The 56063-nt window shown below is 31.3% G+C and carries 54 protein-coding genes and 1 tRNA gene; 24 read left to right on the forward strand and 31 right to left on the reverse strand.

Features of this window, described 5'->3' with window-relative positions:
- Positions 1–70 precede the first annotated feature (70 nt).
- Positions 71–757 (forward strand): V-type ATP synthase subunit D, encoded by a 687-nt coding sequence (locus ACKI32_RS01560; protein WP_407412920.1) that lies wholly within the window; start codon positions 71–73, stop codon positions 755–757.
- A gap of 270 nt (positions 758–1027) precedes the next feature.
- On the opposite strand, the gene ACKI32_RS01565 is transcribed toward ACKI32_RS01560, so the two are convergent.
- The 5 genes from ACKI32_RS01565 to dnaG form a co-directional block, all read right to left on the reverse strand.
- Positions 1028–2206 carry an ATP-grasp domain-containing protein gene (locus ACKI32_RS01565; protein ID WP_407412921.1) on the reverse strand — a complete coding sequence of 393 codons (1179 nt, stop codon included), beginning with the start codon at positions 2204–2206 and terminating at the stop codon, positions 1028–1030.
- A 26-nt stretch (positions 2207–2232) separates the two neighbouring features.
- A tRNA-Gln gene (locus ACKI32_RS01570) sits at positions 2233–2304 on the reverse strand.
- Between the two features lie 56 nt (positions 2305–2360).
- Positions 2361–2732: a DUF1284 domain-containing protein gene (locus ACKI32_RS01575; protein WP_407412922.1), complete on the reverse strand. Its 372-nt coding sequence runs from the start codon at positions 2730–2732 to the stop codon at positions 2361–2363.
- Between the two features lie 70 nt (positions 2733–2802).
- On the reverse strand, positions 2803–3408 hold the full coding sequence (locus ACKI32_RS01580) for a biotin transporter BioY (RefSeq protein ID WP_407412970.1): 606 nt from the start codon (positions 3406–3408) through the stop codon (positions 2803–2805).
- A 35-nt stretch (positions 3409–3443) separates the two neighbouring features.
- Positions 3444–4694, reverse strand: a complete 1251-nt coding sequence (dnaG, locus tag ACKI32_RS01585) for a DNA primase DnaG (protein ID WP_407412923.1) — start codon at positions 4692–4694, stop codon at positions 3444–3446.
- A 444-nt stretch (positions 4695–5138) separates the two neighbouring features.
- Between dnaG and ACKI32_RS01590 the strand changes: the two genes are divergently transcribed.
- The 3 genes from ACKI32_RS01590 (at position 5139) to ACKI32_RS01600 (ending at position 7256) form a co-directional block, all read left to right on the forward strand.
- Entirely contained in the window at positions 5139–5876 is a 738-nt protein-coding gene (locus ACKI32_RS01590; RefSeq protein WP_407412924.1) for an RraA family protein, read from the forward strand.
- A 115-nt stretch (positions 5877–5991) separates the two neighbouring features.
- Positions 5992–6279, forward strand: a complete 288-nt coding sequence (locus ACKI32_RS01595) for a Gar1/Naf1 family protein (RefSeq protein ID WP_407412925.1) — start codon at positions 5992–5994, stop codon at positions 6277–6279.
- Positions 6280–6311: 32 nt separating this feature from the next.
- Positions 6312–7256 (forward strand): transcription initiation factor IIB, encoded by a 945-nt coding sequence (locus ACKI32_RS01600; RefSeq protein WP_407412926.1) that lies wholly within the window; start codon positions 6312–6314, stop codon positions 7254–7256.
- A gap of 96 nt (positions 7257–7352) precedes the next feature.
- Here the strand turns inward: ACKI32_RS01600 and ACKI32_RS01605 are convergent, their stop codons facing one another.
- From ACKI32_RS01605 to ACKI32_RS01620, 4 genes are all read right to left on the reverse strand, one after another.
- Complete coding sequence (locus tag ACKI32_RS01605; RefSeq protein WP_407412927.1) at positions 7353–9254, reverse strand: MJ1255/VC2487 family glycosyltransferase; 1902 nt, start codon at positions 9252–9254, stop codon at positions 7353–7355.
- A gap of 54 nt (positions 9255–9308) precedes the next feature.
- On the reverse strand, positions 9309–10217 hold the full coding sequence (locus ACKI32_RS01610; RefSeq protein WP_407412928.1) for a DMT family transporter: 909 nt from the start codon (positions 10215–10217) through the stop codon (positions 9309–9311).
- A gap of 7 nt (positions 10218–10224) precedes the next feature.
- Entirely contained in the window at positions 10225–11307 is a 1083-nt protein-coding gene (locus ACKI32_RS01615) for a hypothetical protein (RefSeq protein WP_407412929.1), read from the reverse strand.
- A 277-nt stretch (positions 11308–11584) separates the two neighbouring features.
- Entirely contained in the window at positions 11585–11776 is a 192-nt protein-coding gene (locus tag ACKI32_RS01620) for a hypothetical protein (RefSeq protein ID WP_407412930.1), read from the reverse strand.
- 184 nt (positions 11777–11960) lie between these two features.
- Between ACKI32_RS01620 and ACKI32_RS01625 the strand changes: the two genes are divergently transcribed.
- From ACKI32_RS01625 to ACKI32_RS01645, 5 genes are all read left to right on the forward strand, one after another.
- Entirely contained in the window at positions 11961–13727 is a 1767-nt protein-coding gene (locus tag ACKI32_RS01625; RefSeq protein ID WP_407412931.1) for a hypothetical protein, read from the forward strand.
- A gap of 330 nt (positions 13728–14057) precedes the next feature.
- A complete protein-coding gene (locus ACKI32_RS01630; RefSeq protein WP_407412932.1) occupies positions 14058–14762 on the forward strand; it encodes an ABC transporter ATP-binding protein in 705 nt (234 codons plus the stop codon).
- A 4-nt stretch (positions 14763–14766) separates the two neighbouring features.
- Positions 14767–17037, forward strand: a complete 2271-nt coding sequence (locus ACKI32_RS01635) for an ABC transporter permease (protein WP_407412933.1) — start codon at positions 14767–14769, stop codon at positions 17035–17037.
- 83 nt (positions 17038–17120) lie between these two features.
- On the forward strand, positions 17121–17930 hold the full coding sequence (locus ACKI32_RS01640; RefSeq protein WP_407412934.1) for a sulfite exporter TauE/SafE family protein: 810 nt from the start codon (positions 17121–17123) through the stop codon (positions 17928–17930).
- Between the two features lie 9 nt (positions 17931–17939).
- Entirely contained in the window at positions 17940–18302 is a 363-nt protein-coding gene (locus tag ACKI32_RS01645; protein ID WP_407412935.1) for a tetratricopeptide repeat protein, read from the forward strand.
- A 20-nt stretch (positions 18303–18322) separates the two neighbouring features.
- Here ACKI32_RS01645 and ACKI32_RS01650 read toward each other — a convergent pair whose 3' ends face one another.
- From ACKI32_RS01650 to pyrH, 5 genes are read right to left on the reverse strand one after another with little or no spacing between them, the layout of a single operon-like run.
- Positions 18323–19174: a hypothetical protein gene (locus ACKI32_RS01650; protein ID WP_407412936.1), complete on the reverse strand. Its 852-nt coding sequence runs from the start codon at positions 19172–19174 to the stop codon at positions 18323–18325.
- Between the two features lies 1 nt (position 19175).
- Positions 19176–19499 (reverse strand): YbjQ family protein, encoded by a 324-nt coding sequence (locus ACKI32_RS01655; protein WP_407412937.1) that lies wholly within the window; start codon positions 19497–19499, stop codon positions 19176–19178.
- A gap of 9 nt (positions 19500–19508) precedes the next feature.
- Complete coding sequence (locus ACKI32_RS01660; protein ID WP_407412938.1) at positions 19509–19700, reverse strand: DUF2116 family Zn-ribbon domain-containing protein; 192 nt, start codon at positions 19698–19700, stop codon at positions 19509–19511.
- 11 nt (positions 19701–19711) lie between these two features.
- Positions 19712–20500 (reverse strand): TatD family hydrolase, encoded by a 789-nt coding sequence (locus ACKI32_RS01665; RefSeq protein WP_407412939.1) that lies wholly within the window; start codon positions 20498–20500, stop codon positions 19712–19714.
- 9 nt (positions 20501–20509) lie between these two features.
- Complete coding sequence (gene pyrH / locus ACKI32_RS01670; protein WP_407412940.1) at positions 20510–21187, reverse strand: UMP kinase; 678 nt, start codon at positions 21185–21187, stop codon at positions 20510–20512.
- A gap of 76 nt (positions 21188–21263) precedes the next feature.
- Here pyrH and ACKI32_RS01675 point away from each other — a divergent pair, with 76 nt between their 5' ends.
- Positions 21264–21956, forward strand: coding sequence for a nitroreductase family protein (locus ACKI32_RS01675; RefSeq protein ID WP_407412941.1), 693 nt, complete (start codon positions 21264–21266; stop codon positions 21954–21956).
- 20 nt (positions 21957–21976) lie between these two features.
- On the opposite strand, the gene ACKI32_RS01680 is transcribed toward ACKI32_RS01675, so the two are convergent.
- Positions 21977–22660 (reverse strand): MIP family channel protein, encoded by a 684-nt coding sequence (locus ACKI32_RS01680; protein WP_407412942.1) that lies wholly within the window; start codon positions 22658–22660, stop codon positions 21977–21979.
- 37 nt (positions 22661–22697) lie between these two features.
- The gene (locus tag ACKI32_RS01685) at positions 22698–23831 is read right to left on the reverse strand and encodes an adhesin (protein ID WP_407412943.1); all 1134 of its coding nucleotides are present in this window, start codon (positions 23829–23831) and stop codon (positions 22698–22700) included.
- A gap of 467 nt (positions 23832–24298) precedes the next feature.
- On the opposite strand from ACKI32_RS01685, the gene ACKI32_RS01690 reads away from it, so the two are divergent.
- Positions 24299–28513 carry a hypothetical protein gene (locus ACKI32_RS01690; protein ID WP_407412944.1) on the forward strand — a complete coding sequence of 1405 codons (4215 nt, stop codon included), beginning with the start codon at positions 24299–24301 and terminating at the stop codon, positions 28511–28513.
- 263 nt (positions 28514–28776) lie between these two features.
- Positions 28777–29217, forward strand: coding sequence for a hypothetical protein (locus ACKI32_RS01695; protein ID WP_407412971.1), 441 nt, complete (start codon positions 28777–28779; stop codon positions 29215–29217).
- Positions 29218–29228: 11 nt separating this feature from the next.
- On the opposite strand, the gene ACKI32_RS01700 is transcribed toward ACKI32_RS01695, so the two are convergent.
- Complete coding sequence (locus tag ACKI32_RS01700) at positions 29229–29807, reverse strand: ZPR1 zinc finger domain-containing protein (protein WP_407412945.1); 579 nt, start codon at positions 29805–29807, stop codon at positions 29229–29231.
- Positions 29800–30744, reverse strand: coding sequence for a 3H domain-containing protein (locus tag ACKI32_RS01705; protein ID WP_407412946.1), 945 nt, complete (start codon positions 30742–30744; stop codon positions 29800–29802). Before ACKI32_RS01705 ends, ACKI32_RS01700 begins: the two co-directional genes overlap by 8 nt.
- A 201-nt stretch (positions 30745–30945) precedes the next feature.
- Between ACKI32_RS01705 and ACKI32_RS01710 the strand changes: the two genes are divergently transcribed.
- Positions 30946–31998 carry a DUF1611 domain-containing protein gene (locus ACKI32_RS01710; protein ID WP_407412947.1) on the forward strand — a complete coding sequence of 351 codons (1053 nt, stop codon included), beginning with the start codon at positions 30946–30948 and terminating at the stop codon, positions 31996–31998.
- A gap of 5 nt (positions 31999–32003) precedes the next feature.
- Positions 32004–32540, forward strand: a complete 537-nt coding sequence (locus ACKI32_RS01715; RefSeq protein WP_407412948.1) for a cell division protein SepF — start codon at positions 32004–32006, stop codon at positions 32538–32540.
- 11 nt (positions 32541–32551) lie between these two features.
- Here ACKI32_RS01715 and ACKI32_RS01720 read toward each other — a convergent pair whose 3' ends face one another.
- Positions 32552–33460, reverse strand: a complete 909-nt coding sequence (locus tag ACKI32_RS01720; protein WP_407412949.1) for a TDT family transporter — start codon at positions 33458–33460, stop codon at positions 32552–32554.
- An 8-nt stretch (positions 33461–33468) separates the two neighbouring features.
- Entirely contained in the window at positions 33469–34224 is a 756-nt protein-coding gene (locus ACKI32_RS01725) for a TatD family hydrolase (RefSeq protein WP_407412950.1), read from the reverse strand.
- Positions 34225–34405: 181 nt separating this feature from the next.
- Here ACKI32_RS01725 and ACKI32_RS01730 point away from each other — a divergent pair, with 181 nt between their 5' ends.
- The gene (locus ACKI32_RS01730) at positions 34406–35182 is read left to right on the forward strand and encodes a helix-turn-helix transcriptional regulator (protein WP_407412951.1); all 777 of its coding nucleotides are present in this window, start codon (positions 34406–34408) and stop codon (positions 35180–35182) included.
- Positions 35183–35191: 9 nt separating this feature from the next.
- Here ACKI32_RS01730 and glyS read toward each other — a convergent pair whose 3' ends face one another.
- Genes glyS through tfrB form a run of 5 tightly spaced genes read right to left on the reverse strand, consistent with a single transcriptional unit; the run spans position 35192 to position 40722 of the window.
- Positions 35192–36886, reverse strand: a complete 1695-nt coding sequence (gene glyS / locus ACKI32_RS01735; RefSeq protein ID WP_407412952.1) for a glycine--tRNA ligase — start codon at positions 36884–36886, stop codon at positions 35192–35194.
- Positions 36887–36902: 16 nt separating this feature from the next.
- A complete protein-coding gene (gene dcd / locus ACKI32_RS01740) occupies positions 36903–37487 on the reverse strand; it encodes a dCTP deaminase (protein WP_407412972.1) in 585 nt (194 codons plus the stop codon).
- 18 nt (positions 37488–37505) lie between these two features.
- Entirely contained in the window at positions 37506–38336 is an 831-nt protein-coding gene (locus ACKI32_RS01745; RefSeq protein WP_407412953.1) for a DUF362 domain-containing protein, read from the reverse strand.
- The gene (locus ACKI32_RS01750) at positions 38333–39241 is read right to left on the reverse strand and encodes a TrmJ/YjtD family RNA methyltransferase (protein WP_407412954.1); all 909 of its coding nucleotides are present in this window, start codon (positions 39239–39241) and stop codon (positions 38333–38335) included. The genes ACKI32_RS01745 and ACKI32_RS01750 overlap by 4 nt, the downstream gene beginning before the upstream one ends.
- An 8-nt stretch (positions 39242–39249) precedes the next feature.
- Positions 39250–40722, reverse strand: a complete 1473-nt coding sequence (gene tfrB, locus ACKI32_RS01755; protein WP_407412955.1) for a fumarate reductase (CoM/CoB) subunit TfrB — start codon at positions 40720–40722, stop codon at positions 39250–39252.
- Between the two features lie 106 nt (positions 40723–40828).
- Between tfrB and iorA the strand changes: the two genes are divergently transcribed.
- Genes iorA through ACKI32_RS01770 form a run of 3 tightly spaced genes read left to right on the forward strand, consistent with a single transcriptional unit; the run spans position 40829 to position 43644 of the window.
- The gene (gene iorA, locus ACKI32_RS01760; RefSeq protein ID WP_407412956.1) at positions 40829–42721 is read left to right on the forward strand and encodes an indolepyruvate ferredoxin oxidoreductase subunit alpha; all 1893 of its coding nucleotides are present in this window, start codon (positions 40829–40831) and stop codon (positions 42719–42721) included.
- Positions 42722–42725: 4 nt separating this feature from the next.
- Positions 42726–43310, forward strand: coding sequence for an indolepyruvate oxidoreductase subunit beta (locus ACKI32_RS01765; RefSeq protein ID WP_407412957.1), 585 nt, complete (start codon positions 42726–42728; stop codon positions 43308–43310).
- A 55-nt stretch (positions 43311–43365) separates the two neighbouring features.
- Positions 43366–43644, forward strand: a complete 279-nt coding sequence (locus tag ACKI32_RS01770; RefSeq protein ID WP_407412958.1) for a hypothetical protein — start codon at positions 43366–43368, stop codon at positions 43642–43644.
- Between the two features lie 57 nt (positions 43645–43701).
- Here the strand turns inward: ACKI32_RS01770 and ACKI32_RS01775 are convergent, their stop codons facing one another.
- Both ACKI32_RS01775 and ACKI32_RS01780 read right to left on the reverse strand, forming a co-directional pair.
- Positions 43702–44133 (reverse strand): amino acid-binding protein, encoded by a 432-nt coding sequence (locus ACKI32_RS01775; RefSeq protein ID WP_407412959.1) that lies wholly within the window; start codon positions 44131–44133, stop codon positions 43702–43704.
- Between the two features lie 9 nt (positions 44134–44142).
- Entirely contained in the window at positions 44143–45444 is a 1302-nt protein-coding gene (locus ACKI32_RS01780) for a phenylacetate--CoA ligase family protein (protein WP_407412960.1), read from the reverse strand.
- Positions 45445–45653: 209 nt separating this feature from the next.
- On the opposite strand from ACKI32_RS01780, the gene ACKI32_RS01785 reads away from it, so the two are divergent.
- Positions 45654–47261: a sodium:solute symporter gene (locus tag ACKI32_RS01785; protein ID WP_407412961.1), complete on the forward strand. Its 1608-nt coding sequence runs from the start codon at positions 45654–45656 to the stop codon at positions 47259–47261.
- Positions 47261–47374 carry a symporter small accessory protein gene (locus ACKI32_RS01790; RefSeq protein WP_407412962.1) on the forward strand — a complete coding sequence of 38 codons (114 nt, stop codon included), beginning with the start codon at positions 47261–47263 and terminating at the stop codon, positions 47372–47374. Before ACKI32_RS01785 ends, ACKI32_RS01790 begins: the two co-directional genes overlap by 1 nt.
- Before the next feature lie 299 nt (positions 47375–47673).
- Here the strand turns inward: ACKI32_RS01790 and ACKI32_RS01795 are convergent, their stop codons facing one another.
- Together ACKI32_RS01795 and ACKI32_RS01800 are read right to left on the reverse strand one after the other, a co-directional pair.
- Positions 47674–49176 carry a pectate lyase-like adhesive domain-containing protein gene (locus tag ACKI32_RS01795; protein ID WP_407412963.1) on the reverse strand — a complete coding sequence of 501 codons (1503 nt, stop codon included), beginning with the start codon at positions 49174–49176 and terminating at the stop codon, positions 47674–47676.
- A 79-nt stretch (positions 49177–49255) separates the two neighbouring features.
- Complete coding sequence (locus tag ACKI32_RS01800; protein WP_407412964.1) at positions 49256–50473, reverse strand: DDE-type integrase/transposase/recombinase; 1218 nt, start codon at positions 50471–50473, stop codon at positions 49256–49258.
- A 220-nt stretch (positions 50474–50693) separates the two neighbouring features.
- On the opposite strand from ACKI32_RS01800, the gene ACKI32_RS01805 reads away from it, so the two are divergent.
- The gene (locus ACKI32_RS01805) at positions 50694–52406 is read left to right on the forward strand and encodes a YhgE/Pip family protein (protein ID WP_407412965.1); all 1713 of its coding nucleotides are present in this window, start codon (positions 50694–50696) and stop codon (positions 52404–52406) included.
- An 80-nt stretch (positions 52407–52486) separates the two neighbouring features.
- Here ACKI32_RS01805 and ACKI32_RS01810 read toward each other — a convergent pair whose 3' ends face one another.
- Positions 52487–52768 carry a hypothetical protein gene (locus ACKI32_RS01810; protein WP_407412966.1) on the reverse strand — a complete coding sequence of 94 codons (282 nt, stop codon included), beginning with the start codon at positions 52766–52768 and terminating at the stop codon, positions 52487–52489.
- A gap of 1 nt (position 52769) precedes the next feature.
- Positions 52770–53057, reverse strand: coding sequence for a hypothetical protein (locus tag ACKI32_RS01815; RefSeq protein ID WP_407412967.1), 288 nt, complete (start codon positions 53055–53057; stop codon positions 52770–52772).
- Positions 53058–53900: 843 nt separating this feature from the next.
- On the opposite strand from ACKI32_RS01815, the gene modA reads away from it, so the two are divergent.
- The 3 genes from modA to ACKI32_RS01830 form a co-directional block, all read left to right on the forward strand.
- Positions 53901–54731 carry a molybdate ABC transporter substrate-binding protein gene (modA, locus tag ACKI32_RS01820; RefSeq protein WP_407412968.1) on the forward strand — a complete coding sequence of 277 codons (831 nt, stop codon included), beginning with the start codon at positions 53901–53903 and terminating at the stop codon, positions 54729–54731.
- 71 nt (positions 54732–54802) lie between these two features.
- The gene (gene modB, locus ACKI32_RS01825; RefSeq protein ID WP_407412973.1) at positions 54803–55477 is read left to right on the forward strand and encodes a molybdate ABC transporter permease subunit; all 675 of its coding nucleotides are present in this window, start codon (positions 54803–54805) and stop codon (positions 55475–55477) included.
- A gap of 23 nt (positions 55478–55500) precedes the next feature.
- The coding region (locus tag ACKI32_RS01830) for a sulfate/molybdate ABC transporter ATP-binding protein (protein WP_407412969.1) at positions 55501–56063 on the forward strand (563 nt) is incomplete at its 3' end.

Consider the following 56063-nt stretch of genomic DNA (forward strand, 5'->3'; position numbering starts at 1 on the left):
TAAAGAAGAATTTATTGAACAATACCTTCCAAAAGATGACTAATCTCATTACAGTAATGTAGGTGATTAAATGGCACAAGATATTATAGATGGAATTAATCCAACTCGTATGGGATTATTGTCTCTTAAAAATAGGACAAAACTTGCTGTTAAAGGGCATGGTTTGCTTAAAGAGAAAAGGGATGCTTTAATCAAAGAGTTTTTTGATATCTTGGATCGTGTCAAAGGTATTCGTGAAAATGCAGAATTAAGTCTAAAAGAAGCTAATGTTGCTTTACTTGAAGCTCAAATTGCTATGGGTGATTTGTCTGTTAGAAAAGCAGCATTATCTGTAAAAGAATCTATTGATGTTGAAATTTCATCAAGAAGTGTTATGGGTGTTGCAGTACCTGTAACTAATGTTAAAATGGAAAAACGATCCATTATTGACAGAGGTTATGGTTTCTCTGATACAACCATACAATTAGACGAAGCTGCAAAGAAATTCGAGGAATCTCTTAAGTATTTAATTGAACTTGGTGAAGTAGAAAAAACTATTTTCTTACTCGCTGAAGAAATTGAAGCTACTAAACGTAGAGTAAATGCTTTAGAGCACATTATGATTCCAAGATTCCAAAATACTGAAAAGTATATTGATATGAGACTCCAAGAAATGGAAAGAGAAAACTTCGTTAGATTGAAAATGATTAGATCAACTATTGAGAAAAATGAGAAAGCAGCTGCTGCGGCTGAAGAAGCTAAAAATGCAGAAGCTTAAATTTTTCTTAATTTTTTTCATTTTCTTCTATTTTTATTTATTTTTTAATATAAAATTCAAAATAGTAATATTTTTTAAAAAAAATTATTTTTAGTTAGTTATTGTAAAAATTTCATTACTAGAAATTCTAGAAAACAGGTGTTAATATGAAAAGAAATCCAATAGATCAATATATGAATGATCCAGATAATAAAGCGAAGGTATTCATTTGGGTTACACGAGCAATGATAGTTACTACTTTTATGATAACACTTGGAGTAATTTTGTTTATTATACACCTTGTTGGTATCTTATAGACTTTTCATTTACAATTTTACTAGATAATTCAACTCTTTTGCATAATTTTTCAAAATCTTTATCTTTATCTATTATTGTAAGTAATGGTTCTGATTTTTCGGTAATTGACCCGATATGGGGCAAGTCATAAATATTGTCCAAATCTATTTTTTCATATTTGTTTTGTTCAGGTGAGTAAATTATTTTTTTATAAGAATAATATTGTGGTTTGCCAATATCAATGATTTCACCTTGACACGCTTTGATGTGTGCTTCAAGCATATTTATTCCCAATGATTTTTCTACACATTCAAATGTTCCCTGAATTCTTGGATTTATTTCAATTACATACAATCCATTTTCATTAAGAATGTAGTCAACACCATTCGAACCAATTAAATTGAATTTTTGAGCTAATTTTTCAGAGGTTTCTTCCATTCTACTAATTATTCCATTAATATCTTTAACATCACTCATTATGGATTCATTTGTTAAAGGTAGGATATTTCCAACATATACAAAACTATTGTTTCCAAAATCATTTTCACTGAGCAATCTTGAATTCATTATTGTTTTTGACTCACTTTCACTTGCAAGTATTGATGAACTTAGGCTAATTCCATCGACATATTCCTGCATGATGAATTGCTCATCGTTTAGTTCCAATGGCATTTCATTATCTGCAAGTTTAACACCATACCCTCCACTTCCTTGAAGTGGTTTTAAAATAAATTGAATGTTAGGGTAACTTTCAAGAATCTCATTAACTTCATATGCATCACTTACACAAAAAGTCTTTGGTGTTAAAAATTCATTTTTAATTTCGTTATAAAATTTGAATTTATTTTCAAGTTTTTCAACTTCTTTATTTCCTAAAATTTTCTTTTGATCTTTTTTGGAAAAGTCACTTGGTGAAACGCCAGAAATTGGTATGATATAGTCAACTTCATCAATATAGTCTGATGATTCTTCTAAAAGTTGGGTGCTGTCAAACTGCTTTTCAAATTCTCCACAACTTTCGCCATAATTTTCTTTTAAAATAATTCTTTGATTTTCAATTGTTGGAGTATCTTGAGTTGAAAAATAACTTGTAGAATATATTTCATAATCTAAGTCTAATGCACTGTTAAGCATACTTCTTGTATCAATTCCAATAAGTAATAGCTTTTTCATAAATTATCAGTAAAAAAAGTTTTTAGTAGTCCCGAGCGGAGTCGAACCGCCGTCTCCGGGTCCAAAGCCTAGAAGGATTACCACTACCCTACGGGACTATTATTGTTGTAGTGTATACAACATTTAATATATATTTATTATGTACTATTTAAACCTATCGGTTATTTGATAAATTTTGATAAAATAAGCATTTTTCGTGCCACATGCAGTTAAAACAGATTTTAGACACGCTTTCTTTTGTATCAAAAATATTATCAATTTTTTCGAATAATTCCTGAGAATTATATTCTTTTGAAATATCAAATTTTTTTAACACTTCTTCATCCATGCTAATGATTTTTTCATTTTGGAGTTTATCCTCACATAAATCATTTTTTAAATTTGGACAATATTTACAAATGTCGTCAGGGGATTTTGTAAGTAAAACTGTTGTGTCTTTTAATTTTCGTTTAGAGTTGACATCAATCATATTTCTAGTAAAGTCTTCATCATAGCCATAGCCTTGAAAACCCTTAAGACATAACAAATGATGCCCTCTTAAAATAAGTTTCATTTAAATCAAAAAATAAAAAAAAGAAAGGTTATTGAAAACCTTTTTAGTCTTTTGGTAAAAATATTTTAGATACAGATGCAGCACCTAATATTTTTACAATATCTCCTGCAATAAATGGAATAAGACCCATCATTAAAAGATCAACAACACCAAAGGTTGCACCTTGAGTTAAGCTCATCCATAATGCAAGGCCGATAAGTCCTGGAATGTAGATTAATGCAAAGTTTGCAATTCCAATAACAACAGCCATTCTTGTAAAATTACGTGCTTTTGCATATTTTTCAGTAATAGCTCCAATAAAGTAGGATGCTATAACAAATCCTATGAAAAATCCGCATGTTGAACCTAAAAATGTCTCAAGCCCGCCGGTCATTCCTCCAAACCAAGGAACAAATGCAATACCTAAAACAATGTATAATATTTGGCTTAAACATCCGTATTTTTTACCTAATAATAAACCAGAACATAATACTGCAAATGTTTGGGCAGTTATAGGAACTGGAGTCCATGGGAGTGGAATAATGATTTGCGCCATTATACCAGTAACACATGCCATCATTAAAGACATGATTAATTTGGTTGTAGTACTAGCGTCTTGAATTCTTTCGAAAACAGTTTTCCTAGTGCTGTAATAATTATCAATATTGATATTCATTTTTTACCTCCAATTTCCATTTTGTTAATTTAATCTATAGTTATTATTTTAACGTCTTGTGGTTTTTTAACAATGTTTACAGATTTAAATGCAACTAATTTTTTAATTCCTTTTTGTGATGCTACATCAACTAATCTTTGGCTGATGACACCGTCGAAGATTACAGTATCTGCAGTTCCATCTATATTTTTAATTTCTTCATAGATGTTTTCTACTTCAACTTCTTTAGTCATGTTTAATGCTTCATCTAAGATAGCTCCACTTCCAGAGCCTTCAAATTCTTTTAACATGTCTTTCATTAAACTTACTTCATCATCTTCGATTTCAGGTTCTTCTTTAACAATAGGTTTTTCTTCACGACGGTTGTATTTATGTTTTTTGTTGTTGTTTCTATCATTTCTGTCGTGACGTTTATTGTTTTCTTTTTTATTGTTGTCATTTAAGATATTTGAAGTTGCTAAAAATTGTGCAGTTGGGACTTTGTCTCTAAGTGCAATTAAGACTTCATCTTTTTCTAAGTCTTCAACTTCTTTTCCTTTTGGTGCACGGGTAATGTAGTCCACATCGCCTATTTGTAAGAGTTCTTTTAAGATAAGTTCTCCACCTCTGTCACCGTCAACAAATGCAGTGGTAGTTCTTTTTTTACTTAATTCTCCAATAGAACGAGGCACACTTACTCCTTCAACTGCTACAGTATTTTTAATGCCGTATTTTAATAAGTTTAAAACATCGCTACGTCCTTCTACTACAATGATTGCATCAGATGTGTGGATGCTAGGGCCAGCAGGGAGACGATCTTCACCATATTCGGAGATTTCATGCACACGCATTGCTTCTCTTACTTCTTCAATCATTCTCATACTAGTTGGGCCAACGCTTTCAACCATCTTCTTGTAGATTTCTTTAGCACGATTAACAACTTGCTCTCTTTTAACAGCCCTTACATCTTCAACTTTGGTGGTGCGAATTTCAGCTTCGCAAGGACCAACACGATTAATGGTTTCGAGGGATGCTGCAAGAATGGCAGTTTCAACTCTATCTAAACTGGAAGGAATTACGATTTCACCTTTAGCTCTTCCACTATTGGAGTGGATGTTAACTTGGATTCTGCCAATTCTTCCAGTTCTTTGGAGTTCTCTTAAATCTAAATCATTACTAAGTAAACCTTCAGTTTGTCCAAATACTGCACCAACAACGTCTGGTTTTTCTACAATACCATTAGCAGTAATTTGGGCATGAATTAAATATTTTGTTGTAGTTAATTCTTCACCTTTTCCCATATTTAAGCCTCCTAAGCTTATTAATCGGGATAATTTATGTGATCTAAAAATTTAATGATTTTTAGTAGATAAATTATACGATAAACATATTTTTCATCAGTCTTAAGACCTACTATGCACTAAAAAAAGAGTCGATACATTTGGAGTGGTTTACTATTAAGGTTTAATTTATTTTCTATTTTATTGGTTGTTTTTTAATTTGAAAATTTCCTACGTTATATTTTTCCTTAATACTAATTTTTCTCCTGTCTTTGAATTAATTATGAATTAATAATTATAATAATGAATAATGTAATAAACTCATTTGAGTGCATAATAATTGTAAAGTATTTTTTTATAATACTACATTAATTAACTTTGGTAAAACTAATATATAAAAATATGTTATATATTATTAATGGTGTAGTTCAATATTATATACAAGTGAGAAAATTTGGTGAAGGTATGTCAATAAGTCCAAAAGATGTTTTAAATAAGAATAAAAACTTAAATAAACGTATTGATGTAGATAAAATTAATCTTGATGATGTTACTGTTGATGATTTAAAATTTAACGGTAAAAATTATGAGAATTATATTAATTTAATTTCTTTACTTGAATGTGTTTCAGCATGCCAAATCTCTGATGCATATAATGGGATTTCTAAAAGATCAGGGACTATCCAATCAATCAAACCAATTAATAATCAAAAGGTTTGGGGTAGAATATTCACGGCTGAAACATATAGTGATGATTGGGGAACTTCTGCTCAGGCAATTGATGGGGCAGAAGATGGAGATATATTATTTTTTAAAGTAAGTGATGATAAAAAAGCTATTTGGGGAGAACTTGCTTCAACATGTGCCAAGGATAATGGAATTAAAGCGACAGTTATTTACGGTGCTGTTCGTGATTTGGATGCTCTTTTATATATGGATTATCCAGTATTTGCAAGTAATTTTTGTCCAAATGCAGGTTCTGCTTTAGGTTTAGGTACTTTAAATGAACCAATTGATGTTGAAGGATATTCAATCAATCCTGGAGACTTTTTCTTTGGTGATGAAAGTGGTATTGTTGTTATTCCTAAAGAATTATTTAACCAAACTATGACTGCAACATTGTCGGTTAAAATTAAAGAGGCAAATATCATCGATGATATTGATGGTGGTAAGACCCTAGCCGAGATAGTTGGGTTAAAATGAAATAGAAAACCTTTTAAATATAAAATAATTTTTATATATAAATATATCGATAACTTTATATATGATGACTGTATAATTATATAAATGATACAGATTTGATTTTAAGTTTGATTTTATGAAATTTTTAGGAAATAGTTTGCATATAGCAAACTCTGGAAAATTAATAGCACGGTCTGATAAAACACCTTCACCTGGGGCAATTGTTTTTGATAGTAATAAAAACAAAATAGGTAAGGTAGGCTATGTATTTGGTCCCACAAAAAGACCATATATTTCCATTCGTCTATTCAAATCGGCGAATAGGAAACGTATTGAAGAAAATTGTGGTGAAAAACTGTTTGTATCAAAAGCAAAATCGAAAAAACCTAGAAAAAGGAGGATGAAAGCACGACACAAGAAATAAACGAAACTCCAATAAGAGGACAAGCTAGATCAATGAGAACTGAAGAACAAAGAGAAGTGTATAATGCTGAAAGACGTACTGTATGTCCTGAATGTGGTTCTGAAGATTTGTTTGCTGATTATGAAAGAGCTGAAGTTATTTGTAATAACTGTAATCTAGTTATTGATGAAAACCTTGTAGATATGGGTCCTGAATGGAGAGCATTTGACCATGAACAAAGAGATAAACGTACAAGGGTAGGGGCTCCAATTACATATACTATTCACGATAAAGGTTTATCTACCATGATTGATTGGAGGAATAAAGACATATACGGTCGTGACATTCCTGCAAGAAATAGAGCACAATGGTACAGATTAAGAAAATGGCAAAGAAAGATTAGGATTTCCGGTGCAACTGAAAGAAACTTAGCATTCGCATTAAGTGAACTTGATCGTGACTCTTCAAGATTAGGTCTTCCAAGAAGTGTAAGGGAAGCAGCATCAGTTGTTTATAGAAGTGCTGTGGACAATAAATTAATCAGAGGAAGAAGTATTGAAGGAGTAGTTGCAGCTTCTCTATACGCTGCATGTAGACGTTGTAACGTGCCACGTACATTAGATGAAATCGCTGAAGTATCTCGCGTAACTAAAAAAGAAGTGGGTCGTACTTATAGATTCTTAACCCGTGAGTTAAACATTAAATTACCACCAACTTCTCCAGTGGATTATGTCCCAAGATTTGCATCTGAACTTGGACTTTCAGGTGAAGCACAATCCAAAGCTATCGAAATTATCGAAAAGGCAATGGATAAAGGTTTAACATCTGGTCGTGGACCTACTGGTGTAGCAGCAGCCGCATTATATATTGCATCTGTTTTACTCGGTGAGAGAAAAACACAAAGGGATGTTGCGGATATTGCTGGTGTAACTGAAGTTACAATACGTAACAGATACAAAGAATTAACAGAACAATTAGAAATGGGTGTAACTTTATAATTTGCCTAAAATATTGATTAATATTGTTGAAAAACATTAATTAATCATTCTTTTTTTATTTTAAAAAATAGAAATTGTAGATGAATAATCTTAAAATTAAGATAGCGAATATTTTTCTATTCTATAGATTAATTCATGAACAATTCCATCATTATTCCTATTTTTAACTTTGTCCAATTTTTTCTGATATTTTGGAAGGTTTTTTAAGAAATCGGCTACTCTTTGAGCGCTCATTACTTCGTGATATTCTCCGTAACCTAATTTTTGCACATAAAATCCGTTTAATGTTTGCTCAAAGTTTCCAATTGCCGGAACTGAATAGATAGGTTTTTTAAGGTATATTGCTTCTGATATAAATGTAAACCCACCATTACAGATTACCGCTTTAGATGATGCCAAATCGTCATAGAATTCATCTTCATTAAATTCTTTATAAGTTAAATTACCATCTGCTTCATTCTTGTTGAAACCATAAACAATAAATTTCTCATCTTTCAAAGCTTTTAATTTACGGACAAGCTTTCTACTTTCTTTACTTGTTTGATAAACGATAATATGGTCTCCTTTAGATGCCTTCAACTTCATTATATCCTCACGGATGATAGGGGGATATATGACTGCATGTTTTCTAGGTCTGATTTTTGGATAAAAGAAGCTTGTTAAAATATGGATTTTTGGTTTAACAACATAAGTTTTAATAACTCCTTTAGCTTTAATCATTTCCACATAATGATCTTTAGGATAGTCAATTTTTGTTTGTGTAATCATATGGATGTTATCTAAGCTGATAAGGGGAATATTTCTGATTTTTGAAAGCATTGTTGCATATATTTCAAAATCAGTTACAATAACATCAGGGTGTAGCTGTCTTGCTTTTTTATATAAATTTTCATATCCAACTTTAATATTGGTTGGATTTCTTTTTAAAGCGTCAGCTAAAGTTTTAAGATTGTTTACCTTATTGTTAATATAAACTGTGTTAAACCCACCAATTTCATAAACATTATCAAATTTAGAATTCAAGTATTCATATGCCCTATCGCTGGAAAAGATGTAAACATCATATTTATCTTTAATGCGGTCCACAATCACTCCAGTTCTGATTGCATGACCCATTCCTTCACCACAAACACAGTAAAAAACGACCTTTTTATCTCTTTTGCGTCTACTACTGGATTTAACCATTAAACGTGTTTCTTCAATTTTTTGAATGGATTCATCATACTTTTCTTTAAGTTCATTAACTTGTTCCACTCTTTTTTCAAGGGGAGCTAATCTGGATGTTGTGATTCTCTCTTTTCCATGGTCAAAATTATAATTGAGTTCGGAAGCATCTGTTCTTTTTCCTAAAAAATCATTAATAGTACTCTTACCATATTGTTGTATTAATGTTTCAATTCCTTCTTCTTCTAATCTTCTGGTTGAAACACCAATTTTTGCATTTCTTAAGACTCTAAATGGTTCTTTTTTAGCTAATCTTTCAATATAGTCAGTATCTTCACCAAATGTTAGAGATTCATCAAAGCCCCCACATTCATCATGGAGTTCTTTTCTAGCTATTATTCCATAACAACCAGCTCCATGGGGTTTGATTTTTTCGACTCCAATCATGAAGTAATTAGCAAAATCATGGAATAATTTATCATCAACTTTATTGGACATTGGAAGCATTTGAGTAATAGCTATTCCAAGTCTTTCCATTCTAAATTCGTATAAAACATCTCTTAGATAATCATCGGTAAGTTCTAAATCAGAATCAAGGAATAATAAGTATTCTCCTTTAGCTACTTTGGCACCATTATTTCTACCCACTGCTGGAAGACCACCATCGACAACTATACAACCATATTCCTCTGCAATTTCTCTTGTTTTATCAGTTGAATTAGCATCGGCAACTATGATTTCATAGTTTTCAAAACTTTGTTTTTTTATACTTTTTAGAAGAATTGGGAGGTATTCCTCTTCGTTGTAAGTAGGTATAATAATGCTTAAAATCATATGTTATGATTTATTTTCTAAATTAATAAGTTTTTGTGAAATATATTTTAGGTGTTATTTCCCACCTGCATTAAAAATACTTATTTTTTTCTCATTTGTTAACATTATCATTGCTGTTATTGTTAATACAAATCCACAAAACATCAGAATTGTCGGAATTTCACTGTAAATTAAAACTCCAAATATTAAAGCTGCTAGTGGTTCTGCCCCTGATAGCAGTATTGAAGATATGCCGGAGTCAATATAGTTTAAACTCACAGTAGAGAGAATATATGGGAGGGCAAATGAGAATGTTGAGTGTATTATTAGGAATATGGTGCAAAGCAATGGATTTATTGAAACAAAATTTGCAATTTGGCCAAAGTTGGTAAATGGAATCAAAGCTATTGAGATAAATATTATTGCATAAAAAAGTATTGTAAAAGTGTGATTTTCATTTTCAATTGATTTTTTAGAGGCCATTAAATAAATTGCCCAAAATAGTGCCGCACCAACACCAGATATTATTCCAAATAATGGAATGTTAGTTAGGGAGCTTTCTAAAATTCCTGTTGTTAGTACACACCCAATTATTGCTAAAACCATACAAATCAATTTCTTTTTTGTAATTTTTTCATTAAATAAAATGTATGCAAATATTAATACAAAAATTGGAGCTATCGAGAGAAGTACTGCTGCAAGAGATAAAGGAACAGTATTCATTGATTCATTATAGCTCAAATTAAGTCCAATAATTGATATTGCACAGACTAAAAATAAGGGAATGTCCGATAAATCTATTTTTATTAATCTTTTGTTTGTTGTTAAAATTACAATTAATAGGGGAATAATTGCGATTGAAAACCTTAAAAACAGCAAAGTCGTGGAATCAATTCCGTTTTGGGTTAGTGTTCGAACAAATATTCCACTTGATCCAAACATAATTCCTGCAAGAATTGGTAAGATTAGATAGATTTTTTTCATCGTATCCCTACAGATAAGAGTAAATATTCCAAGAAACAGTGTAATATTCGCACGAATTATTTAAAGGAATCTTTAAATCATTTAATAGTTCCATTTCATTGTAACTTGGGTCAATTCTATAAGTGAGTTTATTATAGTTAGTATTTTTGTCAAAATTAACAACTTCAACACTAATATTTCCCAAATCGATATCATCACTTGGATTTACAATATCTACTGTGTAATAGTCAGGTTCTGCTCCTGCAAATGCTATTGTAAATCTTAAAAATATTATAAAAAATACTAGAATGATAAATGAGGATCTTTTAAATAGGAATTTAATATCTTTATAGACGGGTCTTTTATATTTTGGCTCTCTAAATTCATTATTTTCAATTAATTTTTGGTCTTTTAATAACCAACCTATTATGGAATTGATATAATAACCATTTATATATATTAGATATAGTCCGCAAATTCCAACAATTGCTGGAGTTGCAAATAATCCTCCGTCAATTGCTCCAATTAATAAACAGCTTGAAAAAAATGCAAATAAAATGTTTGTAGGCCATGCTCTTTTTTGGCTTGCCAGAACTAAAGTTATGAATAATATTGGAATTATTAGAATTATCAAAAATCCGATACTTGGAACGTAGGAATATAGGCCAACACCTGTGTTAATGTCATTTTGTATAAATGGACCAATTATCTGACTTAAAATTTCTCCTAAAATAGATTTTAACAAGTGGGTATGTAAAATACTTGTACTGCTCATTGTATTTGACATGGAGCAAAAAATAGTATTAAGTTTAATTCCCATTTGCAATCTAAAGAGGATTTCTAAAAGAATTCCTAAAGCTAATAAAACCCAACCAAGTAGCATCGATACTTTAAAATATTTTTCAATATTAATCTCTTTTTTAATTGCTTGTGATAATATTAAAAATAATCCGATTAATCCGAAAAGCATAATATCTTTTCCTTTTGAAGACCCCATTAAAAATAAGTAAGTAATGGGTCTTATAATAGGGTTAAGAATATTAGTTAAAAAGATTACACTAGCAATTAGTATAAATATAACTCCAACTATTAGGGTTTTGTTAACTTTCATTAACAATAATTTAATATTAATAGTTTAAATAGATGATTATGTTTCAACGCATGTGAACTATTAATGAAAACGTATAGCCGATTTTATCATCGAGTTTTGAACACTCACAATAAGATTATGCAAATTAAATAGATATGTATATATATAATTCAGTTTATATATAAAATTATGATTAATCATACATATTAATCAGGTTAAAAATGAGTTTTTCATAAATAAAAACTAAAACTTAACTATATATAGTTGAAAAGAATTTTTTAATAAATAAACATGGAGGTTATAATATTTCAAAGGTTAATAAAACTTTATTATTCATTTCAATAATATTTGTTTCATTAATTGCTGTTAGTGCAGTAAGCGCTACAGATGATGTTGCTGATGTAACTGCAATTTCAGATGTTGATGATTCAAGCATTATATCTGTTGATAGTGAAGATGAATTAATAAGTGTTGATGATTCAGAAGCCATATCTACAGATACTGAAGATGAATTAATAAGTGTTGATGATTCAGAAGCGTATGGTGAACCAGAAGAGTATTTTGATGATTGGGAACCATTATATAGTCGTGATTCAAATAATTATGAGGGTACTACTGGCTTTGATATTTCTAGTTGGCTAGAAGGCACAGGAATCGTTTACAATAATGGTACTTTGGATATTGCTGGTTTGTTAAATGGTACTGGAATCAGTTTAGGTAATGGTACTTTGGATATTGCTGGTTTATTGAATGGTACTGGAATCAGTATTGATAACGGTTTGTTAAATATTGATGGTTTGTTAAATGGTACTGGTATTAGTATTGTTGATGGTGAGTTAGATATTTCCAGTTTGTTAAATGGTACTGGTATTAGTATTGTTGATGGTGCTTTAGATATTTCTGAATTTTTAAATAGTACTGGTATAGAAAAATTCTTGAATATTACAGGAATAGATTTGAATAAATTGTTAAATGGTACTGGAGTCACATTTAATAATGGTACTTTGGATGTTACTGGTTTATTGAATGGTACTGGAATCAGTTTAACTAACAAAGGTATCGATATTTCCGGCTTGTTAAATGGTACTGGAATCAGTTTAATTAACAATGGTATTGACATTGCTGATTTATTGAATGGTACTGGAATCAGTATTGATAACGGTTTATTGAATATTGCTGATTTATTGAATGGTACTGGAATCAGTATTGATAACGGTTTATTGAATATTGCTGATTTATTGAATGGTACAGGTATTAGCATAGAAAACGGCTTATTGGATGTTACCGATTGGTTAGATGGTACTGGAATCAGCTTTGACGGCGGTATTTTTGATATTGCTGGTTTGTTAAATGGTACTGGTATTAACATAGAAAACGGTTTATTGGATATTGCTGGTTTATTGAATGGTACTGGAATCAGTATTGATAACGGTTTATTGAATATTGCTGATTTATTGAATGGTACTGGTATTAGTATTGTCGATGGTGCTTTGGACATTTCCGGTTTGTTAAATGGTACTGGAATTGTTATAGCTAATGGTGTTATAGATATTTCAGAGATATTAGATACTATTGATGCTGAAATTTCTGGCGTATTAGATAATATTTCTGCTTTCTTCGATAATGTTTCTGATTTATTAGATAATATTTCTGCTAAATTAGAAAAAATGGGTATTAATGTCACAGCTATAATAAGTAGCGTCACTGATGTAATAGATGATATTTCTGCTGAATTAGAAGATATTGTCTCAAAAATGCCTGAGTTAATAGATGAGATTACTGCTGATGTTGTTGACATAATTGATGAAATTATGAATATAAATGTTACCAGCATAATTGATGATATTACTGAAGAAATTACTCATATTGTTGATAATATAGTAGACGATATTAATGCTGAAATATCAAAATTAATAGACAAATTCAGTTATTCCATAGTTAGTGAGGATGTAACTAAATATTACTCTCAAAACACTGCATTTAAAGTTGCCGTTAAATTCGGATCTAAAAATGTAACTAGTGGAAAAGTCATATTCACTATTAATAATAAAGAGTATGAAGCTAATATTGGAAGTGATGGTATTGCATCCGTTAATTTAAAAAATCTAAAACCAGGAAAATATTACATCACTACTCAATATGGTGAAAAAACTATGGTTCAAAACGCTATTGTCGTTAAAAAAGCAGTAATAACTAAAAACGTAGTTAAAAAATACAATAAAGCAGGCAAATTCAATGTTAAAATCTTAAACGCTAAAGGAAAAGCCTATGCTAAACAAACTGTAAAAATCAAATTCAAAGGTAGAACTTACAGCATTAAAACTAATAGTAAAGGAATTGCTACTTTTAAATTACCTAAAAGCTTAAAAGTTGGTAAATACGCTATTAAAACATCTTATGCTGGTTTAACCGTATCAAACAAAATTACAGTTAAAAGCTAAATTTGTATTTCATTAAAAATTTTCAATGTTTTGAGTTTTAAACTCAAAACCTTTTTTTAATTTTAGTTCATATAATTTAAAGAACAACTTTTTCTAAAAATATCAGATAGTTGAACTCCATCAAAGATTAATAGCAATTTGAAGGAACAAACAATCAAGTGAAAAATTCTGATTAAGAGTTTATTACAAAAATCTAAAATTCATAAATTTTATAAAATTAATTTAATGAAGTCTTTATAAAGTAACTAATTGAATAATAAAATCAACTATTTTTTGACAGTATATATAAAAAAATAACATATAAGTATAATTAATTATATACTATAACTGATGAGTACAATTATTGAATTTAAAAATGTGGTAAAAGAATATAAATCTGGAGATCACATCTTAAAAGCTATGGATAATGTTAACTTTTCAATTGACGAAGGTGAATTTGTTGTAATTCTTGGCCCATCTGGAGCAGGTAAATCAACACTTTTAAACCTTTTGGGAGGGCTTGATTTAGCTACTTCTGGTCAGATTATTGTAAATAATCAAAATCTGGAAACTTTTGATGATAATCAACTAACTGAGTACAGGGCAAAAAATGTTGGGTTTATTTTTCAGTTTTATAACTTAATCCCAAATTTAACAGCGCTTGAAAATATAGAGTTGATGAAAGATATTGTAGACGTTGATATTAATGGGCTTGAAGTTTTAGAATCAGTTGGACTAAAAGGTCATGCAAATCAATTCCCCGCACAATTATCTGGTGGAGAACAACAAAGAGTATCAATAGCTAGGGCCGTTGCTAAAAATCCAACTATGCTTTTATGTGATGAGCCAACAGGTGCACTTGACTCAAAAACAGGTGTGCTAATTTTAAATTTACTTCAAGATATGAGTAATAATAAAAACACTACAGTTATAATTGTAACTCACAATTCAATACTTGCAGAAGCCGCCGATAAGGTTATTAGAATTAAAAATGGTCAAATAGAAAGTATTGTTGTTAATGAAAATCCAAAAAAAGTTTTTGATTTGGAATGGTGATTTTGTGCTTACTAAAAAGATGTTGAGAGACATCAAAAAGCATAAGGCCAAATTTATATCTATCTTTTTAATGGCTTTTTTAGGAATTTTTGTTTTTACGGGGTTGGGTGGAGAATCACTTGGCCTTGAAGCTAATGTTAATCAGTTTTATGAAGATACAAATTTGGCGGATGGTTGGATTTATTCTCCTTACTTAAATGATTTATTTTTATATCAGATTGATTATCTGGGTGCAACTACACAAATGGAGAGACAAGTGGTAATTGACTCGCAAGCAGACTTCGAAAACAAACCAGATGTCACGCTGCACTTTGTTGAAAATAATACAATATCCAAATTTTATTTAATTGAAGGTAAACCATTAGATATCAATGATTCAAATGGGGTCTGGTTAGATAAAAGTTTTGCTGATGCAAAAGGCTTGAAAGTCGGAGACAATATCACATTTAATTTTGAAGATTATGAAATCACAAAACAGATAAAGGGATTAGGTTACTCTCCAGAATATGTCTATCATGCATCAACATATTCGGTGCTGCCTGATTTTAACAAGATTGGTTTTGCATATTTATCGTATAAGGCATTTCCGGGAGATATGGTTCCATATAATGTTTTAAATGTTAAATTTGATGGAACACCTGAAACCTACAATGAATTATTATCTTACAGATTGGATGGGTATTATATTTCATTTCTTGATAGGTCCGAACATCCAAGTGTAAGTCAGTTTTCAGATCAAATCAGTTTACAAAAAATGATGGCTGATATTTTCCCTGTTGTATTTATCTTAGTTTCAATGCTAATACTGTTAACAACAATGACAAGGATGGTTGCTCATCAAAGAACTCAAATTGGTATCCTAAAAGCTAATGGATTTAAAAATCGTTCAATAATTCTGCATTATTTGTCATTTGGGTTCTGGGTAGTTTTAATAGGTTCTGTTTTAGGTTTGGTTTTAGGGCCAATGATGTTGCCTCAATTAATTTATTCAATAATGAGTAATATGTTTATATTGCCTTCATGGGAGCCTGTTTTTAGCATGGATTTTGTTTACGCGACAATTTTAATGGTTTTAATGTCTGTAATCGTTTCATTATTTTCAGCTAAAGTTATTTCAGATGAAAAACCATCAGAGTCCATTAGGCCAAGAGCACCAGGGGTTTCTAAAACAAGTTTCATAGAAAGATTTAAATTTTGGCATAAATTGTCATTTAATATACGTTGGAATTATCGTGATGCTAAAAGGAATAAATTCAGGGTGTTAATGACAATTATTGGAGTATTGGGTTGTACTGCACTTCTAGTTTGTGCATTTGGACTTAACGATTCAATGAATGACTTAAAGGAGTGGGAATTTCATCAAATTAATCATTATGAATCAGAATTGGTCATAAATGATGAAGCTAGTCAAAGTGAAATTGATGAAGTTGCAGATGCCGTTAATGGGGATGAAATTATGAATAACATCATTGAAATAGAATCCTCGCAAGTTAAAAAGAGGGGTTCGATTTTAGTTTTAGATGGTACTGATTTGATAACTCCAACGGATTCTAATTGGAATAGAATTGAAATTAAAGATGATGAAATTTCAATATCTCAAAAAATGGCTGATTTATTGGGTGTGGGTATTGGTGATACTGTAAGATGGCATATTATGAATTCAAATAAATGGGTTGAAATAAAAATTGATAAAATTCATGCCGACCCTAATTCTCAAGGGCTTATAATGTCAAAAGAAAAATTACAGGATTTAGGTTTAAATTACACTCCAACAGGTATTGTGACAGATGAACAGGTTGATAAAAACTTTTCTGCTGTTAAATCAGTTTCTACTATGGAACTTCGAGTTGAAAATTGGGATGGTATGACACAAGCAGCATTGGTATTAATATTCATTTTAATAATTTTTGCAGCTCTTTTGTCTGTGGTTGTACTTTATAATTTGGGATTATTATCATTTACAGAACTTGAAAGCGAAATTGCAACATTGAAGATTTTAGGGTTTAAAACGGGTGCTTTAAGAAATATACTTTTAACTCAAAACTTATGGTTTACAACTATAGGATTCATATTGGGTCTTCCTGTAGGTTACTACATATTAAAAACAATGTGGGAGTCATCTGGAGATTCATTTTATGTATTGCCATACATATCTCTTACAAACTTCCTACTCAGTGCAACTATAACATTTTCCTTATCCATAATTGTAAACTTAATGTTTTCACAAAAAATTAGAAGGTTAGACATGGGTGAATCACTTAAGAATGGGGAGTAGGTTTCAACTTAGCTTTTTTCTTTAAAATTTTAAATTTTAATAAAAAGTAATATCTACTATAAGCATACAATATTTTAATTGTAATGTTTCCAATTGAATATTTTGCGGGTTTAATTTTAATAGGTATATGTGCCGGTTTTGCATCAGGACTTTTAGGTGTAGGTGGTGGATTTTTAATAGTTCCTCTCCAATACTTTCTGTTAAAATATATTGGGGTTCAACCTGACCTTGCAATGCTTATATCTCTTGGTACAAGCTTGGCAATAATTATTCCGACGTCTTTAAGTGGTGCATATAGGCACACTAGGACAATGGATAATATCGTAAAGCCGGGAATTCGTTTAGGTATTTTTGGAATAATAGGTGGATCTATTGGAGGATTTGTTGCATCTGGGCTGCCGTCAAGAATCTTAGAAATTATTTTTGGTTGTTTGCTGCTATTCATTGTTATTAAAAATATCATAGACATAAATAAAGAAAGGAATGAGGCAAAAATTCCTTTTAATTTGCTTTCAACTGCAATTATTGGTTTGATTGTTGGATTTTCATCAGGACTTTTAGGTGTTGGTGGGGGCGTATTTTTAATAGCAATATTAACATCACTTTTAGGATTTTCATTAATTGAAGCCATCGGAACATCTTCAGTATTTATTTGCCTTACAGCAATTGGAGGCTTTTTATCTTATGTTGTTTCTGGATGGAGTGTTTCCACATTTCCATATTCAATAGGTTATGTTAGCATTATAAATTTTGCATTAATAGCTTGTTTTTCAGTTCCATTAGCTTCAATAGGTGCTAGATATGCACATAAAATACCTCAAAAGAAATTAAAAATTATATTTTCAGTTTTAGTTCTGTATATAGCTTTGAAAATGTTAGGAATTTTACCATAAGGTGATATTATGAGTGGAGAGAGAAAAGTTGGAGAAAATTTTGATTCAGATAAAGCAGATAGTATTTTTGACAAATTAAAAAATGTTGAAGGAAAAATAAAACCTAAAAAAGAAGATGGTAAATTAAAAAATATTTCTAATCTGATGAATGAAGCTAAATATTTGGAAAACAAGGGAAAATTGGATGAGGCGATTGACTTGTATAAGCAAGTTATTTTTGAATTGCCTGATGCTTCAAAAGCATATGGTGCACTAGCTAATATCTATGCAAAACAGGGTGATGTAAATTCTGAGAATGATGTTTTGAAAAAAGCTATAAGTAATTGTAAGGACAATAAAGATTTTAAAAATAGATTAAAAGAAATTGAATGAATTTTTAATATTTTAGGTAGTCATTTTAGATAAATGCCCATTCCTAATGCGGTTACTTGATAATTATCACCACTGATTCCAATTGAACTGTACTGGATATCTAGGCCAATTATTCCATTCCCGCCGGCAGCTTTAATTTTGTTTACAAGTTTGATTAAACATTCGTCTTTTCCTTTTTTTAACTTGTATAATGTCTCTTGTTCAAATTCATCATGTTCGGGTGGTGTTTTTATTGTGGCTTTTTCAACGATTGCTGTTGAATTGAATTGCCCTAAGTTAGTCACATTTTTATCTAAAACATCAGTACTTGTTATAAAATAGAAATTTAAACTATTAATGGTTTCATTGCTTTTCATTTCATCAAATTCATATTTTTCAATGATTTTTGGTTTTACAGGTTTTTTGAGAATATATTTGTATATGAATGATTTGATTTTATTGTAAATGTATCCGGTTATCTTTTTAAATATCCCTATGAGGTAGAGTAATGTTCCAAGCCCTATTCTGATGATGAGGTAGTTGATTAGTGTAGGAAATGCCGCCTGCAGAATTACAATTATTGATACGATTGTAATAATGTTCAATCCTAATGCTGTGTTCTTTAATATAAAGCTGTAAAATGTGGTGTATGCAAAAAGGATAAATGCACTAATTGCACCTATGGATTCACCAATCATCTTTCTGGCAAGGATGGTTTCAGTATATCCTGCAATTAGGGGTGCAAAAATCAAACCTAAATTCCAACCAAATATTGCAATTTTAAAGTATAAAAATATCTGATAAACAATAAGGCCGATGACAGTAGCTATTGTGATGCATAAAATTGCTTCACGCAAATATTTTATTTGTTCATCTTTTTTTTCTATTTTCATGCTATTCACATTTGACTGCAGTGCCATAAGCAGTTACAAGGATTGTATTTCCCATTGTTCCGCCAAGGTTATCATATGAAATTTTAAGACCTATAATGGCATTTGCTCCCAGACATTCGGCTTTTTCTTCCATACTTTTTAAAGCAATATTTCTTGCTTTTTGGAGTTCTTCCTCATATTTTGAGGTTCTTCCACCTACCACATCACGAACTCCAGAAAACAAATCTTTATATATGTTAGTACCGATTAAAGATTCTCCAGTCACTAACCCTTTATAATTGATTATTTCATGTGTTTCTAGCGTATTTGAGCTTGTTAAAATCATGTAAATCCCTTATTTCATAAAGGTCATTATTGCCCAAATTATCAAAAAGATCGCAATAACTATATATAAAATTATTTGAGATCTTTTTCTTTGTTTCAATCTTGCATCCCAGACTTTTTGACAATCTGGTGAGCATACAAGTTCGTTTAATGGTATTGGGGTTCCACAAATTGGACAATGTTTATGAGGTTCTACTGCCATTTTTTCATCTCCTATATTTTAAAAAATTCTTTAGTATTTTTAGTAACTTGAATTGCAAGTTCCTCTGAGTCAATTCCCATGCAAATTGCAATTGTCTTGAGGATGTGAGGTAAATATTGAGGTTCATTTCTATTTTTTTTAGGTTTTTTATCAAAATTTTTTGGTATTAAAAAGGGAGCATCTGTCTCTATCATTAATTTTTCAGGAGGTATTGCACTTACGGCTTCTTGTAAGTCTCTTCCTCTTTTCATATCACAAATCCATCCAGTAACTCCAATATAACAACCTAAATCAATATAGTTTTGTGCTTCTTTTTTTGTTCCAGTAAAACAATGTACTACGGATTTTTCAATAATGCTGTCATGTCTTTTTAAGATGTTGTATAAATCTGTATGTGCTTCTCGTTCATGTAAAAACAATGGCATGTCAACTCTTTCTGCAAGTTCTACTTGAGCTTCAAACCATTTTCTCTGCAAATCTTGTGGTGAAAAGTTTCTATTATAATCAAGACCACATTCTCCAATAGCCACTACACATTCATTTTTGGCTATTTTTTCTAGTTCATTGATAGTATGGCCATTACAGGTTTTCGCATCATGAGGATGCACTCCTGATGTTGAAAATAATGTCTCAGGATATTTTGATGCATATTCTGCGGCAATCTGACTTGAGTGAACATTGGTTCCAGTAATAATGAATTGATTAACACCAACTTTTTTTGCTTCTTCAATGATTTCAACACGATCTTTTCTAAAAGAAGAGTGCATCAAGTTTAAACCAATGTCTATGAGATTTTTCACTTTTTTCACCTATTCATTAATAACTCTTGTACCTATACTTTCGCCATTAACAGCTTTAATTAAGTTTTCAGGTTCAAAACCATTGGTAATGACAGTTTCTAAGTTGGACCTTTTAATCATTTGAACTGCTGTTGTGTCAAAGAATTCATAAGTTCCAGCTTTAACATCTTTACCGCTTAAAAATTCAAGAAGTGCAGTTGCTGTAATTTCAGGAACAAGTTCCGCATCATCAAACTTATTTGGGTCTTTAGTATACATTCCATCAACAGATGTTAAGTTTATAAGTTTATCTGCATTAATATACTCTGCTAAAATGGCTGATACTGCATCAGTACTGTGTGCAGGTTCAGTTCCGCCCATAACAATGATTTTTCCTGTAGCGGAGAACTCCAAAGCCTCTTGGAAGTTATGGGGAACTCTCTGGTATGCGGCGTCTCCAAGTGCAGATAACATTAATTTGGCATTGATTCTTGTAACTTCAATTCCAATATCATCACATTGTGCTTCTCCAGCTCCTAAATCACGAACTACTCCAATATAGTCTCTTGCAGGTTTTCCGCCTCCAACAACGATAAATAATTCATGTTCGGCAGATAAATCTTTTAAGATTGCACTATATTCTTGGAATTTCTTACAATCATATTCTTTAAGTAATATTGATCCTCCGATAGCAACAACGATTTTCATATATTCACCTTATATATAATGTATCTTTTAGATATTATTTAAATTTTAATAAGGATTAAAACAATAATTAATTTTAATGAATTTAGAAGAACAAATATATCTTAGAAAATCATGCAGGAAGTATTTGGATGATGAAATTGACATGGATTCAATTCATAAGTTCCTTTCATCTGTTAAACCCCTAAATGATGATATTAATTATTATTATAAAATTTTAACTCGTGATGAAGTTAATTTACGTACTCGTTGGTCTGCCCCATATTATTTAGCATTATTTTCTGAGAAAAAAGAAAATTATTTAACAAATATTGGTTTTGTTTTCCAGCAAGTTTCTCTATACCTTCAAAGCGTTGGTATTGGGAGTTGTTGGGTTGGCCTTGCTTCTTTAAAGGAGAAGAGTTCTGAGTTTGTAATTGTAATTTCTTTTGGAAGATCTGAAAATATGACAAGAGATATTTCAGATTTTAAGAGAAAACAATTATCTGAAATTAGTGATTTTGCAGATGAAAGACTAACGCCTGCTCGTTTAGCTCCTTCAGCTGTAAACTCTCAACCTTGGTATTTTAAGCATTCTGATGATGAATTTGATGTTTATCAGGTAAAACAAAACTTTGTAAAAAGACAATTTCTTAAAAAATGGAACCCTATTGATGTGGGCATTGCTTTAGCTCATATGTACGTGGCTAATGAAAAAACATTTGAATTCTATAGAAAATCAGATTTTGAAGAAATTAAAGGTTATACTTACATTGGAAGTATTAAAATTTAAAAAAAGAAAAAATTAGAGGATTATGCATCCTCTTCAGTTAATCCTTTGTATAATAAACCTGCAATGATTGCACCTACAATTGGAGCTAGGATAAATACCCAAACTTGTTCGAGTGCTTGACCACCAAGGAATAATGCAGGTGCTAAACTACGTGCTGGGTTTACAGATGTACCAGTTAATGGAATTCCCATAATGTGTACAAAGGCAAGAGTTAAACCAATTACAATACCTGCTACAGCACCATTTTCTGCTTTTTTAGTAACACCAAGAACGGTGAATACAAATACAAAGGTTAAGATAATTTCAACAATTATGGCTCCGATTACATCTAATCCAACACTGGATGCAGATCCGAATCCATTTTGTCCAAGTCCAGTTGCAAGATATCCTCCCAGACTTGGTGCGGAGTTAATTATTGCTGCTAAAAGAGCAATACCTACAATAGCACCAATACATTGGAAAATAATATAAGCCACTAAGTCTTTTGCTTCTAATCTTCCATCAATCCACATTCCGATTGAAACGGCAGGATTGATGTGACATCCTGAGATGTCTCCTATTACATAAGCCATAGCCACAATGGATAACCCGAATGCAAGAGCAATTCCTAGGGTACCAAGTACAGAACCAGCTATAGCTGCACTTCCACAACCAAATAGGACAAGAACCATTGTTCCGATTAATTCTGCGATATATCTTTTCATAAATTTTACCTCATATTAATATTACATTATATCTTTATTAATATCTTCTCATTCTCTTTAAGAACCTATATACTATGAATAATACTAATAAAATTAAAACGAATGGGAATATATGTAGTAATATTGAATCATTAACTTTATCGAAGTGATATTCACTTTCAAAGCCCATATGTTTTGCATCAGTATGATTTTGTGTTATTTTTGCAAAGTTGTATAATAGGTCATAATAACCAATATGCGCACCTTCGTATTCAATTGAGTCTGGTGCTCTTCCATTTTCATCCATATAGTTTTTAACGATTCCGGCCATTTTCATATAGTCATAAATTGAATAAGAATCTCTTACTAAAAAGGAAATTCCCATTGGATTTTCAGGTTCGCTATATTCTTTTGGAATATCAATACCGTCCCCATTTAAATAAGCACTTGTTTGGTACAGTAACTGAGGGGCAGAGTATGAGCCGTATGGTCCTTTCATATCTTTATCATGGCTGTTGACAAGCATTTTACTTGCATTCGCCATTCCTTTAGGAGACAAGTTGTTTGTTACAATTAAAGAATCGCTTAAAACTTTTGTATCATTACCATGAGTGTTAACAATATTCACGATTTCTTCTGCAAGTTTCCGGTTCATTTCTTCATCATAGTTGCTGAGTATGCCGTCATGTGCATTGTTTGGGAATTCTTTTACAGGTTGAAGATAGTAAATTCCTGCATTTTTAAGAAATGTTCCAGGGTCACGGATTCCTGCAAGTGATTCATTTGAATAATTGTCATCCCATGCTCTTCTAAGATAATTTGAATTGTTGTCCAAATCATAATCTCCGATATTAATTAGAATAATCTGCTTATTTGTGCCAACAGTTGATGTTGCAAGTTGCAAAAAGTTCCCGGCATCTGCAGCGGCCAGATTTATAGACACATCACTTGTTACACTTATAGACCGCCATCCTTCTCCAGGGCTAGGTGCTTGGTTATCAAGTATCACTTGGAGTTCTCCTCCACTAATCTCTTCTATATAATTTTTTAGGGAGTTCAATAGTTTTAAATCAGTATCATGGTCTATAATATTGTCTGAAGTTAAAAACACGGTTTTAGTTGCGGATACATCTTGTATGAGTGGAGCAACTATTAATATAGCCATGATTAGTATTGCAATTTGTTTTTTCATAAATCTTACCTTGTATTTTAATTATTATTAATATATGGATGTAATGCCTAAAATATTTTTTTGATGTTGGCTTATTAAATTTTGTTTTAAATCAAATATTTTTTATTTATATTAAATTGTATGGCTTTAAAAAGAAAAATATAAATATAAATCTTAACAATAGATTTTTTGAGGATTTAAAGAGGTTATCTTTTATTTTCAGTTAAATTTTGCATTGATTTAATTAAGTTTAATTTGGTGTATTAAATTGGAATAATCTGATAAATCATAGCGGAATATTTGTTTGGAAAATATTTTGTGTTAGAGTTTAAATTAATAAACATCTATTGATTTGTATTTTATTTTAAAATTTAATAATAAATAATTTTTCTTTTTAAATCTAGACTTGAAATAAAAAGTTTAATTGCTGGTTAATAGCTTTTTTGTTAATTAATAGTGGTTAACATTGTCCTCAAGGAGATAAAAAAATGTTAAAAAGAATAGCTATTAGCAAAAAATTCCTAATCTCATTAATCTTTATTACATTAATGTTTACAGCTATTGGCGTAAATGTTGATGGTGCATATGCACAAGATTTAAATGAAGTCGATGGCGATTTGGAATTAGAATTAGATGATGGAGATAAACTAGAAAATTCTCAAGGTAATGAAGAAACTTTAGGTAGAACTTATTCATTGAATGGAGGTACGTTTAGTGATATTCAAAATAGGATTGATAGGGCAAGTGATGGAGATATAATAGATTTGAGTGGAGAGTTTACCCCCTCAAGTTCTGGAGAGGGGATTGTTTTAAATAAATCATTAACATTAAAATCTTCTTCATCAGCAACTTTAAATGGAAAGGATACTACTCAAATCCTTTATATTAATAAAAAAGGTGTAGGATCCACTATTGATAATATAAAATTTATCAATGGGGCTTCTCAAAATGAAGGAGGAGCTTTAAGAATTTCTGCTAAAAATATAAATGTTATCAATTGTCAATTTGAAAATAATCATGCAAAAATTTCTTCAGGTGCATTACATACTAATTATGTACCTAGAACTGCGGAAAATTTGGTTGTTCGCAATTGTCAATTTAAGAATAATTATGCTGGAAATGCGGCAGGAGCACTGGGTGTATTTGGGTTTAATTTTTTGATTGATCAGTGTACTTTTGATTCAAATCATGTAAACTATAATACTAATTGTTATGGTGGTGCTGTACAAGTTGGAGTTGATACGGATGAGTCCTATGGGGTTTTAAGTAATTGCAGATTTATGAATAATTATGCAGTATCACAAAACGGCATTTCTCATGGGGGAGCCGGTTGTGTTAGGAATGGAACTTCATATATAAATTGTATATTCTTAAATAATGTTGCAGATCATGGTGGAGCTTTGACTTATCATGCTTCAGGCAGTTTGGAAAATTGTGAATTCTATGGTAATTCTGCAAATAAATATGGGGGTGCAGTTTCCATTTCATTAGAACAAACTACAATGGATTTGACAGTTAAAGATTGCACTTTCAACGATAATTCTGCTCCATTAGGGGGTGCTATGAGATTAAGTGGAATGAATATTGGTATTGAAAATTCATACTTCAATAATAATTATGCATCAGAATATGGTGGAGCTGTGTCAATTGATGCACAGGATGTTAGCATAAGCCAGTCCAGTTTCAATAATAATGTTGCAAACATTGACGGTGGAGCGGTTTATATTAATGGTCAAAATACTTTAATAAAAGATTCAGAGTTTTTAGGAAATGATGCCGTCCCGGATGTGGCTAAAATCAATGATGGTTTAGGTGGAGCTATATATGTAAACAGTAAACAAGCTAATATTCAAAATAACGTATTTAATCATAATACTGCTAGAAATGGAAGTGCAGTTTATTATGATAAATCTGGTGAAAATTTAAAATTAAACAATAATATCATGTATCAAAATCAGGCATGGGTTTATGCATTGCCAGTTTATGCTCATGATATTTATTATGGTGAGACAGAACAAATAAGGTCTATAATTTATGGTGGTAATAATATTGCGAAATATAATAACTTAGCTGTTTCAAATGCAATTTATAATGCTGCCATAAATCAGAATATCCAAATTGATGGCGAAACTCCGATTTCTGGTGCCACAATGGATGGTAGGTTATACCAAGATGACCGTGAATACAACATGGATATTAATTTAAAAGTTACCTATCAGGATGGAAGTGTTGTTTATGATAATACATTGTCTTCTTCATATTTGGGGGAGGTTTCAGATGTATTAACTAATTTGGCACCTGGAACATATTATGTTACTTCAACACATGCCGAAGATACATATTATAAAGGAATCAGTAACTCCACTTCATTTAGGGTAATTTCAAAAGTAGACAATCAAATCTTAAAATCAACAAGCCAGGAGGAATATAATTATGGTGATATGGTATTGTGGACATTGACTATTGCCAATAATGGTCCGAATACAGCTACAAGTGTTGTTGTAGATGATATTTTGCCGGAAGGAGTGTCATTCATTAGTTCTGATGTTGGCAGTTATAATCCTCAGACTGGAAAATTAACATTCGAAAGTCTTGCCGTAAATGAGGTAAGGGTTGTCAATATACTAACAGAAATCAAAAAAACAGGATATATAAAAAATTCTGCATCTGTAACCTCTGAGGAATATGATATTGATTTAACTAATAATCAAGATGATTCAACAATTTTTGTTAATCCTGCAAGCGATCTACAACTAAAAAAATCTGTAAGTAACTCTACTCCAAATTATAATGATATTATTACATGGTCTATTGAAGTTAAAAATAATGGTCCGGATGATGCAACTGATGTCAAAGTAGTTGATGTGCTTCCAAATTCATTAATTTGGATGGAAGATAACAGTAACGGTAAATATAATCATGAAACAGGATTGTGGAATATCGGGGAGTTGGCTAAAGGGGATTCAATTAACTTAAACATTGTCTGTCGGGTTAGTGGAACTGGCATTACTACTAATTATGCCAATGTCACCTGTAAGGAGTATGATTATAATAAAAGCAATAATTTTGATGATGAATCAATAGATGTTCAGCCAGCTGTGGATTTAGCTATTGAAAAATTGGTAGATAAATCTAATCCAAATTATCTTGATTCAATTAAATGGACTTTGATTGTTACAAATAATGGTCCGGATGATGCAACTGATGTGATTATCCGAGAAAATATTCCTCAAGGATTGGTTTTAACTAACTATGTGGCAAGTAAAGGAATCTATGATAATGGAATGTGGGCAATGTGTTGTTTAAATAAAAGTGAAGTCCAAACTCTGGAACTTGTTTGTAGAGTAGATAAAACTGGTAACTTTAATAATGTTGTAAGCATTTCTTCAAAAGAATATGATTACAATCCTAAAAATAATAATGCTGAGAAATCTATTGAAGTTCCACCCGCCAGTGATTTAGAAATAATAAAAGAGGTAAATAATACTAATCCTGACTTTGGTGAATCAATAATGTGGACAATTACAGTTAAAAATAATGGTCCAGATAGTGCAACAAATGTTGTTGTTAAGGATTTGTCATCTCAAGGATTCCTATTCACAGATTATACTTCAACTAAAGGTGTTTATTCTGGTAATGAATGGAGAATTGGTTCTTTAAACGTTGGTGGTGTTGAATATTTAAATATTATTGGAATTGCTAATGCAGTTGGTGAAATAAGTAATTATGCAGAAGTATCAGCTAATGAATATGATTGGAATGAAGATAATAACTATGATTCAAGCTCTGTTGATGTAGAAGCTGTTGTTGATTTGGCTATTGAAAAACTTGTTAACAATTCTAGCCCCAATTATGGGGGTGTAATTAAATGGACTTTAATTGTAACAAATAATGGTCCTAATGATGCATCTAACGTAATTGTACATGATATATTGCCTGAAGGGTTAACATTACTGGAATCAAGTTCTTCATCATATGATGGAAGTATTTGGGATATCGGATATCTAAATGCAGGAGATAGCAAACAGTTGGATCTTATCTGTAAAGTTTCAGCTACTGGGAATTTTGTAAATTATGCGCAGGTTTCTGGCGATGAAAATGATCCTGATTTATCAAATAATGGTGATAATGCAGATATTTATGTTCGTCCTGCAAGTGATTTGTCAATTACCAAAATAGCTTCTAAATATCATTATAGGGTTGGTGAGATAGTCCAATATCGTATTGAAGTTGTCAATAATGGTCCTGATAGGACAGAAAACATTAAAGTTGATGAAGTTTTAGGTAATTCATTATCTTTAAAGGATTATAGGACCAGTATGGGCGATTTTGATGAAGTTTCCAAAACATGGAGTATTGATTCTCTTGATTATGGGGAATCTGCAACATTATTAATTAAAGCTGTTGCTAATGAGGAAGGAATTAGTGAAAACGAGGTTTCTGTATCTAGTGATAACTATGATTCTGATTTGAGCAATAATGAAGACAATGCTATAGTTGAAGTTTCAGATGAACCGCAAGACACTCCTAAAATACCTAAAAATCATGAAATAACTAAAAATATTATTAAAACCAAATATTCTGTAAAAGCAGCTCAAGAAATTCTTAAAAGGAATGTTTCAGGTAATTCCATATTTGTGTTGTTGATTTCATTGATTTTTACAATGGTTTTTTTAGGCAAAGGCATTTCAAATAAAAGATGAATTTAAGTAGCATTTTTGCTACTATTTTTTATTTTTTAAAACGATTTTTCAAAATTCTTGAAGTAAGCGAATTATTAATTTCACGATTAATTATTTTATAACTTGACTTAATAACTGGCCAAATACTGCTCCATTTTTTTAATTTAAACGAAACCTTTATATAAAACATCCAATAAATATTAGATTAGATATTGATGAAATAATATTTTTTTATAAAAATTAAAGAGTGAATCAATATTTTTGAATAAACGAAACGAGGTGTAATTATGGCTGAAGAAATGATTGAAGAAACTTCTGAAGAATACATGGATGAAGATGAAGAAAAATTACCTTTCGCTAAAGCTGAAGTTGTACGTTTAATGAAAGAAAATCTTGATGATGACAAGATGGTTAGGGAAAGAGTAAAAGTAGAAATGAACAAATTCTTAGGTGATGTTTTGAAAAATGTATGTAAGCAATTAAATGATTACCCTTACACTACAATTGAATACGAAATGCTTAAAGAATCTACTTACCCTTATACTAACATCGAAAGAATCAACCAAGAAAAAGAAAGAATTTTATTACATTTAGAAGCTATTAAAGCTGATTGTAATGCATTAGCTATGGATGTACAAAAAACCTTAAAATTAAAGGATGTTGTTGAAGAAGACTCTTTTGCTAGTTTTTCAGCACCTGCTGAAGACGAAGATGAAGAAGAATAATCTTCTTCTACCTATTCTTCTATATGGCTAAAACCTGTTTTTAATTCACGCAATTCCTCTTCAGGAATTTCCTCGATTTTAACATTTTCACTTACAATATTACTTTGACCAAATGGGTCATGTATTATTAGTGTAGCAGTTCCGTTTCCTTTTTTTAACTCTAAAATATTGTTAAGAGTATTTTCTGCATTTTTTTGAGACTCTGCATCATCAAATAAGTTCATTGCTTTTTTAACTGCTTCTTCAAAACGAGTAAGGATACCTTCAACATTTGTTACATAGCCTTCAGATTTTGGACCAGGTTCTACTTTAACACCAAGTTCCGGTATTGTTACAGTAGCAGATTGTGATCTGACTACCCTAATTGATAAGTTATTTTTATTAATTTCGATTGTGTATTTTGCAGGGTCATTTTGTTCCAAGGCTATTACGTCACTGTGTTTAAATCCACATTTTGGACATTGTATTGTTGTTTCTAAAACTTTACCGAAGTGAGGTATTTCAATTTCTTTCATCATTGATTTAGCAATACCTTCAACAGAACAAGCTGGGCATTTAATAATCATTTCATGTATTTCTTCTTCATTCATTTAAGACATATCCTTTATCATTTAATTGTTTTATAATTTCATCAAGTTTTTCTTGGTTGGAAGCACAAATAGTAGTTTGTCTGTACTCAGATAAGTTATATAACTCAGATAAGTATTCCTTTTTATCTTTATTTTCAGAAATGTTTTTTATAAAGTTATTTGCAGATTCCACATCTCCAACACCAATATTTCTGATTAGTGGTTCTTTAAAGCCTTTAATGTTATATGTTACTTTTTCGATTGAACCATTATTTTTGTTTATAATTATGTCAATAACATCTGCTAATTCATCAACGTTATTAGTTAAGTTGATAGTTGCACAGGATTTATTAATTATGGCCAAAATCTTATCTAACGTTTTATCAATGGTTTCTGTATTGATAACTGGAACATTATTCATTTCAGCTTGTTTTAATAGGTGGTCATGGATGATTCTATTTTCTTTAAAGAAATCAAGTTGTTTTCCACCTCTATGAATTTGAACAGCTCTTTTAACAAATCTTTCCTTGTGTGACTCTTCATCTGAGCTTAATACAAAAAAGTAAATATTCGCATCTTCTCTAAACTGTTCTATGTCGATTAATCCAGGAACTAAATGAACTCCTTCAATAACAATATCGTCAAAGTCAGTTATTGCCCTTTGGATAATTTTTTCCAATGCCGGAATTACATATGATGCATGTTCGTCAAATCCTGCAGATACCAAATCATCATAATTGGCGAATCTGTTCTTGTTTCTTAAGTTCTTATAAGCATCATATGATGAGCTGTGTAGTGCAGGTGCATACTCTTTTCCAATAATTCCCCTTACAACAGCTCTAATAAAATCACTTTCAATTAAATGTTTTATATCAAGTGTTTTTGCAAGTTCTGCCGCAATAGTTGATTTTCCGATTCCTGATGCACTTCCAATCAATATAACATAAGGTTTTCTCATGTTAATATCACCCAAATTTTTGTTTGTTAATTAATTTTTTGTACCTTAATTTATTAATTATTTTTCGTTAAAACATTTACATTTATTAATATGAAAAATTATAATTAATAATATAATATTTTTTTGAAAATCTTTTAGAAAAATGGTATACTAATAAACTTACATGGTTGTTATAAATTATAAGTTATTAGGGGTGAAATTTTGTACTCAGTAAAATCAGTTAAAGAAATTCAGGATTTAAATCCATTCATTGTTGTAGGCTGTGGAGGTGGAGGAGAGAAATTCTCCAATCTCGATGGTATTGAAGCAATTGGATACATTGATGATGATGTTAAAAAGCAAGGAAAACAGTTTTGTGGGAAAACAGTTGCCGGTAGTTTAGAAAAATGTTTAAAAAATGCTCCGGAAGCTAAATCAATGGTTATAATGTTACCAATTGGTGCTGAAGGAACTGCATTGAAATATGCCGTTCAAGCAATTGATGCAGGATTAAATGTTATCACTTCATTTAGATCATTGTCTATTGCTGAAAATCCCTCTTTAAAGAAGTTTGCTGATGCAAAAAATGTTGTTGTTAAGGAAATTGGTCCTAGATTGGATGTTGTTGAAAAAATAGCTGGTGCAGCTCCTAAAAAATCATGTGAAGTGTTACCAAAAATTTCTTATAAACCAAAAGCACCTGTAATTTTCGTTGGGGGAACTTCCCAGGAATGTGGAAAAAGAACAACTACCAAAATGTTAGGTATTGCAAGCAGTGAAAGAGGCTTAACCCCTGCAATCATATCTACCGATGAGATGGGACTTGAAGAACCTACTGATTTTAACTTTAGAGCTGGAAGTTTATCTGCTATGGATGTTCCAGCAGCAGTATTGTCTGCTATTAAATATGTTGAGGAAACAAAACAACCAGATATCATTTTCATTGAAGGTCAATCCAGTTTAACTGAAAAAGGAAACCCTCACCCAAGAGGTTTATCTGCAGCAATTTTAATTGGTGCTTCTCCTGATGCAGTAATTGTTGGACACAGACCTAATCACCCTTACAGAGAACCTAGAGGCATTGAAGAAGAAATTAAAGCTATTGAGGCTGTTGAACCTACAAAAGTTGTTGGTTTATCAATCAATCTTAAAAATGCTGATTTAGATTTATGTCCTGAATACTTTGAGTCTACTTACAATTTGCCTTCTGAAGATGTTTATAATAATGGTGCTTCAAAATTATTAGATGCTATCTATAAATATTTAGAGGAGTAGTTAAAATGAGTTTTACTGATAACTTAAAAAGAAGTTTAGGCTTTGAAGAAACAGAATCCAGTGGTAAAAAAGAAGGAGAAGGCTTTAATTTTTCTCAATTTTTAAATGATGTAAAAACAGGTGTGAACAGAAGTCTTAATGGTAATAATCCAAAACCACAAAATAATCCTCAACCAGAACAATATAGGCCAAAGCCAAGGACTGTACCAAATCCTCAAGCAAATCCTACTCCTGTTTATGATGATTTTGATGATTTTGTGATTACTCCAGAACAACCATTCTATGAGATTGTTTTAATTAGGCCAAAAACTATTGATGATGTTAATTATGTTGTTGATCAGGTTATAGAAGAAAAAAATCCTGTTATCTTGGATTTATCCTTTTTACAAAAAGAAAGTCCTGCTAATTTCAAGTTAGCTGGTGATAAAATTAAACAAATGAGGGCAAGATATGATGCTCAGGCATTATTGCTTGCACGTACTGAAGAGAAAAATTTAATTATTATTTCTCCGAAAAAAGTAAAAGTTGTTAACAAAGGTTAAGTAGATTTTTTCTACTTTTCTACTATTTTTAAGAATTTCAAGTATTTGATTAATACGTAAATTACTAGTATTATTGCGATTACAGTTTCTATTATTAATATATTGTTTAATAAGTTATTTTTACCAATATTTGCACATATTCCTTTTGTTGCAAGGGCGCTAATCACAAACGGGAAAGTGAAAGCTGAAAAACTAGGGTAAAATTTGATATTTATATGTTCTATTAATTTATATAGTGCAAAAATGTAAAATGGACATGCAATGGAATATAATCCTATTAAAAATGTTGTGTTAATTATTTTTGCCGAATTTATGTAGCCCACAATCAATATGCTAAATAGTGCTGTGAAAATACAGATTAATGGTTTGTTCACATCGGGGATATCCCTGTGTTTGATGTATCTGTAAAAGATAACTGGTGTGCTTAATAGCATTCCTACAAACCCGCATATGAAGAATATGAAACCCGTTTCTTCGACACTATGTGAATGTGATGTAATTGCAGCCATTGTAATCCCAACAAAGACTATCCAGTATGTTGGATAGACGGCATTTATATCAAAATTATGTATGATAAAATGATAGGTAAAGTAAATCATTAGCATTATATGCAATCCAATTCCTATTATCCATATGACATATGCAATACTTGGTATAAATGGTAGAAGATATGTAGATAAAAGCATCACACTCATGGAAAAAGTACCGGAACTACTTACAAGCACGGGATTTTGGAAGTCATTTTTAATTTCATCAGGGTATAAAATAACTTTCAAGATTATCAAGATTAAAAATATAACCCCTAAAGTTCCAAATAAATATCTTAAAGCAGGATGAATGTCCTGTAGGAGATTACCTAAAGATAATAATGCTAAAATTAATCCAGAAATGGGAAGAGGTATATTTTTAATAATATTCATCGTATCAGTTAGATTTTAAAGTATGATTCTGCATTTTTTCTAGCCACTTTTTCAATTAATCTATTTTTAAATCCTAATCTTTTAAGTTCCCTTATTGTTTTAGGTACTGAAAGAGGATCGGATGGTTTATTACTCATATCACTGTTTAACAAGAAATTATCAAACCCGTATTCTTCTAAAATTGATATGGTTTCAGCAGTATCCAGTTTCTGAGGTTGTATTGTTAAACCAAGCATATAATCTTTATCAATAACATCATCAATGATATCTAGGTTAATATGATCAATTACAGCTTGTTTTTCATTCAAATGTTCTGGAACAATGTCTAAAATAACATCCAAAACTTCCTTTTTGTTTTTTCTTGGAGTATGTATGATTACTTTTGATTTGGTTTCGTCTGCAATATCCAACTGTTTTTTAAATACGTCAATTTCACATTCTGTTAGGTCTTCCAAACCTATTTCACCAATTGCTACGATTTTTTTTGCTTCAATCCATTTGTATAATTCACTAAATATTAAATCATGGTCTTCAATGGCATTTGTTGGGTGGATTCCGAGTGCGACTTTTAAATCAAGTCCATATTCACTAGCCCGTTTGGTGTCGTATTCTAAAATTCTGTTTAGATGGTTTAGTAATATGCTTTCATTTTCGATTTTGTATGGATAAAAGCTGCAGGTTATTGCAGTATCTATGCCTGATAAGTACATTTCCCTAAAATCTTCTCCACTTCTTGCATCTGCATGTATATGTGTATCAATCATGTTTTCACATCAAGTTTTAGTTGTTATTAGTATATTGTTCATGTTTTAAAAAAATTCCTAATTTATTTTATTATTTTTAAATTTTATGGAAGTGCTATCTGTCGCATTTGTTCACTTCAACTGATTTTATATCCTTAGTAATAAAAATTATAAAATAAGTAATACAACTGTGGTGAATAATGTGAATAAAAACAAAATGTATTTAAAAAACTATAATTCCATTTCGGATGATGTAAAATTTGCGACTAACTCTGTAGTTAGATTAAAGATAATGGCGACATTGTACAGAGAATCTCAAAATATGAAAAGTTTAAATGAAAGCACTGGTTTGAATTATAGTTCAATTTCCAGTGGGATGCATGATTTAGAACTAAAGGATTATGTCTATCGAGAAAATAATAAATATCATTTATCAAATCGTGTTAAATGTCAAATAAAAGCCATAATAGAATTTGATGAAATGATGACTGTATTGGATGAGTTTTTCAATATTTTAGACAAGCATTTTGTAGAAATGCTTCCGGATAAATCAGTAACAGAGTTGTATATTCTAGGTAAAGCCAGTTTGATGGAGGCAGATGATGTGGATGCATTTAGAATATATAATTTCATCGAAAATTCATTATTTGATGCAAATGAGGTAAAATGCATATTGCCTTTTTATTATGAAAACTTCAACAGCAAACTTAATGGACTGATACGAAAAAAGAAAAAAGTTGAAGCATTAGTTCCAAAAAATTTGCAAACAACATTCGAGATAAAATCAGGGATAAAAAAACTATCTACATTTAAAGGAAATCATAATTTCCTACTAATTGTTACGGATAAAATAATGATTTTAGGTTTCTTTAAGGAAGATGGTTATTTTGATAAAAATAGATTATTAACCTCTAAAAATCCTGATGCGATTGGATGGGCTAATAATTTGTTTGAAAATTTTAAAATTAAAAATAAATGAGTTTTAAACTCATTTATAATATTTTTCCAAGTATTCGTTTAGTTCAGCTATTGGAATTCTTTCCTGAGCTTCTGTATCTCTGTCTCTTACAGTAACTTGATTGTCTTCTAATGTATCAAAATCAACTGTTATTGCAAGAGGAATACCAATTTCATCAGCTCTAGCATATCTCTTTCCAATAGTTCCACTAGCGTCATATTCAACAGTAAATCCAGCCATTCTTAAATTTTCGGTTAACTCTTGAGCGATTTCACGAGGACCTTCTTTATTAACGAGTGGGTATATTCCAAGTTGAACTGGAGCTACTGATTTGTCGAATTTGAAGTAATCTTTTTCTTCTGTTTCGGTAAATGAGTGTAATAAAACAGTATATGTAATACGATCAATACCGAAAGATGGTTCAATAACGTGCGGGGTGATTTTTTCACCAGTTATTTCTTCTTCAATATCTTCGAATATGAGTAAATCTTCGGTTATTTCATAGACTTTATCTAATTCGACAACATATTTTCCTTCACTGTCGATTGCAGATTTTATTTCGCTAACATCTGCATCTTCGATAGCTTGTTTAACTTTAGGTGAATCTCCTTTAAATATTGGTCCAAATTTGGACAAGTTTGGTTTTACAATTGTTCTTTGGACTTTTTTAGGTTCATCATATTCAATAAATACATTTAAGTCATCGTTACTGAACTTGGAATGTGATGTTAAGTCATAATCTCCTCTGTCAGCTATTCCAATGATTTCTACCCACCCATATTTATCTGTTTTAGCTTCAACATCCCAACAATCAAGAGCATAATGGGCCATTTCTCCTTTTAAGTGTTGTCTAAATCTTAAAGCGTCTTCAGGAATTCCAATTTCAGTTAAAAATTTATGTGCTAGATATAATTGGTAAATTAACATTTCATTAGCTACTATCCCTTTATCAAGTGCTTCACGAGCAGTAATTTCTAAAGGTTCTAAGTCATTTTCCTGAACTTCTTGTGAATTTAAGCGTAAAACTACATTTTCAATTTGTGAAAATTTAGGATGACTTTTATCTTTTGGGTTTAAAAAGATTTCAGCTTCTGCCTGTGTGAATTCTCTGAGCCTAATAACACCTTGTCTTGGTGAAATTTCATTTCTGTATGCTTTTCCAAGTTGTACTGCTCCAAATGGGAGTTTTCCTCTGAAAAATCTTTCTAAACGTTTGAATAATATGAAGATTCCTTGTGCTGTTTCAGGTCTCATGTAACCTACTTTATCTCCTTTAGCACCAATGGAAGTTTTAAACATTAAATTATAATTCCAAATGTTGGATAAGTCTCCACCACAATCTGGACATTTAATATTGTTGTCAATGATGATTTGGTCAAGTTCTTCATTTTCAAGACTTTCTACATCTTCGCCAATCACTGCTTCAATAATATGGTCTGCTCTGAACACTTCTCCACAGCTTTCACATTTACACATTGGATCTGTGAAGTTGTCAACATGCCCTGATGCTTTTAAGACTTCTTTAGGCATTACGGTTGGTCCTTCAATTTCGTAAAAACCTTCACCAGAAACGTATTGTTTTCTCCATTTTTGCATAATGTTATTTTTTAAACTTGCTCCAAGAGGGCCGTAATCATAAAATCCAGATACACCAGAATATATTTCAAAAGATGGCCATAAGAATCCTCTTTTTGCACTAATATTGCTCATTTTGTCATGATTCATAAATATAATCTCCAAATTATTTTTTCAATTCGTAATCTTGTTTAACTCTACTGCTTTCAGGGCGAGTTTGACCCATATATTTACTATTTCTACTTGGATGGCCGTAAGGTATTTCAGAAGGAGTAGTCATGGTTTCAAATACTAGTTGGCATACTCTTTGACCAGGATAAAGAGCGACTGGCATTGCACCAATGTTGGATATTTCTAAAGTAATTTTTCCTTCAAAACCCGGGTCGATGAAGCCTGCTGTAACGTGCATGGTAACACCTAATCTGCCCATACTTGAACGGCCTTCAACTCTTCCAACCAAATCATCAGGTACTTTAACATACTCTGAAGTAGTGGCCAAGGCAAATTCATTAGGGTGGATTATAAATGCTTCGCCTTTTTTGACGGTTGTTGATTCCATATATGATGCAACATCTTCTTCATCTTTTGGGTCAATATAAGGTTTTCTAATTACTTTAAATACTTTAAATTCATCTCCCAATCTCATATCAACAGAAGATGGTTGTATTTGTTTTTCATCTTTAAGAGGGTCAATTACTATTTTTCCTTCTTCTAAATATTTTTTTATAGTTTTATCACTTAAAATAGCCATTTTTTCACACAAGTTAGTTTATAAATCTTTAATTTCAATTAAATCTTCCATTCTATTGATTACGTTGTCGATGGTTTCATCACTGTAGTCAATTGTAATGGCATTGAATTTGCATGTATTAACGCAAAGGCCACAGCCTCTGCAGATATCATAATCAATTGTTATTTTATTATCTTTTAAACTGATGGCATCAAACATACAAACTTCGTCTAAACACTTTTTACATAATTTACATTTGTCTTCATGAAGTTTAACTTCTACACCATCAAGTTTTTCTAATTTGTCGCTTATGTCATCATCTAAATTAGGATATACCTTCCACAAACAACAGCATGGGCAGCAGTGGCAAATGGTTAATAAACCTTTACCTGGTCTTATATTCATCCATACAGTATCGATTTTATTTCGCCCAATGATGTGGCTTAAACCGGCAGCATCCGCTTTATCTACTTGGGCAAGAGCTTCTTCAACTGTTGCCTTTTTACCAACATGTTCTGGAATTTTTCTTGATGTTGGGCCAAGGAAAATGCATCCAATATCTTGAGGATAGTCCTTGCAGTCATTTGAAGTTCTACAAAGACAGCTATTCATTATTACAATATCATCGCAACGTTTAATAACTCCTTTAATGATTTCGGTTGGTAGGAACTCTGAACCTTCTGATTCTATCTTTTGATTGATGTTTATTGTATTTGGTATAACAAGGATTTCATCATCTTCAAACAGCATCTTATCTACAATTTTCTTGTAAGCAGTTGATTTTTTAGTTATCTCTGCTATCCAAAATCTCCAATTGAAGATATATTTGAGGATGAAAATACTAATATCTACAAATCTAGGGCGCCTCATTGTTCACCAAGTTTAATTTTTAGTCTTCTTAATATACCTTTTAAGGTATGTGCTTCTCTACCAGTTATAAATGCTCTTGAAACGATGTTATTGAAGGTTTTAAGACCATTTTTCTTTTTATGCTCAGGAATATCCAAATAATTGATTAACTCCTGCATATCTTTGACTAGATACTCTTTTTCCAAATCACTACTTTCAACAAGGCCTTCAACACCATATTCATGTTTGTTTTTGAATAGTTCATAAAATATTATTGCTGCTGCATGTGAAATGTTCATGATTGGATATGTTGGATCTGTTGGAATTGACACACAAATATCGCAATTTTCTATTTCTTTATTTGTAAGCCCATTTCCTTCTCTTCCAAATAAAATTGCAGTTTTATTTGAAACATTAATTGATTTACCAAGGTCTTCCGGTTTTATTGGAATTCTTGATAGATTATAACTTCCTCCAGCCATTCCAGTTGAAGCAACTTTAAAATCTATTCTTTGGGATTGGTAAAAATCATCTAATGTAGGAAATATTTTTGCATTTTCTACAATGTATTTACCATGTGTGGCTTGATAAAATGCTTCATTTGTTAAAGTTGGAGGGTTTATCAATATTAAATTTTTCAATCCAAAGTTTGCCATTGTTCTTGCAAGAAACCCAATATTTCCAGGAGTTTCACACTCTACAAAGACAATGTAAATATTTTCTTTAAAGAGACTTATTTCTTGTTCTTCCTTTTCACGAACAAGTTTAACTCTTCCTGTTCCTCTGGATTGCTTTTTGGATGCTGCTTTTCTTGCGGAAGTTGATTTTTCTTCGCTTTTGCTTTCTTCTTTTTTATCTGGTGAACTCATTGAAGCAGTTTCCATTACTTTTTGTTCACTCACGGCAGCATCTCCTATTTTAATCAACTCCTAAATTATTCATAAGCTTTATCTAATAACTCAAGAATATGCATTGATTTGATATTTTCACAACCAATTGCATTTAAACCATCTTGCAAGTTTAGCTCACAAAATGGACATATTGTAACTACTGCATCAGCACCAGTATCTTTAATCATTTCAGCTTTGGATTTTGATAAATCAAGTGCAATTTCTGGTTTTCCGGATTTTATCCCACCACCGGCTCCACAGCATTGGCAAGGATATAGCATTTCATTAAATTCAACGCCAGGAATCATTTCAATAATTTCTCTTGGCGCATCTTTGATTCCTTGACCTCTGCCCAAGTGACAAGGGTCGTGGTAGGTAACGGTCATGTCAACTTCTTTTAGTTTGTTTGCATCAAGTTTATCTACTAAAAATTCGCTGATGTCCATCACATTAAGCTTTGAACCATATTCCGGATGGTTATTTTTTAAAGTAGCTCCGCAACCTGAACAGATTGTAATTACAGTATCATAATCTTTGAAAACTTCTTTATTTTTATCAACAAGTTCCTGAACAATGTCGGTTTGACCGGTTCTTAAAAGTGGGGAACCACAACATACTTGACCTTCAGGAACATCAATATCAATTCCGTTTTCTTTTAGGATTTTAACTAATTTGTGACCAATTTCTGGGAACTTATAGTCAACCATACAGCCGGTAAAGAAAGCTACTTTTGAACCAGTATAATTTTCTGCTTCTTCGATAAATGATGCTTTGTCTGTTTTTATTGACCTTCCATTTTCTAAAATATTTTCTTTAAACTGAACATGTTCTGGGAGTGGTCCTGAACCATTTGCAACTGCAATAGCTCTCATTTTTTCTATCGCATCACCGAATGTGTTGATATTTTTAGGGCAGACTGCTAAACATTTGCCACAGCTGGTACAGTTGTATAAACCTTCATCCAATGCTTCTTTTAATCTATCAAAGCTTTCTCTTGGGTCGGTTTCAAACTTATCAATATATCTCATCAAATAAGGTCCGCCAAACTCTTCTGTTGCTATATTGACAACAGGACAGGTTGAAAGGCAGGAATAACATTCGATACAACTTCTGACTTTTTTTGTATCTTTGGTTTCTTCTTTGGTAATAGTATTGTCAAGCTCATTTTTGTGATCACATTGAAGGGACAATTCTAAATCTTTCACTTTGGCTTCAATACTGCTTTTATCAACAATCAAGTCTTTAATGATCGGGAATTTCAATGGTTCAATGATTGCTCCGTCACTGATTTCCTTTTGACATGCGAGGGCACCATTTCCTTTAAATAAAATTCCACATGATCCACACTGGCCTGCCCTACAGGAGCTTCTAAAACTAATGTCAGCATCATATTTGTCATTGATTGCTTGAAGTGCATCTAAAACCTTCATATAGGGTGTTTTTTCAATTTCATAACACTCTAAATGAGGTTCTGTGTCAGTTTCACGATTGAATCTTGAAACATATACTTTAATCATTTTATCCCTCCAATTTATTAAGCATACAAAACATTATAATATATTATTTATATCTTAAAGTATTATATAATAATGTTGTATTAATGATTGTTTTGAGGAAATTATAATGAATTTAAAAGAATTAGTCACAGGAGTATCTGGTGAAAAACAATTTTTGCTAGGTAATGAAGCTGCTGTTAGGGGAGTTATAGAAGCGGGGGTTTCTATTGCAGCTACTTATCCCGGAACTCCTTCATCAGAGATTGGAAATGTATTATCTGTATTGGCTAAAGATGCTAATATTTATTTTGAATTTTCTACTAATGAAAAAGTGGCCATGGAGGTTGCAGCAACCGCAGCGGCATCCGGTTTAAGGTCATTTACATTTATGAAACATGTAGGTATGAATGTTGCTAGCGATTCATTCATGACAACAGCATATTCAGGTGTCAATGGTGGAATGGTTATATTGTCCGCTGATGATCCATCATTATTTTCATCTCAAAATGAACAGGACACTCGTAATTATGCAAGATTAGCTAATGTACCTATTTTAGAACCATCCAATTGTCAAGAAGTTAAAGATATGGTTAAATATGCATTTGATCTGTCAGAACAATTTAAAATTCCAGTCATTGTTAGAACTACCACCCGCGTATCTCACATGAGGGGTGTTGTGGAATTTGGCGACGTGGCTGACAATTCATCAAATAACGATAATCACTGGAAGAGAGGTCACTTCAACAAAGACCCATCAAAATATGTTCCGGTTCCTGCATTTGCAGGGGATATGCATGTAAGATTATGGGATAAAATTCACGAAATCGAAGATTTGACAAATAATAGTGAATACAATCATGAAATTGTCTTAACTGATGATAAAAAGTATGGAATAATTGCTTCAAGTAGTGCTTACAATTATGCTCATGATGTTGTCAAATTCAATGATTTGAATATTAATATTTTAAAATTAGGATTTTCATATCCTTTTCCACAGGATAAAGTTGCTGAATTTTTAAAGGATTTGGACGAAGTTTTCATTGTAGAGGAAGTAGACCCAATCATTGAAAAAGATACATTAATTACTATTGGTGCTAAAAATCTCAATGTTACTGTTCATGGTAAATTAGATGAAACTTTCCCGCTTTATCACGAATTCAACTCCGATGTTGTAGCAGATGGATTAAACAAAGTATTAAACTTCAAAGAAGATGGTGAAATTAAGTTTAGCGATAGTTTAGAAAAATTATCCGAAGATATTCCTTCCCGTGCTCCAGTATTATGTGCCGGATGCCCTCACAGAGCAATGTATTATGGAATAAACAAAGCAATTGAGGAATTGGGCTTAAAACCGTCAGATGTAGTGTTCGCATCAGATATTGGATGCTACACACTTGGAATTAATCCACCATACAATGCTGCAGATTACTTGTTGTCAATGGGATCAAGTGTTGGTGACGGATGTGGATTTTCAGTTTCAACAGACCAGAAGGTAGCAAGTTTTATTGGTGATTCAACATTTTTCCACAGTGGTATTTCACCATTAATCAATGCAGTCCACAATAAGCATAACTTTGTTTTAACAGTTTTAGACAATAGAATTACAGCAATGACTGGTGGTCAGCCAAACCCTGGAATTCCAATTGATGGAATGGGTGATGAAGCACCGGAAGTGTCAATTCGTAAATTGGCAGTTGCTTGTGGATGTGATTATGTGCGTGTAATCAATCCGTTTAACTTGGAACAAGTTGTCAAGACTTATGTGGAAGCGTTTCAAAGAGATGATACTGCGGTAATTGTATCAAAAGCTCCTTGTACATTAATTAAAGGTTTAACTAAAAAGCCACCTGTTAACTTTATTGAAAGTAACTGTAATAATTGTGATAAATGTGTAAGTGAACTAGCATGCCCTGCTATTTCAAAAATCAATGGAAAAATAACCATTGATAAATCACAATGTGATGGTTGTAATGTATGTATACAAGTTTGTAAATATGGAGCTTTAGAGGCAGGAAGGTGATAATATGGATAATCATTATAGTATTTATATTTGCGGTGTAGGAGGTCAGGGAATTATTAAGACTTCCACAATCATTGGTGAAGCCGCAATGAACCAAGGTTTAGAAGTAGTGATGAGTGAAATTCATGGAATGTCTCAAAGAGGAGGTTCCGTTTCAACCGAATTGAAAATTGGAGGTTACACTTCATCAATTATTCCAAAACAAGGTGCAGACATGTTGCTTTCTTTTGAACCAGTTGAAACAATAAGAGGGCTCGATAAGGTAAATAGTGAAACTAAAATTGTTTACAATACACACCCGATAATACCTTCTTCAAGTGATAATGCTTATCCTAGTGTCGACAGCATTACAAAAACTTTAAAAGAAAATTTCAAATATGTGCTTCCAATCGATGGAACTAAATTAGCTATGGATGCAGGCAGTGTTTTATCTTTAAATATGGTTCTTTTAGGCGCAGTAACTGCGGATGATAATTTTCCACTTTCTAAAGAATCTGTCATCGATGCAATGAAAAATAACTTAAAACCAAAGTTCCATGAAATGAATTTAAAAGCTATCGAAAGTGGATACAATTCAATTAAAAGTTAAAAATTTAAATACTATTTAAAATAAAGATTTAAACAGAAATGAAGTAGTGGTTATTATGGCTTACAAAATTGACAATGCTATTATAAAAAAGGACAGGGATGGTAAAATTTCCTTAATTGATCCAGAAAATGTTTTCGGTGATGTAGATGCATTTATTGCAGTTAAAAGTGAAGATTTAATTACTATTCAGCTTTTAATCAATGGTATCTTATCAAATGACTTTAAAAACTGGAAAGAATTGGGTTCTATTCCTGACAATGAACCACTAAAAAGCCTATTCATACGTTTAGGTTATTCAAGAGATGACATAGCTACAATGTTAAAAGAATTCTAGTTATTTTCTTTACTTTTTTTAATATAAAAAATAGGGTAGAAAAGAATTTAATCTTTTCTATAAATTTTTAATATCGTTTTCGTCTAATATTTTAACGTCACTTTCTTCAAGTGCTTTTATTGCTTTTTCCATATTTTCTAATCTCATAACTACGATAGCTTCATCTGTTTTGCTGCTTACAAATGCATATAAGTATTCTAAATTGATTCCTTTTTCATCAAAAACAGCTAAAGTAGAGTTTAATCCATTAGGTTTGTCTGGAACTGCTAAAATAATGACATCATTTTCTTTTACAATGAAACCATCTTTTTCAAGGGCTTCAATTGCTTTTTCGTTATCTGAAACAATCAATCTTAATATTCCATATTTTGTTGTATCAGCTATTGAAAGAGCACGAATGTTTATGTTTTCTTTAGCTAATGTGTCAATAGCTTTTTTAATCCTTCCTTCTTTGTTTTCTACGAAAATTGAAATTTGTTTTACTGCCATTTTATCACCTTAATCAAAATTCCTTTCATCAATTACACGAACAGCTTTACCTTCACTTCTTGGAAGAGTTTCCGGTTCACAGATTGTTACATCAACTCTTAAACCAGTTTCAGATCTAATAGATGCTTGGATTTGTTTTTCAACTTTTTCCATTTCTTTCATTTCATCAGAGAATAACTCTTTTGAAGCTTCTACTTTAACTTCAACTTCATCTAAAATATCTGGTCTAGTTACATGAATCATGTAGTTAGGGCTGATTCCTTTGATTTTAAGTAATGCTTTTTCAATTTGTGATGGGAAAACCATAACTCCTTTGATTTTTAACATGTCGTCACTTCTTCCAGTGATTCTTGTCATTCTTACAGTTGTTCTTCCACATTCACATTTTTCTCCAATAAGAGATGTTAAATCTTTTGTTCTAAATCTTAAAATAGGCATTCCAGTTTTAGTAAGGGATGTTAGGACAAGTTCACCTTTTTCACCGTAACTTAAAGTTTCCCCAGTATCTGAATTAATGATTTCTGGGTAAAATTGGTCATCTTGTATGTGCATTCCATTTTGATAACTGCATTCTTGTGCAACACCAGGACCCATTACTTCAGTTAATCCGTAAATGTTGTATGTTTTAATTCCGAGGGATGTTTCGATTCTTTTTCTCATTTCGTCGGTCCACATTTCAGCTCCATGAATTCCTGCTTTTAAATTAATGTCTTCAAGAGCAATACCTGCTTTTTCTCTGGACTCTCCGAGATACATGGCATAAGATGGAGTACATGTTATAATGTCACTTTGGAAATCAACCATTGTGTCAAGTTGTCTTTGAGTATTTCCAGCCGAAATAGGTAGTGTAATTGCGCCCATTTTATTTCCACCGTGGTGGATACCAAAACCACCAGTGAATAAACCGTATCCGTATGCATTTTGAATGATGTAGTCTTTGTCAGCACCGGCCATTTTAAGTCCACGTGCAATACATTCTCCCCATATATCCAAATCATTTTGGGTGTATGCGGTTACAGTTGGTTTTCCTGTTGTTCCAGAAGATGCGTGAACTTCCACAATTTCTTCACGAGGTACTGCAAGTAGGCCTAAAGGATAAGCTTCTCTTAAGTCACTTTTTGTTGTAAAAGGTATTTTTTCGATATCTTTTAAAGTTTTGATATCATCTGGTTTTACACCTGCTTCATCTAATCTTTTTTTGTAAAATTCAACATTTTCATAAGCCATCTTAACGGTTTCTTGTAGTCTTTCTAGTTGAATTTTTTCTTTTTCTTCTTTGTTCATACATTCAGCTTTTTCATTCCAAAACATAGTATCCCTATTTTTTTGATTTTATAACTTTGTGTAGCTATTTAATTATTATTATTTTGTCATTGCTTTTAATTATTGTGTTATGGTTAAAAACTCATTTTAATGCACATATTTGTACAATAATGTATATTTATGCGATAACATTTATATATTTATTTTTCTAATATATAATTGTAATATTAATCTTTAATATTTAGAGGTAATTATTTATGGACGTCATGATTTTAGCAATTGTATTTATAGTCTACATATTCGCGCTTGTTTTTGTAGGTTATTATGCATACAAAAAAACTAATTCCTCTGAAGACTTCATGATTGCTGGTAAAGATACACATCCATTTATCATGGCAATGAGTTATGGAGCTACTTTTATTTCGACAGCTGCTATTGTTGGTTTTGGAGGAGTCGCTGGTGAATATGGTATGAGTGTTTTATGGTTAGCATTCTTAAACATCATTATCGGTGTATTCATCGCATTTGTATTTTTAGGAAAAAGAACTCGTCGTATGGGTCATGCATTAGGCTCATTGACATTTCCGGAGTTTTTAGGAAAACGTTTTGACAGTAGATTTATCCAATATGCTTCAGGTTTAATTATCTTCTGTGCAATGCCAATTTATGCTGCAGTAGTATTAATTGGGGCTGCAAGATTTTTAGAATCATCTTTATTAATCGATTTTAGTATTGCACTTCTAATTTTATCCATTATCATTACATTCTATGTATTATTTGGAGGAATACGTGGTGTAATGTATACTGATGCCTTACAAGGAACAATCATGGTTGTTGCTATGGTATTTTTACTTGTATTTGTATATTGGTTACTTGGAGGAGTCGACACTGCAAACACTGCACTTTCAGGAATGGTTAATTTATACCCTGCTGATGCTATTTCCACAGGAGGTACGGGGTGGACATCGTTTCCGGAGTTTGGAACTCCATTCTGGTGGTCACTTGTATCATCTACATTAATTGGTGTGGGTATTGGGGTACTAGCTCAACCATCTTTGATTGTAAGATTCATGACAGTTAAATCTGATAAGGAATTAAACAGATCAGTTTTAATTGGTGGTATCTTCATTGCTGTCATGCCAACTACTGCTTATATCGTAGGATCACTTTCAAATGTATATTTCTTCGATAAACTAGGTAAGATTGCAGTAGATGTGGTTGGAGGAAACATCGATAAGATTATTCCAACATTTATTACAATGGCCCTTCCGGAATGGTTTGTATACATTTTCTTACTCTCTTTGATTGCAGCGGCAATGTCTACAATATCTTCACAACTTCACACTCAAGGAACTGCATTTGGTGTAGATATTTACTCCACTTTAAGAGATAAGACAAAAAGAAAATTGGATGATGTTTCAATTTCAAGAGTAGGTATTTTAATAGCTATTATCTTAGCTTTAGTAATGGCATTTTCACTTCCAGGAAGTGTAGTTGCACTTGGAACAAGTTTATTCTTTGAAATATGTGCAGCAGCATTCCTACCAGTGTTCTTAGGAGCACTCTACTGGAAAGGAATTACAAGACTGGGGGCTATTGCAGGAATTCTTTCAGGAACATTTGTAAGTCTATTCTGGTTAATTTTCATGTTCAAAAAGACTGCTGCAGGTCTTGGAATTTGTAAATTCATATTTGGTGTGGAAACATTAATACCAACTGCACCATGGCCATTTATTGATGTAATGCTAATAGCAGTACCTATAGCAGCAATATTTACAATTGTTGTAAGTTTACTTACCAAACCTCCAGCTCAAGAGGTACTTGATAAAGCATTTTCAAACATTGATACAGGAAGTGATGCATAATGGCAATTTTAGGTATCGAAGACCCATGGATTTGGGGAGTATATCTTGGAATTATATTGTCTACCCTTTTATGCGTGGTATATGGTATTGTAAACTGGAATAAAGGAGATTAAATCCTTTATTTTTTCTTTTTCTTTTTTTAACAGAAAAAATAATTATAAAAATTGAGAATTTTTTCTAGATATGCTGTTCAATCTACATGATCATTTTACAATTATTGAGATTTAACTATTAAACTAATTTAACTAATTGCATTGTTAATTAAAATGTTGGTTTTGAGTTTAATTTTCATTTAATTGGTTGTAATTTAAATAAAATGATAGGTAGTTTGTCCTCTTGAGGGGAAATAAAAAAAGTAGAATTTAATAAGGTGCATGAATACCTCACCTTCTCAAGGCGAGGTAGTTCAAGATTATTTTTTAACTATCGCAGTTCTTTTAGTAGTAAATGTTACTACACTGGTTTTTTTGTAACTTGCTTTATAACCAACTTGTGTGCCTACTTTAAGATTTTTCAAGACACTTGATTTAATGGTAACTTTTGCAACACCTTTTTTGTTGGTTTTTGCAGTATATGTTTTGCCCTTAAATTTAAAAGTAATCTTTTTGCTTTTGAGTGGTGAAGAATTTTTCTTAAGTGTTGCAGTTAAAACTAATTTGCTAGCAGATTTTTTAACTGTAACTTTATTTAAGGTTATTGTGGTTTCTTTAAATGTACATTTTGATTTACTTCCACCATATATGTGTTTTCCAGATTTTGCAAGATTATCATCAAAACTACATTTTACAGCTTTTGCACCATGTGTTTTATCTGAATCATTATATCTGAATCCATATATTGCTCCACCTCTGGCTTTTGCAACATTATCTATGAATTTAGAATTTTCGATTAGACATTTGTAATAGGTAACAGTTCCACTAACCCATTTTCCATTAACATAGTTTCCACCAATTTCGTGGCATCTGAAGTATACTGCACCACCATATTTTTTTGCGGAGTTTTCATTGAATTTTGAATTCTTAATATATAAATCCTTATTTGCAAATACGGCACCACCAACTGAACTTGCTTTATTTGAAGTAAATGTGGATGAGGTAATGTCAATTGGACCGAAGGCATATATTGCTCCACCACCACGCCCTTTAGCAACATTATTTTTAAAAGTACAGGATTTTACGTTTTCTTTTTCAAGTGTAATTGTTTTTTTTAATATTAACTCTAAAATAGAATTTATATCTTTAGTTATATCAATGTTGGAAGAAGCGTTTATGAAATAATCAATTGATTTTAATAGGGATACTGTAAGAACTGCACCTCCATCTCCTTCAATAGCTGTGTTTTTATTGAAAACTGAATTTTTATATTCCACATGCCCTATTGAGGCAATTGCTCCTCCACAGTATTTAGCACGATTATTGGTAAAAGTACATTTAGTAATTGTTAAATTACCAAAATTAAGTATGGCTCCACCGTAATAATCAGTATAACCATTTGTGATTTTTATGTCATTCAATACGATTTTATTGTTTTTGTTTAATTCAAAATTAATAAGAAAGATTCTGGATTTGGATAACCCGTTTAAAGTGTGTCCATTACCATTAATTGTTAAATTTTTATTGATTGCGATACCTTTTGTATCAAATCCCTCATCATAAGAATAATCCTTATCTAAATTTATTGTAGACCCTGCAGGGGTAAGGTTAATTATCTCTTGTAATTGTGTAAATGTTCCTTTGGCCTTCGCATTAAGAATGTCTTCTTGTGTTGATGTGATTGCATCAGCATTGATTTCTTCAAGGGGTTGGTCATTATCTTCGCTTATTTGAACATCCTCATTGTCAATAGCACTAACGGTGGTGATTGACAATAAAATGATGAGTAAAGCCAAGATTATCAAACTCTTTTTAAATCTCATTTTTGCACCTTATTTTTTTAATTGTTATGTTTTTTGTCAATGATATAATATATTTTTTTTGAAGATTGTTTAGGCTCTTTCAAAAACTTGTGTGATTTTTTTCTTTTTCATTTTTTATGTTCCAATGATTTAGTTTTAGCATGAATCTTGTTAAAAGTCCTTGTTCTATTTTCATTGTTCTTTTTATGTGTTTTGGAAATACTTTTTGAAAGATATTTTCAATTTTATTGTTCGTTGATGGAATGTTCGAGTTTTCAAGGTGTGTCGTTAGTTTTTTATAGTAAGGAATGATGAATTTCCATATTAATTTGTCTGTAAACTTATTTTTTGGATAATTTTTTCTAATTAATTCATCTCGCAATTTATTTGCTTCATTCAAGTCTTTTGCATCTAATGCTTTAAATATGTCTTGTTTTAAATCGATTAATTCATCATGTTCTTCACCATTCAATTTATTTTTGTCAAAATAGTCTTTAAATCTTCTGTTTATCATTTGTTTGACGTGAAATTTGCAGAAATGATGTTTTACATTTAATTTATCTATGGCTTCACGATATTCATGTTTTAAATCAGTCCCAATTGAAATCTTCTTCTGATTTCTTAGTGATTCGTTTAAAAATTGATAAATAGTCGTAGAATCTTCTGATTCGACCAATTTAGCTGAAACAAGAGTATTTAATTTAACGTCGAATAATGCTAAAATGTAGTTCCATTCTCCATTGATTTTTACCCAATGACTGTCAAATAAGTAATATCCAGAATAATACCAATTTTTATAGTTAAATTGATAATTAGAGTTCAATATGATGTTTTCTATGCTCTGATGTGAGATTTCAATGTTATGTTGTTGTTTTAAGTCAAATCGGATTTTATGGAGTCCTGCCCCATAAATTTGATATAGATTTTCAATACAATCAATAACAGGCAAAGTAATATTAGAATTAGAATAAACAAGAGAAGATAAGTCAGTATAAAAGACTTTACCACATTTTTTGCACTTATATTTCTGAATAGTGCAAATTCGCTCACCAATTCTTAAAAAAATAAGTTTTCTTTCATAAGTTCCATTTTTAACAGTATGATGAGACTTACAACTTGGACAAACTACAATTCTATTTTCAAAATGAATTTTACCACGTTTTTCCAACCTAATTAGATTATTCTCAATATTTTCACAACCAAATCGAGAAAGATCATCAAATTGACGGAATTCAGAAAACTCAGGTACAAAATCGGAAAGTTTATATTCTTTTAACTCCATACATTCATATGGAGCTTTTATATTGTTAGTGGACATATTAATATATTAGCTCCACTTAATATATTAATTTTACTGCTTTTAAATTAAAAATAAAGAAAAAATAGAACGAGAAAAATTCGTGACTCAAAAACTAGCAAAAATTCAAATCACACAAGTTTTTGAAAGAGACATTGTTTACAAAAAACAATATATTTACATAATAAGAAATATTAAATTATTAATAGTATAATTTATTTTAATTTTAATGAGGTTTAAAATGAGTGGAAGAGATATTGGTAATATTGTTGAAATTACAAAAAGTGATGCTAAGGCAGCATTTTCCAATCCAGTTGTTATCTTAATTTTAATTGCAATCATTATTCTACCTTCCCTTTATGCGCTTGTAAATATAGATGCCTGTTGGAATCCTTATGAAGAAACAGGCCAATTAGATTTTGCAATTGCAAATATGGATAAAGGTGCCTCTTATGAGGGTCAAAAACTCAATATTGGAAATGAGTTGGTTGGTGATCTTAAAGATAATGACAAGTTTGATTGGAAATTCATGTCAGAGGATGAACTGCGTGAAGGGGTTCACGACGGCAAATATTATGCTGGAATCGTCATACCCAAAAATTTCACAGAAAATGTTGTTTCAATAACATCTGATAATCCTAAAGAGGCTAAACTTGAATTTATTGTAAATGTGAAAGCAAACCCGGTTGCTTCTAAGATAACTACCACTGGTGCAAATGCGGTTTATACTGCATTAAATGCGAAAATTGTTCAGTTTATAGATTTAGCAGCTTTTGATAAGCTTGGTGAGTTGCAAAGTGGTCTTGCATCTGGTTCTAGTCAATTGGCTAGTGGTGGAAGTCAACTTGCAGCTGGTGCAAGTCAAGTTTCTGCAGGTGAATCACAACTCACTTCCGGTGCATCCCTCATTAAAGCTGGTGAAAAAAAGATAACTAATGGTACAGAAGCCATTGATAGTGGTTCAAAACAGGTCGAAAAAGGTTCAGAAGAGCTTCAAAATACTATTGATCCTTCATTACTTCCGGAGGGTCCTGTTCGTGATTATGGTGAAGCCAATGTGGAACTTGCTGAAGGAAGCAGCAAATTGGCAACGGGTGCTAGTGAGTTGGCAAAAGGGTCTAGCAAGTTGGCTAATGGTTCAGTTGACCTGGTTGATGGTTCATTAGCTCTTGCAGCAGGTTCAACTCTGCTTTCAAATTCTGCAGCACAGGCATTGTTTGCAGCATCTTCCGCTTTAGGTTCTTCTGCGGATTCACTTTCAGCAGTAACTGGAATTAATGAAACAATGCTTGGAGATTATTTGTTTTCTCCAGTTAAGTTTGATGAACAAGAAGTGTTTTCAGTACCTAATTTTGGATCAATGGCATCTCCATTTTATTTAGTATTGTCTATGTGGGTTGGTGCTTTGATTACTTGTACATTATTGAACCCTGGAAACAGTGAAAATACAAAATACACTCCTTTTGAAATGTATTTCGGTAAGTTATTGCTGTTTGTAGTAATAAGTATGCTTCAGGCATCTGTCACTATACTCGGTGCTTTTGGTTTGGGAATTTATATTGTAAATCCTATATTGTTTATCATATCTGCAATGATAGTGTCGGTGGTATTCATGGTTCTGATATATTCCTTTACTTCAGCATTGGGAAATGTTGGAAAAGGAATTGCAATAATTCTTTTGGTATTTCAAATATCTGGAACTGGGGGAATGTATCCGGTTGAAATCATGAAACCGATCTTTGGAATGTTGCATCCATTTATGCCAATGACATATGGTATCTCATTAGTGCGTGAAGCGCAATTGGGTCTTGTTTGGTCAAATTATTTGCCTTCATTAATCACACTTTTGGCAATTGGAATTCTAACTGTTATTATAATGCTTATTGTTAAAACAAAAGCAGATAAACCAGCACATTATCTTGAAAAACGTTTAGAAGATAGTGGGCTCTTTTAGAAGTTGCTTTTCAACTTCTATTCTTTTTTTTAAAATTAGATTATTAAATTTAGATTAAATATAAAAAATAAAAATAAGGATTATGGGAAAAGGTTTACTCCCATAGCTTCAAACATTGATTGAGCACCTAAAATAATTATGGCTACTCCACCAAATATTTCGATATAGTCAGCATATTTAATAGCTATTCTTGTTCCGTATGTTCCAAGTAATAACCAGATTATTACTGCAACTAGGCTTAATCCACCTAATGTAATTGGATTTACACTTGCAACAGCACCTTGTGATGCTAAAATTAGGTTTTCAATGTTTCCGAAAATAAGTAATCCGGTAAATGGAGCGTAAGCTTTTAAATCCACCATTTTATTCGCCCCTTTTAGTAGCTTTAATGTTTTTCACTGCTTCATAGATTGCTTGAATACCTAATATGAATATTGCAAGTCCACCAATAAATGTGATGTAATTTGCATATTGTATTGCAAGATTTGTAGCTACAGTTCCAATTAGCAACCAAAGGATTACTACAATAATACTTAATCCCCCTAAAATTTTAGGGTTAACACCTTGAACAACACCCTGTGATGCTAAAATTAGGTTTTCAATGTTCCCAAATATAATTAATCCCATGAAAGGTAAATATTCTTCTAACAATTTATCACCAATATATATTATTGAATGATTAAGTATAAAAATGTTAATTATTTTTCAATCATGAAGAGGATTCCTAAACAATAGGTAAAATAGGGAAAATATTAATTTATTTTTCTTATTTTATTTTTTTTAACAACTTTTTTTTAATATTTTTATTGTAATTTTGTAAATGCAATGTTAATTATTTTGATTTTCGATTTACATTTTTTTTAGATAGGTAATTAATTTATATTCGTTTTTTCTTTTTAAAATGGTTATTTTGTTTTATAATCCTTTTTTAAGACGTTTTGATTTTACGATATGTTTTTTTAATGAATAATTCATAACAAAATCTTTATATTGGGATTACCAAAGAATATAACAAGTGGGATTATATTTGAAATTACGACATGTAAAAAACATGTATTTTGATTTAAATCTGCTTGTTCCAAATTAAAATAAATTATAGATAAAATTAAGATTATATATTAAATTATAATCCAAATTAATGTCAATTAAAAAAGTTTGATTATATTAATATGCCGTTATGAATAAATTTATATATCGTAACTAATAGAAATATAATTGCTAATCATGATATTAAATTGTAATTTGGGATTGGGAAATGAATTGGGAAAATAGTATCCTAAAACTTAAAATGAATTTTATTTAATGATATTAATATTATTTTAAGGATTTTGATATTATTATTTTTAATTTTAACAAATGGGATATAATTAAATTGTCAATCATGTCATCCGAATTAAGTTGATATGTATATGAAGTTTATTCGCATTTTATTTTACTAATCTTTGTTTAGTTATTTAATGTCTGATTGTGTAATTATTAAAGAGGAGGACACTCATGAAACTCAATAAAAAGATGTTAATTGTAGCAGTTATTGCTGTAATAGCAATCGTCTGTGCAAGTTCTGTAGTTAGTGCTGGTTTCTTCGACTTCCTAAGTGGTAGTAATGGTAGTGATGCTAGCTTAGATGGAAAAGAAGTTAATTTAGCAGCGGCTGCTAGTTTAAAAAATGTTTATGATGAAAAGTTAATCCCTATGTTTGAAGAAAAATATCCTGGTGCAAAAGTTACACCTACATATGGTTCCAGTGGGGATTTACAAACTCAAATTGAAAATGGTTTAGAAACAGACGTATTCATGTCTGCGGCCAATAAACAAATGAATGCTTTAATAGATGAAGGTTTAGTTGATAACGATACTAATCTTCAATTTTTAGAAAACAAAGTTGTTTTAATCGTGCCTGCAGACTCTGATGCAAATATTTCTTCATTTGAGGATTTAAAAAATGTCGATGGTACTATTGCTATTGGTGATCCTGAATCTGTACCTGCAGGCCAATACGCTAAAGAAGCATTAACCAATCTAGGCATTTGGGATTCTATCGAATCTAAATTATCTTTAGGTACTGATGTAACTGCTGTATTAAACCAAGTAGCTCAAGGATCTGCTGATTGTGGTATTGTATATGCTACCGATGCTAAATCTACTGAAGATGTTAAAGTTGTTTGTGAAGCTCCTGAAGATGCATTAGATACTCCGGTTATCTATCCTGTAGCTATGATTAAAGATGCTAAAGATGCTGATGCAGCACAAGCATTCCTTGACTTCTTACAAACACAAGAAGCAAAAGATATATTCGTTGAATATGGATTTACTATTCATGAATAAATCTAAATTGGATTATTCACATGATTTCATGTGAATAATAAATTTTTTTTTTAAAGGTGATATAGAACATGATGACTGATTGGTCCCCGATTTTAATTTCAATGAAAACTGCAAGTTTATCAATTTTCATAACCTTTTTTGTAGGTTTGATTGTTGCTTGGGGTATTGTTAAAATGAAAAATGACTCAATAAAAATAGTACTTGATGGTATTTTTACACTACCAATTGTATTGCCTCCTACTGTAGTTGGGTTTTTTTTATTGTATATTTTTGGTGTTAGGGGACCTATAGGAAGTTTTTTTATAGAATTTTTTGCTGTAAAAATTGCATTTTCATGGTATGCGACAGTTATTGCAGCAGTCGTCATGTCTTTTCCTTTAATGTATCGTTCTGCTCGAGGAGCATTCGAACAAGTTGATTCTAACTTATTGGATGCAGGTCGTACATTAGGCATGTCAGAATGGAAAATTTTCTGGAAGATTTTATTTGCAAATGCATTGCCGGGAATTATCAGTGGTGGAATTCTTGCATATGCTAGAGGTTTAGGAGAATTTGGTGCAACAGCAATGCTTGCAGGTAATATTGCAGGACAAACAAGAACTCTCCCTATGGCCGTTTTCTCAGAAGTGGCTGCAGGTAATATGGGAGATGCTTTTAATTATGTAATAATAATTGTCGTTATAGCGTTTATAGCTATTTTTATCATGGATTTTGTTTCTATACGAAAGGAAAAACAATGGAAATAGTTTCAAGTCATGGGGATTAGGTTATGAGTAATAAATCATTAAAAGTTGATATCCACAAAGAACTTAAAGAATTTGACTTAGATGTTAATTTTGAACTTAAAAAAAGGTGTTTGGGCATTCTTGGACCTTCTGGCTGTGGTAAAAGTATGACATTGAAATCCATTGCAGGTATTGTGGATCCAGATGACGGTGTTGTAAGTTTAAACACTGGCAAAGAAACAATTTATTTTGATTCTAATAAAAAAATTAATTTAAAACCTCAAAAAAGAAATGTTGGGTATCTATTTCAAAATTATGCTCTATTTCCTAACATGACTGTTGAAGAGAATGTGGGTGTTGGATTATCCAAAGATGATGACAAGGAAATAGTGGCTAAGTTGATTAAACGTTTTCATTTAGAAGGTCTGGAAAAAAGATATCCTAGGCAATTGTCTGGAGGTCAACAGCAAAGAGTAGCTTTAGCCCGTATATTGGCTTATGGGCCTGACGTCATATTGTTGGATGAACCGTTTAGTGCTATGGATACTTTCTTAAAAGAACAATTACGTATGGAGCTTGCCAATCTACTAAAAGATTTTGAGGGTTT

The sequence above is a fragment of the Methanobrevibacter sp. genome (assembly GCF_045611865.1).
Taxonomy (GTDB): domain Archaea; phylum Methanobacteriota; class Methanobacteria; order Methanobacteriales; family Methanobacteriaceae; genus Methanocatella.

Bases quoted from the DNA above. Each gene is read 5' to 3' on its own strand.
- ACKI32_RS01560 (WP_407412920.1), top strand. From the start codon at position 71: ATGGCACAAGATATTATAGATGGAATTAATCCAACTCGTATGGGATTA.
- ACKI32_RS01565 (WP_407412921.1), bottom strand. From the start codon at position 2,206: ATGAAAAAGCTATTACTTATTGGAATTGATACAAGAAGTATGCTTAAC.
- dnaG (WP_407412923.1), bottom strand. From the start codon at position 4,694: ATGGGAAAAGGTGAAGAATTAACTACAACAAAATATTTAATTCATGCC.
- ACKI32_RS01590 (WP_407412924.1), top strand. From the start codon at position 5,139: ATGTCAATAAGTCCAAAAGATGTTTTAAATAAGAATAAAAACTTAAAT.
- ACKI32_RS01595 (WP_407412925.1), top strand. From the start codon at position 5,992: ATGAAATTTTTAGGAAATAGTTTGCATATAGCAAACTCTGGAAAATTA.
- ACKI32_RS01600 (WP_407412926.1), top strand. From the start codon at position 6,312: ATGAGAACTGAAGAACAAAGAGAAGTGTATAATGCTGAAAGACGTACT.
- ACKI32_RS01605 (WP_407412927.1), bottom strand. From the start codon at position 9,254: ATGATTTTAAGCATTATTATACCTACTTACAACGAAGAGGAATACCTC.
- ACKI32_RS01610 (WP_407412928.1), bottom strand. From the start codon at position 10,217: ATGAAAAAAATCTATCTAATCTTACCAATTCTTGCAGGAATTATGTTT.
- ACKI32_RS01615 (WP_407412929.1), bottom strand. From the start codon at position 11,307: ATGAAAGTTAACAAAACCCTAATAGTTGGAGTTATATTTATACTAATT.
- ACKI32_RS01620 (WP_407412930.1), bottom strand. From the start codon at position 11,776: ATGGCTTCTGAATCATCAACACTTATTAATTCATCTTCACTATCAACA.
- ACKI32_RS01630 (WP_407412932.1), top strand. From the start codon at position 14,058: ATGAGTACAATTATTGAATTTAAAAATGTGGTAAAAGAATATAAATCT.
- ACKI32_RS01640 (WP_407412934.1), top strand. From the start codon at position 17,121: ATGTTTCCAATTGAATATTTTGCGGGTTTAATTTTAATAGGTATATGT.
- ACKI32_RS01645 (WP_407412935.1), top strand. From the start codon at position 17,940: ATGAGTGGAGAGAGAAAAGTTGGAGAAAATTTTGATTCAGATAAAGCA.
- ACKI32_RS01650 (WP_407412936.1), bottom strand. From the start codon at position 19,174: ATGAAAATAGAAAAAAAAGATGAACAAATAAAATATTTGCGTGAAGCA.
- ACKI32_RS01655 (WP_407412937.1), bottom strand. From the start codon at position 19,499: ATGATTTTAACAAGCTCAAATACGCTAGAAACACATGAAATAATCAAT.
- ACKI32_RS01660 (WP_407412938.1), bottom strand. From the start codon at position 19,700: ATGGCAGTAGAACCTCATAAACATTGTCCAATTTGTGGAACCCCAATA.
- pyrH (WP_407412940.1), bottom strand. From the start codon at position 21,187: ATGAAAATCGTTGTTGCTATCGGAGGATCAATATTACTTAAAGAATAT.
- ACKI32_RS01675 (WP_407412941.1), top strand. From the start codon at position 21,264: ATGAATTTAGAAGAACAAATATATCTTAGAAAATCATGCAGGAAGTAT.
- ACKI32_RS01680 (WP_407412942.1), bottom strand. From the start codon at position 22,660: ATGAAAAGATATATCGCAGAATTAATCGGAACAATGGTTCTTGTCCTA.
- ACKI32_RS01685 (WP_407412943.1), bottom strand. From the start codon at position 23,831: ATGAAAAAACAAATTGCAATACTAATCATGGCTATATTAATAGTTGCT.
- ACKI32_RS01690 (WP_407412944.1), top strand. From the start codon at position 24,299: ATGTTAAAAAGAATAGCTATTAGCAAAAAATTCCTAATCTCATTAATC.
- ACKI32_RS01700 (WP_407412945.1), bottom strand. From the start codon at position 29,807: ATGAATGAAGAAGAAATACATGAAATGATTATTAAATGCCCAGCTTGT.
- ACKI32_RS01705 (WP_407412946.1), bottom strand. From the start codon at position 30,744: ATGAGAAAACCTTATGTTATATTGATTGGAAGTGCATCAGGAATCGGA.
- ACKI32_RS01715 (WP_407412948.1), top strand. From the start codon at position 32,004: ATGAGTTTTACTGATAACTTAAAAAGAAGTTTAGGCTTTGAAGAAACA.
- ACKI32_RS01720 (WP_407412949.1), bottom strand. From the start codon at position 33,460: ATGAATATTATTAAAAATATACCTCTTCCCATTTCTGGATTAATTTTA.
- ACKI32_RS01725 (WP_407412950.1), bottom strand. From the start codon at position 34,224: ATGATTGATACACATATACATGCAGATGCAAGAAGTGGAGAAGATTTT.
- glyS (WP_407412952.1), bottom strand. From the start codon at position 36,886: ATGAATCATGACAAAATGAGCAATATTAGTGCAAAAAGAGGATTCTTA.
- dcd (WP_407412972.1), bottom strand. From the start codon at position 37,487: ATGGCTATTTTAAGTGATAAAACTATAAAAAAATATTTAGAAGAAGGA.
- ACKI32_RS01745 (WP_407412953.1), bottom strand. From the start codon at position 38,336: ATGAGGCGCCCTAGATTTGTAGATATTAGTATTTTCATCCTCAAATAT.
- tfrB (WP_407412955.1), bottom strand. From the start codon at position 40,722: ATGATTAAAGTATATGTTTCAAGATTCAATCGTGAAACTGACACAGAA.
- iorA (WP_407412956.1), top strand. From the start codon at position 40,829: ATGAATTTAAAAGAATTAGTCACAGGAGTATCTGGTGAAAAACAATTT.
- ACKI32_RS01765 (WP_407412957.1), top strand. From the start codon at position 42,726: ATGGATAATCATTATAGTATTTATATTTGCGGTGTAGGAGGTCAGGGA.
- ACKI32_RS01770 (WP_407412958.1), top strand. From the start codon at position 43,366: ATGGCTTACAAAATTGACAATGCTATTATAAAAAAGGACAGGGATGGT.
- ACKI32_RS01775 (WP_407412959.1), bottom strand. From the start codon at position 44,133: ATGGCAGTAAAACAAATTTCAATTTTCGTAGAAAACAAAGAAGGAAGG.
- ACKI32_RS01780 (WP_407412960.1), bottom strand. From the start codon at position 45,444: ATGTTTTGGAATGAAAAAGCTGAATGTATGAACAAAGAAGAAAAAGAA.
- ACKI32_RS01785 (WP_407412961.1), top strand. From the start codon at position 45,654: ATGGACGTCATGATTTTAGCAATTGTATTTATAGTCTACATATTCGCG.
- ACKI32_RS01790 (WP_407412962.1), top strand. From the start codon at position 47,261: ATGGCAATTTTAGGTATCGAAGACCCATGGATTTGGGGAGTATATCTT.
- ACKI32_RS01795 (WP_407412963.1), bottom strand. From the start codon at position 49,176: ATGAGATTTAAAAAGAGTTTGATAATCTTGGCTTTACTCATCATTTTA.
- ACKI32_RS01800 (WP_407412964.1), bottom strand. From the start codon at position 50,473: ATGTCCACTAACAATATAAAAGCTCCATATGAATGTATGGAGTTAAAA.
- ACKI32_RS01805 (WP_407412965.1), top strand. From the start codon at position 50,694: ATGAGTGGAAGAGATATTGGTAATATTGTTGAAATTACAAAAAGTGAT.
- ACKI32_RS01810 (WP_407412966.1), bottom strand. From the start codon at position 52,768: ATGGTGGATTTAAAAGCTTACGCTCCATTTACCGGATTACTTATTTTC.
- modA (WP_407412968.1), top strand. From the start codon at position 53,901: ATGAAACTCAATAAAAAGATGTTAATTGTAGCAGTTATTGCTGTAATA.
- modB (WP_407412973.1), top strand. From the start codon at position 54,803: ATGACTGATTGGTCCCCGATTTTAATTTCAATGAAAACTGCAAGTTTA.